The organism is Paraglaciecola sp., assembly GCF_039964565.1.
Lineage (GTDB): Bacteria > Pseudomonadota > Gammaproteobacteria > Enterobacterales > Alteromonadaceae > Paraglaciecola.
In genome coordinates this window covers 57,672-113,112 of sequence record NZ_JBDVXF010000025.1, presented here as the reverse complement: position 1 = coordinate 113,112, position 55,441 = coordinate 57,672, and the positions used below count along the sequence as shown (strand labels likewise).

At 40.8% G+C, this 55,441-nt stretch carries 50 protein-coding genes and 1 tRNA gene (1 of these 51 running past the window's edge); 33 read left to right on the top strand and 18 right to left on the bottom strand.

Features of this window, described 5'->3' with window-relative positions:
• Window positions 1-258 precede the first annotated feature (258 nt).
• Window positions 259-1,608 carry a glutathione-disulfide reductase gene (gorA, locus tag ABJK37_RS10370; RefSeq protein ID WP_348352888.1) on the bottom strand — a complete coding sequence of 450 codons (1,350 nt, stop codon included), beginning with the start codon at window positions 1,606-1,608 and terminating at the stop codon, window positions 259-261.
• Window positions 1,609-1,856: 248 nt separating this feature from the next.
• Between gorA and prlC the strand changes: the two genes are divergently transcribed.
• The 6 genes from prlC to ubiB all read left to right on the top strand — a co-directional run bounded on the left by prlC (window position 1,857) and on the right by ubiB (window position 8,963).
• Window positions 1,857-3,893, top strand: coding sequence for an oligopeptidase A (gene prlC, locus ABJK37_RS10365; RefSeq protein WP_348352885.1), 2,037 nt, complete (start codon window positions 1,857-1,859; stop codon window positions 3,891-3,893).
• A gap of 2 nt (window positions 3,894-3,895) precedes the next feature.
• Complete coding sequence (locus ABJK37_RS10360) at window positions 3,896-4,591, top strand: DNA-3-methyladenine glycosylase I (RefSeq protein WP_348352882.1); 696 nt, start codon at window positions 3,896-3,898, stop codon at window positions 4,589-4,591.
• Window positions 4,592-4,829: 238 nt separating this feature from the next.
• The gene (locus ABJK37_RS10355) at window positions 4,830-5,708 is read left to right on the top strand and encodes a sugar phosphate isomerase/epimerase (protein ID WP_348352879.1); all 879 of its coding nucleotides are present in this window, start codon (window positions 4,830-4,832) and stop codon (window positions 5,706-5,708) included.
• A 184-nt stretch (window positions 5,709-5,892) separates the two neighbouring features.
• Window positions 5,893-6,672 (top strand): bifunctional demethylmenaquinone methyltransferase/2-methoxy-6-polyprenyl-1,4-benzoquinol methylase UbiE, encoded by a 780-nt coding sequence (gene ubiE, locus ABJK37_RS10350; protein WP_348352876.1) that lies wholly within the window; start codon window positions 5,893-5,895, stop codon window positions 6,670-6,672.
• Window position 6,673: 1 nt separating this feature from the next.
• The gene (locus tag ABJK37_RS10345) at window positions 6,674-7,330 is read left to right on the top strand and encodes an SCP2 sterol-binding domain-containing protein (RefSeq protein ID WP_348352873.1); all 657 of its coding nucleotides are present in this window, start codon (window positions 6,674-6,676) and stop codon (window positions 7,328-7,330) included.
• Between the two features lies 1 nt (window position 7,331).
• Window positions 7,332-8,963, top strand: a complete 1,632-nt coding sequence (ubiB, locus tag ABJK37_RS10340; protein WP_348352870.1) for a ubiquinone biosynthesis regulatory protein kinase UbiB — start codon at window positions 7,332-7,334, stop codon at window positions 8,961-8,963.
• A gap of 24 nt (window positions 8,964-8,987) precedes the next feature.
• On the opposite strand, the gene ABJK37_RS10335 is transcribed toward ubiB, so the two are convergent.
• A complete protein-coding gene (locus ABJK37_RS10335) occupies window positions 8,988-9,908 on the bottom strand; it encodes a hypothetical protein (protein ID WP_348352867.1) in 921 nt (306 codons plus the stop codon).
• Between the two features lie 158 nt (window positions 9,909-10,066).
• On the opposite strand from ABJK37_RS10335, the gene tatA reads away from it, so the two are divergent.
• The 6 genes from tatA to hemB all read left to right on the top strand — a co-directional run bounded on the left by tatA (window position 10,067) and on the right by hemB (window position 15,186).
• A complete protein-coding gene (tatA, locus tag ABJK37_RS10330; RefSeq protein WP_348352864.1) occupies window positions 10,067-10,318 on the top strand; it encodes a twin-arginine translocase TatA/TatE family subunit in 252 nt (83 codons plus the stop codon).
• Window positions 10,318-10,617: a Sec-independent protein translocase protein TatB gene (gene tatB, locus ABJK37_RS10325; protein WP_348352861.1), complete on the top strand. Its 300-nt coding sequence runs from the start codon at window positions 10,318-10,320 to the stop codon at window positions 10,615-10,617. The genes tatA and tatB overlap by 1 nt, the downstream gene beginning before the upstream one ends.
• 2 nt (window positions 10,618-10,619) lie before the next feature.
• Complete coding sequence (tatC, locus tag ABJK37_RS10320; protein ID WP_348352858.1) at window positions 10,620-11,363, top strand: twin-arginine translocase subunit TatC; 744 nt, start codon at window positions 10,620-10,622, stop codon at window positions 11,361-11,363.
• Between the two features lie 124 nt (window positions 11,364-11,487).
• Window positions 11,488-12,297: a TatD family hydrolase gene (locus ABJK37_RS10315; RefSeq protein ID WP_348352855.1), complete on the top strand. Its 810-nt coding sequence runs from the start codon at window positions 11,488-11,490 to the stop codon at window positions 12,295-12,297.
• Window positions 12,290-14,185 (top strand): diguanylate cyclase, encoded by a 1,896-nt coding sequence (locus ABJK37_RS10310; protein ID WP_348352852.1) that lies wholly within the window; start codon window positions 12,290-12,292, stop codon window positions 14,183-14,185. Before ABJK37_RS10315 ends, ABJK37_RS10310 begins: the two co-directional genes overlap by 8 nt.
• A gap of 8 nt (window positions 14,186-14,193) precedes the next feature.
• Window positions 14,194-15,186, top strand: a complete 993-nt coding sequence (hemB, locus tag ABJK37_RS10305) for a porphobilinogen synthase (protein WP_348352849.1) — start codon at window positions 14,194-14,196, stop codon at window positions 15,184-15,186.
• Window positions 15,187-15,327: 141 nt separating this feature from the next.
• Here hemB and ABJK37_RS10300 read toward each other — a convergent pair whose 3' ends face one another.
• The gene (locus tag ABJK37_RS10300) at window positions 15,328-16,845 is read right to left on the bottom strand and encodes a guanosine-5'-triphosphate,3'-diphosphate pyrophosphatase (protein WP_348352846.1); all 1,518 of its coding nucleotides are present in this window, start codon (window positions 16,843-16,845) and stop codon (window positions 15,328-15,330) included.
• Complete coding sequence (rhlB, locus tag ABJK37_RS10295) at window positions 16,842-18,104, bottom strand: ATP-dependent RNA helicase RhlB (RefSeq protein ID WP_348352843.1); 1,263 nt, start codon at window positions 18,102-18,104, stop codon at window positions 16,842-16,844. The genes ABJK37_RS10300 and rhlB overlap by 4 nt, the downstream gene beginning before the upstream one ends.
• A gap of 101 nt (window positions 18,105-18,205) precedes the next feature.
• Between rhlB and trxA the strand changes: the two genes are divergently transcribed.
• From trxA to ABJK37_RS10255, 8 genes are all read left to right on the top strand, one after another.
• Window positions 18,206-18,532 (top strand): thioredoxin TrxA, encoded by a 327-nt coding sequence (gene trxA / locus ABJK37_RS10290; protein WP_007625278.1) that lies wholly within the window; start codon window positions 18,206-18,208, stop codon window positions 18,530-18,532.
• A 351-nt stretch (window positions 18,533-18,883) separates the two neighbouring features.
• Window positions 18,884-20,149 carry a transcription termination factor Rho gene (gene rho / locus ABJK37_RS10285; protein ID WP_215933762.1) on the top strand — a complete coding sequence of 422 codons (1,266 nt, stop codon included), beginning with the start codon at window positions 18,884-18,886 and terminating at the stop codon, window positions 20,147-20,149.
• A 151-nt stretch (window positions 20,150-20,300) separates the two neighbouring features.
• Window positions 20,301-21,593, top strand: a complete 1,293-nt coding sequence (locus ABJK37_RS10280; RefSeq protein WP_348352837.1) for an amidohydrolase — start codon at window positions 20,301-20,303, stop codon at window positions 21,591-21,593.
• A 124-nt stretch (window positions 21,594-21,717) separates the two neighbouring features.
• The gene (gene purE, locus ABJK37_RS10275) at window positions 21,718-22,212 is read left to right on the top strand and encodes a 5-(carboxyamino)imidazole ribonucleotide mutase (protein ID WP_348352834.1); all 495 of its coding nucleotides are present in this window, start codon (window positions 21,718-21,720) and stop codon (window positions 22,210-22,212) included.
• A 55-nt stretch (window positions 22,213-22,267) separates the two neighbouring features.
• Complete coding sequence (locus tag ABJK37_RS10270) at window positions 22,268-23,407, top strand: 5-(carboxyamino)imidazole ribonucleotide synthase (RefSeq protein WP_348352831.1); 1,140 nt, start codon at window positions 22,268-22,270, stop codon at window positions 23,405-23,407.
• A 141-nt stretch (window positions 23,408-23,548) separates the two neighbouring features.
• Window positions 23,549-23,624: transfer RNA gene (locus ABJK37_RS10265), tRNA-Thr, on the top strand.
• A gap of 773 nt (window positions 23,625-24,397) precedes the next feature.
• Window positions 24,398-24,904: a prepilin-type N-terminal cleavage/methylation domain-containing protein gene (locus ABJK37_RS10260; RefSeq protein ID WP_348352828.1), complete on the top strand. Its 507-nt coding sequence runs from the start codon at window positions 24,398-24,400 to the stop codon at window positions 24,902-24,904.
• A 256-nt stretch (window positions 24,905-25,160) separates the two neighbouring features.
• Window positions 25,161-26,771 carry a diguanylate cyclase gene (locus ABJK37_RS10255; protein WP_348352825.1) on the top strand — a complete coding sequence of 537 codons (1,611 nt, stop codon included), beginning with the start codon at window positions 25,161-25,163 and terminating at the stop codon, window positions 26,769-26,771.
• 70 nt (window positions 26,772-26,841) lie between these two features.
• Here the strand turns inward: ABJK37_RS10255 and ABJK37_RS10250 are convergent, their stop codons facing one another.
• The 6 genes from ABJK37_RS10250 to aroQ form a co-directional block, all read right to left on the bottom strand.
• Window positions 26,842-28,713 carry a TonB-dependent receptor gene (locus ABJK37_RS10250; protein ID WP_348352823.1) on the bottom strand — a complete coding sequence of 624 codons (1,872 nt, stop codon included), beginning with the start codon at window positions 28,711-28,713 and terminating at the stop codon, window positions 26,842-26,844.
• Window positions 28,714-28,944: 231 nt separating this feature from the next.
• Window positions 28,945-29,709: a DUF1080 domain-containing protein gene (locus ABJK37_RS10245; RefSeq protein ID WP_348352821.1), complete on the bottom strand. Its 765-nt coding sequence runs from the start codon at window positions 29,707-29,709 to the stop codon at window positions 28,945-28,947.
• 309 nt (window positions 29,710-30,018) lie between these two features.
• Complete coding sequence (gene prmA / locus ABJK37_RS10240; RefSeq protein ID WP_348352818.1) at window positions 30,019-30,897, bottom strand: 50S ribosomal protein L11 methyltransferase; 879 nt, start codon at window positions 30,895-30,897, stop codon at window positions 30,019-30,021.
• A gap of 118 nt (window positions 30,898-31,015) precedes the next feature.
• Window positions 31,016-32,365: an acetyl-CoA carboxylase biotin carboxylase subunit gene (gene accC, locus ABJK37_RS10235; RefSeq protein ID WP_348352815.1), complete on the bottom strand. Its 1,350-nt coding sequence runs from the start codon at window positions 32,363-32,365 to the stop codon at window positions 31,016-31,018.
• 13 nt (window positions 32,366-32,378) lie between these two features.
• The gene (gene accB, locus ABJK37_RS10230; RefSeq protein WP_348352812.1) at window positions 32,379-32,834 is read right to left on the bottom strand and encodes an acetyl-CoA carboxylase biotin carboxyl carrier protein; all 456 of its coding nucleotides are present in this window, start codon (window positions 32,832-32,834) and stop codon (window positions 32,379-32,381) included.
• A 47-nt stretch (window positions 32,835-32,881) separates the two neighbouring features.
• On the bottom strand, window positions 32,882-33,316 hold the full coding sequence (gene aroQ, locus ABJK37_RS10225) for a type II 3-dehydroquinate dehydratase (protein ID WP_348352809.1): 435 nt from the start codon (window positions 33,314-33,316) through the stop codon (window positions 32,882-32,884).
• Between the two features lie 253 nt (window positions 33,317-33,569).
• On the opposite strand from aroQ, the gene ABJK37_RS10220 reads away from it, so the two are divergent.
• From ABJK37_RS10220 to ABJK37_RS10210, 3 genes are all read left to right on the top strand, one after another.
• Window positions 33,570-34,184, top strand: coding sequence for an ACP phosphodiesterase (locus ABJK37_RS10220; RefSeq protein ID WP_348352805.1), 615 nt, complete (start codon window positions 33,570-33,572; stop codon window positions 34,182-34,184).
• A 1-nt stretch (window position 34,185) separates the two neighbouring features.
• Window positions 34,186-34,815 carry a uracil phosphoribosyltransferase gene (gene upp / locus ABJK37_RS10215; RefSeq protein WP_348352802.1) on the top strand — a complete coding sequence of 210 codons (630 nt, stop codon included), beginning with the start codon at window positions 34,186-34,188 and terminating at the stop codon, window positions 34,813-34,815.
• Window positions 34,816-34,962: 147 nt separating this feature from the next.
• Window positions 34,963-39,507 (top strand): EAL domain-containing protein, encoded by a 4,545-nt coding sequence (locus ABJK37_RS10210; protein ID WP_348352799.1) that lies wholly within the window; start codon window positions 34,963-34,965, stop codon window positions 39,505-39,507.
• A gap of 24 nt (window positions 39,508-39,531) precedes the next feature.
• Here ABJK37_RS10210 and ABJK37_RS10205 read toward each other — a convergent pair whose 3' ends face one another.
• Window positions 39,532-40,248, bottom strand: coding sequence for a M23 family metallopeptidase (locus tag ABJK37_RS10205; protein ID WP_348352899.1), 717 nt, complete (start codon window positions 40,246-40,248; stop codon window positions 39,532-39,534).
• A gap of 133 nt (window positions 40,249-40,381) precedes the next feature.
• On the bottom strand, window positions 40,382-42,193 hold the full coding sequence (locus tag ABJK37_RS10200; protein WP_348352796.1) for a protein-disulfide reductase DsbD: 1,812 nt from the start codon (window positions 42,191-42,193) through the stop codon (window positions 40,382-40,384).
• 328 nt (window positions 42,194-42,521) lie between these two features.
• On the opposite strand from ABJK37_RS10200, the gene ABJK37_RS10195 reads away from it, so the two are divergent.
• The 10 genes from ABJK37_RS10195 to ABJK37_RS10150 all read left to right on the top strand — a co-directional run bounded on the left by ABJK37_RS10195 (window position 42,522) and on the right by ABJK37_RS10150 (window position 50,786).
• Window positions 42,522-43,025, top strand: coding sequence for an FxsA family protein (locus tag ABJK37_RS10195; protein WP_348352793.1), 504 nt, complete (start codon window positions 42,522-42,524; stop codon window positions 43,023-43,025).
• A gap of 95 nt (window positions 43,026-43,120) precedes the next feature.
• A complete protein-coding gene (locus tag ABJK37_RS10190) occupies window positions 43,121-43,795 on the top strand; it encodes a response regulator (RefSeq protein WP_348352790.1) in 675 nt (224 codons plus the stop codon).
• A gap of 2 nt (window positions 43,796-43,797) precedes the next feature.
• Window positions 43,798-45,117 (top strand): ATP-binding protein, encoded by a 1,320-nt coding sequence (locus ABJK37_RS10185; RefSeq protein WP_348352787.1) that lies wholly within the window; start codon window positions 43,798-43,800, stop codon window positions 45,115-45,117.
• A complete protein-coding gene (locus ABJK37_RS10180) occupies window positions 45,110-45,481 on the top strand; it encodes a cupredoxin domain-containing protein (RefSeq protein ID WP_348352784.1) in 372 nt (123 codons plus the stop codon). Before ABJK37_RS10185 ends, ABJK37_RS10180 begins: the two co-directional genes overlap by 8 nt.
• Window positions 45,471-46,250, top strand: coding sequence for a hypothetical protein (locus ABJK37_RS10175; protein WP_348352781.1), 780 nt, complete (start codon window positions 45,471-45,473; stop codon window positions 46,248-46,250). The genes ABJK37_RS10180 and ABJK37_RS10175 overlap by 11 nt, the downstream gene beginning before the upstream one ends.
• A complete protein-coding gene (locus tag ABJK37_RS10170) occupies window positions 46,247-46,954 on the top strand; it encodes a hypothetical protein (protein ID WP_348352778.1) in 708 nt (235 codons plus the stop codon). The genes ABJK37_RS10175 and ABJK37_RS10170 overlap by 4 nt, the downstream gene beginning before the upstream one ends.
• A 114-nt stretch (window positions 46,955-47,068) precedes the next feature.
• Window positions 47,069-49,243, top strand: coding sequence for a glutamine synthetase III (locus ABJK37_RS10165; protein WP_348352775.1), 2,175 nt, complete (start codon window positions 47,069-47,071; stop codon window positions 49,241-49,243).
• Between the two features lie 128 nt (window positions 49,244-49,371).
• Window positions 49,372-49,647, top strand: coding sequence for a peptidylprolyl isomerase (locus ABJK37_RS10160; RefSeq protein WP_348352772.1), 276 nt, complete (start codon window positions 49,372-49,374; stop codon window positions 49,645-49,647).
• A gap of 29 nt (window positions 49,648-49,676) precedes the next feature.
• The gene (locus ABJK37_RS10155; protein WP_348352769.1) at window positions 49,677-49,928 is read left to right on the top strand and encodes a hypothetical protein; all 252 of its coding nucleotides are present in this window, start codon (window positions 49,677-49,679) and stop codon (window positions 49,926-49,928) included.
• A 105-nt stretch (window positions 49,929-50,033) separates the two neighbouring features.
• On the top strand, window positions 50,034-50,786 hold the full coding sequence (locus tag ABJK37_RS10150) for a hypothetical protein (protein ID WP_348352766.1): 753 nt from the start codon (window positions 50,034-50,036) through the stop codon (window positions 50,784-50,786).
• 598 nt (window positions 50,787-51,384) lie between these two features.
• Here ABJK37_RS10150 and ABJK37_RS10145 read toward each other — a convergent pair.
• The 6 genes from ABJK37_RS10145 to ABJK37_RS10120 form a co-directional block, all read right to left on the bottom strand.
• Window positions 51,385-52,218, bottom strand: coding sequence for an FAD:protein FMN transferase (locus ABJK37_RS10145; RefSeq protein WP_348352896.1), 834 nt, complete (start codon window positions 52,216-52,218; stop codon window positions 51,385-51,387).
• 91 nt (window positions 52,219-52,309) lie between these two features.
• On the bottom strand, window positions 52,310-53,632 hold the full coding sequence (locus ABJK37_RS10140) for a DUF3570 domain-containing protein (RefSeq protein ID WP_348352763.1): 1,323 nt from the start codon (window positions 53,630-53,632) through the stop codon (window positions 52,310-52,312).
• Window positions 53,623-53,847 (bottom strand): DUF4266 domain-containing protein, encoded by a 225-nt coding sequence (locus ABJK37_RS10135; protein WP_348352760.1) that lies wholly within the window; start codon window positions 53,845-53,847, stop codon window positions 53,623-53,625. Before ABJK37_RS10135 ends, ABJK37_RS10140 begins: the two co-directional genes overlap by 10 nt.
• Before the next feature lie 29 nt (window positions 53,848-53,876).
• Window positions 53,877-54,290, bottom strand: a complete 414-nt coding sequence (locus ABJK37_RS10130) for a TlpA disulfide reductase family protein (RefSeq protein ID WP_348352893.1) — start codon at window positions 54,288-54,290, stop codon at window positions 53,877-53,879.
• A gap of 189 nt (window positions 54,291-54,479) precedes the next feature.
• Window positions 54,480-55,187 carry a two-component system response regulator ArcA gene (gene arcA / locus ABJK37_RS10125; protein WP_215933843.1) on the bottom strand — a complete coding sequence of 236 codons (708 nt, stop codon included), beginning with the start codon at window positions 55,185-55,187 and terminating at the stop codon, window positions 54,480-54,482.
• Window positions 55,188-55,348: 161 nt separating this feature from the next.
• Window positions 55,349-55,441: the final stretch of an ATP-binding protein gene (locus ABJK37_RS10120; protein ID WP_348352757.1), read on the bottom strand. The gene runs 1,503 nt beyond the window's last position; 93 of the gene's 1,596 nt are visible here — the last part of the coding sequence; its start codon lies beyond the right edge, outside the window — the gene reads right to left on this strand; the stop codon is at window positions 55,349-55,351.

Sequence of the window (55,441 nt, the reverse complement as noted above, 5' to 3'; positions counted from 1 at the left end):
GTTCTCCCTTTGGGCGAGGTTTAAAAGCACCTACTCTGCGTTGCTCGAACTTACAATAGAATAACTATTGCTTCATTCGAACGCCTTGATTAGGTGATTTTAAACCTCGCTGAGCGATCAATTGTTAGGATGGATTGGTATCAATTCAGAAAGAGACAAAACTTAGAAGAATAAAAAAAGCTGAAAGTATCGTTCACGATACTTTCAGCTTAAGATTGATTTTCTAATAAAGCTTAATAACAAAAAGAAAAATGATTGTTAGTTGAGGGTAACAAACTCCTCGCCGCTAGTTGGGTGAATTGCCACACAGGCGTCAAAGTCCGCTTTGGTGGCGCCCATTTTCATAGCCACTCCAAAACCCTGGAGTATTTCATCCATGCCCGCTCCGATGCCGTGAAGCCCCACTACCTTTTGGTTTTCGCCAGCACAAATTAACTTCATACGGGTCATCTGACGATGTTTAGTTACCGCAGTATACATGGCGGCAAAACCCGAGTTATACACAGTAATATTAGCGAGTCCATATTCCTCAATGGCTTCTTGCTCACTTAGCCCAATTGTACCAATCGGAGGGTGGCTGAACACTACAGTAGGGATCAACGAATAGTCCATGTGCGCATCAGTTTGACCATTAAACAAGCGCTCAGACAGCAAACGACCGGACTTCACTGCAACGGGGGTGAGTTCAACGTATCCAATGTTATCACCCACAGCGTAAATACCTTCAACGTTAGTATTTTGATACTTATCGACCTTAATATAGCCACGCTCGTTTAGTTCAACGCCGGTATTTTCTAAGCCAATTTTATCTGTGGCTGGTTCGCGGCCTATAGCCCAAACCACACAATCCGTTTCAATGGATGTGCCGTTTTCAAATTCAATAGTTAAAGAACCATCTGAGTTTTTTGTGACACAGTTAGGTGTGGCATTCGTATGCAATGTGGGGCCGTCCTGAGCCATAAGCTCGACTAAAGTCTCGGATAACATAGTGTCAAAAGTACGCAATGGAGCATGTTTACGCACCACCAAATCGGTTTTAGTGCCTAATGCATGCATCACCCCCGCAAGTTCTACAGCAATATAACCAGCGCCTACTACTACGGCACGTTTTGGCTGCTCAGTCAGCTCAAAGAATCCGTTTGAATCGATTCCTAATTCTGCTCCCGGTATTTTAGGTAAGGTAGGTCGCCCACCAGTGGCAATCAAAATGTGATCTGCGGTGTACTGTGTGCCGTTTACTTCGATGGTATTTTTATCCACAAAAGTAGCGAATCCATTAATTAATGTGACCCCATTTTTTTCGAATCCCATTCCGTAACTACCATGAATACGCTTAATGTAGGCTTCGCGGCTATCTACTAAGGTTTGCCAATTAAAGTTATTCACCGTGACATCAAAACCATAATCAGGTGCATACAAGTTAATGGCCTCAGCAACATGGGCGCCAAACCACATCACTTTCTTAGGTACACAACCTACGTTGACGCATGTTCCACCGATAGCATTGGCTTCCACCAGCGCTACTTTTTTACCATGTTTCGCCGCGCGATTGGCCGATGCAATACCACCGCTGCCACCACCAATACATATATAATCAAAATCTGCCATGAGTCTGCCTAGTTGAAGTCTATTTAAAATAAGTGAGTAAAAGATAATGCCTATACGACAAAAATAACACCGCAATTTTGCAATTATCGCAATCTAGTTAATCGATGAGTTTTCGGATCAATTAGAACGACCCTGCTCAAAATAAATTACATCTACCAAAATTAAATGCTACATCAAGCGGTCTGCTATTGAGATTTCACCTAAGTAACCCAATTTCTTGGTATAACTGATACAAAGAAGAGTATTTTATGAGCAACCCAATCAATGACTTATCCGGCCTACCGCAATTTTCGGCCATCAAACCTGAGCATATTCAACCTGCAATTAAGCAAGCGATTGAAGCCTGCAAAGCCAAAATTAGCGAGTTACTAAAACAAGATAGCTTCAGCTGGAACAATCTAATCGCCCCCATTGAGGAAGTAGACGATCAACTAAGTCGTAAATGGTCCCCTATTTCCCATATGAATTCAGTGGTAAGCAATGATGAACTGCGAGAAGCTCATGACGCTTGTTTACCTGCTTTGTCAGAATATGGAACTTGGGTCGGACAAAATGCTGACTTATACAATGCTTATTGCCAAATTGAAGCTAGCGACGAGTTTGCAAACTTGTCAGAAGCACAGCAAAAAGTCATTGCTCATGGGATCCGAGATTTTAAACTTTCGGGTGTAGCTTTAGATGAAACCAGAAAAGCACGCTATGCCGAGATACAGAGTCGCTTATCTGACTTAGGCTCAACCTTTAGCAACAATGTGATGGATGCGACTTTAGGCTGGCAAAAACACGTGACAGATAAAGCGCAATTAGCAGGATTACCTGATTCCGCTTTAGCTGCGGCTAAACAGTTGGCTGAAAGTAAAAACCTAACGGGTTGGTTATTTACCTTAGATATTCCTAGTTATTTACCGATAATGACCCATGCAGATAATCCAGAATTACGTGAAGAAATGTACCGAGCTTATACCTCTAGAGCGTCTGATCAGGGTCCCAATGCTGGTAAATGGGATAATACCGAAATCATCAACGAAACTTTGAGTTTACGACAAGAACTGGCGCAGTTGTTAGACTTTAAACATTTTGCAGACTACTCATTGGCCAGTAAAATGGCCAATTCAAGTGAACAGGTTAATGGTTTTCTACAAGACTTAGCAAAACGTTCTAAACCACAAGCACAACAAGATATACAAACCCTAGCAGACTATGCCAAAGAGCACTTTCAAAAAGATAGCTTAAATGCATGGGATTACGCTTATTACAGCGAAAAATTAAAAGAACAAACCTACAAAATTTCCGATGAACAATTACGCCCTTACTTTCCTGAAAACACTGTAGTAAAGGGCTTATTTGAAGTCATTTCACGCCTATACAACTTAACCATTACAGCTCGTGACAATATAGATACATGGCACAAAGACGTGCGTTTTTATGATATTCACGATAGCTCTGGCGCATTACGTGGCAGTTTCTATTTTGACTTATTTGCTCGAGAAAAAAAGCGTGGCGGTGCTTGGATGGACGAATGCCAAGTGCGCAGACAAAAGTTAGATGGCAGCCAGCAATACCCAGTTGCCTATTTAACCTGTAACTTTAACGGCCCTGTTGGCGACAAACCGGCGTTATTTACTCACGACGAAGTGGTGACTTTGTTCCATGAGTTTGGACATGGCATTCATCATATGCTGACCAAAATAAATGTAGGTGGAGTATCGGGTATCAACGGTGTGCCATGGGATGCAGTAGAATTACCCAGTCAATTTTTAGAAAACTGGTGTTGGCAGCCAGAAGCGCTAAGTTTTATTTCTGGGCACTTTGAAACAGGTGAGCCTCTTCCTAGAGTGTTACTCGACAATATGTTAGCAGCTCGCAACTTTCAATCCGCGATGCAGATGCTAAGACAACTGGAATTCAGCTTGTTTGATTTCAGCTTACATGAACATTTTGTTGCAGGAAAAACCAATGTTCAACAATGGTTGGATGAAGTGCGTAAGCAGGTCGCCGTGATTATTCCGCCAAGCTTTAATCGATTCCAAAACAGTTTTGGGCATATTTTTGCAGGCGGCTATGCTGCAGGTTACTACAGCTATAAGTGGGCTGAAGTGCTGTCATCTGATGCCTTTAGTCGTTTTGAAGAAGAAGGCATTTTTAATCGACAAACTGGACACGATTTTTTGACTAACATCTTAGAAATGGGTGGCAGTAAAGATCCGATGCAGTTGTTTATTGCGTTTAGAGGAAGAGAGCCAGAAGTGGATGCATTGCTTCGACACTCTGGTATTGCAGCTTAGCAATGAGTTTGAGCAATTTAGAAACCTTTAAGCGAATCCAACAACGAGCTTGCGAGCGAAAGGGAGGCCCGCAAGCTTTGTCAGCCATTATCGACAGACCGTTAGATAGCTTTGAGTTGAGCCAAATTAGCGATGATAGGTTTTTGGCTGAGTTCACTAAAAAAGTGTTTCAATCGGGTTTTGTTTGGCGCGTGGTAACAAACAAATGGTCGGATTTTGAACGAGTGTTTTTTGACTTTAATATCGAAAAAATACTATTAATACCTGATGAAATGCTTGAAAAAAAGGCCACTGACCCTAGTATCATTCGCAATTTTACTAAAGTTAAAACCATACGTGACAACGCCATAATGATTGATACAGTGGCTCGCGAGCATGGTAGTTTTGCTGAGTTTGTCGCTCAATGGCCAACTGAAGATATTGTCGGTCTGTGGGCCTATTTAAAAAAACATGGCGCTAGACTTGGGGGCAATACCGGCCCTTATGGGTTAAGGGCATTAGGCAAAGATACCTTTCTATTAACCAATGATGTGATAGGTTATTTTTATAAGCGTCATATCATTTCTGGTTCTGCTCAGTCGAAACGCAGTCTTACCGCGATCCAGCAAAGCTTTAACGAACTACAACAACAGAGCGGTCTTTCATTGCAGGAGTTGAGTATGATCCTCTCAAAAAGTGTGGGTGATAATTTAATTTAGTTCATCAGCAACTCTTTGTGCATTGTTTATAGTTCTATTGGCATTTAACCGAGAGCAAACAACGCTGATTTTATTGCATTAGCGACTGATTCCTAACTATCAGTTTTGCCATTCTTTGGTTATCATCTCGTTAATGTTATATCTACAAAACCTTAACAAGTTTATTTTGATTCTGACGATTTAAAGGTAGATATGCACAGCTTCTGGAATCCAGTTTACTTTTACAAAGGTGTAGAACATGAATAAAATTTTACTGACTTGTTATTTGGTTTTTGCTTTATTTGGGCTTACGGCTTGTTCTGGCACAGAACCTAATCAAATAGAAAACGTCCAAGTTCCACCAGTGAGTGTGCAACTTTGGTCAGTCAAAGACGCGATTGAAAAGGATTTTAAGGGTACCCTAAAACAACTTGCAGATATGGGGTTTCAAGGTGTGGAGTTTGCTGGGAATTACGGTGAATTTTCTGACAACCCTCAAGGTTTGAAAGAATATCTGAACTCATTGGGTTTAAAAGCCAGTGGTGCTCACGTTGGTTTTGACGGACTAAGAGGTGAAAAATTAACACCAACACTCAATTTCTTAAAAGCACTAGAGATTGAAATGGTCATTGTACCTATGGATAGCAGAGCTTGGAGTCCTGATGGTGTGGAGAGTTTGGTAGCAGAATTGACTGAACTATCTACTAAATTAGCGAAACAAGGTATGTTGATTGGTTACCATAATCATGACAGAGAATTTGACCCTTACCAAAACTTAACCTTTTGGGATTACATTGCTAAGAACACTCCACAGAATGTGTTATTGCAGTTGGATGTTGGTTGGGTAAACTTTGCTGATAAGGATGCAATTGAATACGTGAAACGTTACGCAGGACGTACTTTAGCGACTCATATTAAGATCCGAAATTATCATGGCCCCGATAGAACTCCGCAACAAGCGAGTCCAATTATTGGTGAAGACCAATACGACTGGGCGAGTTTGATTAAAACCCAAGCGGCAGTGGGTGGGACTCGTTGGTTAGTGCTAGAACAGGAGGAATACCCAGATGGTTTGTCTTCAATGCAGGCTGTTAAGAAATCAAAATTAGGCTTAGATAAAATAATAAGCACACTATAATGTTAGGCACATTGTGCCTAAATTGCCTCAGTTGATGACAATATTTTCAACTGAGGTATTTGTATCCATATCCTTCGATTTCCGTGTTTAACAAACAGACACAATCAAAAAAGCTACAAACATTCGCTGTTGACGCGCGCCTTAATTCGGTAAACTAGTAATAATTGATACTCAAGGAATACTCATGAGCGCGCCTGAAACACCTGAAACTCATTCACAGCAACAACAAACCACACATTTTGGTTTTAAACAGGTAGACACCAGCCAAAAAGTTAATATGGTCAAAGATGTGTTCCAGTCGGTTGCAGCAAAATACGATGTAATGAACGATTTAATGTCTTTTGGGATCCATCGTTTATGGAAACGCTACACAATCGATTGTAGCGGTGCCCGCGCTGGGCACAAAGTATTGGATTTAGCCGGTGGCACAGGAGATTTAACTGCTAAATTTTCTCGTATTGTAGGCGAAACAGGCCAGGTAATATTGGCCGACATCAATGACGCCATGTTAAAGGTTGGCCGCGATAAACTCCGCGATAGAGGTATAGTTGGCAATGTAGAGTATGTGCAAGCTAACGCCGAAACTCTGCCCTTTCCTGATAACAGTTTTGATATTATTACTATCGCGTTTGGGCTTAGAAACGTAACAGATAAGGACAAAGCGTTAGCGTCGATGTATCGCGTCTTAAAACCTGGCGGTCGCTTATTGGTATTAGAGTTTTCTAAGCCTAGCAACGAAATGTTAAATAAAGCCTATGACATGTATTCATTTCATTTGTTACCAAAAATAGGGCAGCTTGTGGCAAATGACGCTGATAGTTATCAGTACTTAGCCGAATCTATTCGCATGCATCCAGAGCAAGAAGTACTCAAAACAATGATGGACAACGCTGGATTTGAACAAACCACTTATCATAATTTAACAGGCGGTATTGTAGCCTTACACAGAGGCTTCAAATTTTAGTATGCCTTTTGCTCAGTTAATGACCGCAGGTATCGAGTTAGCGATTAATCGCTTACTTAAACTCGATGAAGATAGCCCACATCGCTTGAAAAAATTATCCGGAAAATCGCTGCAGGTAACTATTGCAGAATTGCCATGGCCTTTAGTGTTTAATTTTTCGGAGCAAGTGGTAGTGCGGTCTGTCACTAGTGCTGACAAAGACTTGGCCTCTACGACTGAATCTGTTGATTGTTTAATCGAATTGAATCTAGAAACGCTTCCCAAACTTAAAGATAGCAGTCAACTCACGCAACTTATCCAGCAAAAACAGCTTAATCTAATCGGTGATGTCTATGTGGCACAAACCTTTAGTAACTTACTTAAAGATATAGACATAGATTGGGAAGAACAACTTTCTGAATATACGGGAGATGTGGTAGCCCACCAGACGTTTGCGAGCATGAGAGCCTTATTTGATACCGCAAAATCACAGATAGAACAAGGCGCCATTGATCTTAGTGAACGCTTAACCCAAGGCGATTCAATTGCCGTCAAACCAAGTGAAGTTCATGAGTTTAGCAAAGGAGTAAATGAGATCCGTAGTGCCACTGAGCGATTGTTTGCCCGAGTCGCCCAATTAGAACAACGCCAAAAAACCGCAACAGGATCAGATAATTAACGTGAGAATTCTACGCTTTTACCAAATAAATAAGGTGATGTTGCAGCACGGCTTAGATGAGCTTATTCCTAACAAATGGCTGCCTTGGTATGCAAAATTAGGACGAATTGGATTTTTTTGGTTACGTAATAAACATCCAGATAAATCCCAAGGAACTCGTGTTAGGTTAGCCCTGCAAACCTTAGGGCCAGTTTTTATTAAATTCGGTCAGATGTTATCGACTCGCAAAGACTTACTACCAGAAGACTTAGCTGCTGAATTATCTATTTTACAAGACCAAGTTGAACCATTCGATCCCGAGTTAGCAAAACAAATTATCCGCCAAAGTTTTGGCCTGGCGGATCTTGCTGAGGTATTCTCTGAATTTGAAACTAAACCATTAGCCTCAGCCTCAATTGCGCAAGTTCATGCTGCTAAGTTAAAAAGCGGTAATCAAGATGTAATAGTTAAAGTCATTCGCCCCAAAATCAAACATACCATTCAATCTGATATTGAATTGATGCGTACCGTGGCCAATGCCTTACAAAAACTATTACCAGATGGTAAGCGTTTGCGCCCAGTCGAAGTGGTCGAAGAATACGAACGCACCATAATTGACGAATTAGATCTGACTCATGAAGCCGCGAATGGCATACAATTTAAACGCAACTTTGAAAATTCGACAGCTTTGTACGTTCCAACTATTTATAGTGACTACAGCCATAAAAATGTGATGGTAATGGAACGAATTTACGGCACGCCTATTTCTGACGTCACCCAGTTAGTTGCCCGCAATACCAACATGAAAAAATTGGCTGAACGCGGTGTTGAGGTTTTTTTCACCCAGGTTTTTCGAGACAGTTTTTTCCATGCAGACATGCATCCTGGCAATATTTTTGTTTCTACTCACAGCCCTGATGATCCACAATATATCACCATTGATTTTGGCATAGTAGGTACCCTCAATAGCGAAGACAAGCGATATTTGGCAGAGAATTTCATCGCCTTTTTTAATCGCAATTATCGTAAGGTGGCGCAGCTACATGTGGACTCGGGATGGGTGCCTTCGAATACCGACATCGACGATTTTGAAGCGTCGATTCGCAAAGTCTGCGAACCTATTTTTCAAAAACCGCTAGCAGAGATTGAATTTAGCAACGTGTTACTACAACTATTTAATACTGCTCGGCGTTTTAATATGGTGATACAACCGCAACTGGTACTGCTGCAAAAAACCCTCCTTTATATTGAAGGCCTAGGCCGTCAGTTATACCCACAGCTTGATTTATGGAAAACCGCAAAACCGTTTCTAGAAAACTGGATGAAGGAACAAATTGGATTGAAAGCTATGTATCAAAAAATTTCTGCGAACCTACCTTATTGGTCTGAGAAATTGCCTGAAATGCCAGACTTGATTTACGACACTTTAAAACAAGTTAAAAAATTACCTGAGCAGCAAAAGCTGCAATTTGAGTTACAACAAAAACAATTAAGACAACAACACCGTAGTTCGCAGCTAGTTTTAGTGGGCGCTACTTTTATCATCTCCGCAGCCATTTTGCCTACTTATCAACCGAATTGGTGGCCAAGTATATGCTGTATAGCGTTAGGATTAATAAGCTGGGTAGTGGCTTGGCGATTCAAAAGTACGTAGGTTCGAGGCGGTTATAAAAAGCGGTTAATCGTGACCAAAATACCCCTCTAATCTTAAAGCTATGCCGTACGAAGCCGAAAAACTCTCGTCACGGCGCCACATTATAAAGGGTTCGACTTCGTAAAATAGCCACTTGCGTAATGTGTTTTTACGCCATCTAAGACTCACTAAATATTCTTCTAAACGATAGTTAGGGCGACTCAAACCTTCAATATAAAAGCCCGATATCAAAGCATTTTTTTCATCAAATTGAGTTAACTTCTGCACATTGTGTTGCCATAACCAATCATTACTGTGATCTCTAAAATAAAAATGATTGTTCCACCTGAATATGGAATTTTTAGTGACGCTATGGGAAAGCTGCCATGAAAAATTCGCACCTAAGCCGTCGTTACTATACAAGTAGGCCGAGGTTTCCCAATTTAACTTGGTTTTTTCAGATAACAAATGGGAGTGTCGATAACGGCTTTTGACAAATGCCTGCAATCGACGTCCTACCCCGATACGATGTGATAAACCACTTTCAGGGCTACTACGCCAACGCAACGCTAAACTAAAACGGTTTCTTTCTGTAAACTCGTTGTTGCCTGAGGATTGCAGATCATTATTTTGTCTATCATCTTCGTAATCTGAAAAAACTAAATCTGCTCGATTTTTTAAGTTAGGTAATCTAACCCTAATTTTAACCCGCGTTTCAAACTCATTTAAATGGCGACTTCTCGGCTCCCAGCCCAAGCGGATCCGTGCCTCTCCTGTTGCTTCTTCATCGTGATTAAATTCCTTAAGTTCAAAATAATCATCAAACCACATCGCACTAGAATTAACAGATGAGGCAATGCTCTCATGCATACTGTCTAACCACGGATATTCTTGTTCTGTCTCTTGCCCATTAACTTTTGCGACAAAAGCCATAACAACAAAGAACAGTAACAGAGCGTTTCTCACATATTTCCTTTTAATATCAGTAAACGATTGGTGTTTGCGATTTTAGAATAGCGTAATTGATGCTCAATAGCTTAAACATCTCAGATTTGCTATCAAATCCAGTGACCTTTCCAATAAGCTAAGTATAATGAAATCCATACAGTTTCTAGGAGTATTTTATGTTTGGCATTAGCCCTATGCAGTTGTTGATTATTTTGGTGATCGTAGTGTTACTTTTTGGAACCAAAAAATTACGAGGTTTAGGCGGAGATTTAGGCTCTGCACTAAAAGGTTTTAAAAAAGCCATGAGTGACGACGAAAAAGAAAAGGACGCTGATTTTGTTGCGAAAGAAAAAGTCGAAGACAAAACGACCGTAGAAGCAGAAAAAACAGTTCAGCAAACCAAGAGTGAACAAAAAGAGCAAAGTTAATGTTTGATATCGGCTTTTTTGAACTACTAATTATTGCCGTTGTTGGTTTAGTAGTCCTAGGACCGGAGAGATTACCTGGTGCTGTGCGCTCGACTATGAAAACAGTACGCAGCATTAAAGGTATGGCCAGTGGTTTTCGGCAAGAAGTAGAACAACAATTCAAAATTCATGAATTACACGAAAACTTAAAAAAAGCCGAACAGCAAAACCTAGAGAATCTATCTCCTGAATTACAAAAATCTGTTGATGAACTTCGCGATGCCGCCAAGTCCGTTCAAAAACCTTATTCTAAAGAGTAACTATGGCTGAACCCAATAGCTTAATTGCTCATTTAATCGAGCTTCGAGGCCGTGTTTTAAAGGCTGTTGTTAGTGTATTTGTAGTGTTTTTATGCTTGGTATATTTTGCCCAAGATTTATACCATTGGTTAGCCACCCCTTTATTAGACACTTTGCCTGAAAACGCGCAAATGATTGCGACAGATGTGGCGTCTCCTTTCTTCGCACCATTTAAGTTAACTATGGTGTTATCTTTTTTTATTGCCATTCCCGTCATTCTCTATCAAATATGGGGATTTGTTGCGCCTGGACTATATAAAAACGAAAAACGACTAGTAGCGCCGCTATTGCTTTCCAGCACCCTATTGTTTTACTTAGGGATGGCGTTTGCGTATTACGTGGTGTTTCCATTGGCTTTTGCATTTTTCTCTAGCGTCGCGCCAGAGGGCGTGGCAATCAATACCGATATTAGTAGTTACCTTAATTTTGTGCTTAAAATATTTTTTGCATTTGGTTTGGCTTTTGAGATCCCTGTTGCTGTTGTATTGATGTGCTGGACAGGTATGACAACGGTGGAAGCACTTAGGGCAAAACGCCCCTATGTTATAGTGGCTGTATTTGTAGTAGGCATGCTACTTACTCCGCCTGATATCATCTCTCAAACCTTGCTCGCTATACCGATGTGGGTGCTGTATGAATTCGGTATTATTGTTGGCAGTATTTATTCTCGTAATAAAGCAGATCAAGAGCAGCAGGAATCCCCTTGAAGTATGCAACAGAATTTATTGTGGCGAATTGTACGAGACTACGCTTAAAACGCCATCAAGCTAATCTAAATCTACGACTTTTAAATGAACCTTCCTTTTTGTAATAGACCAATGAGGTAAACAGATGTCTTGGTGCGATATTGGCGTTAATTTTACTGATCCACGTTTATCTTTTGAGGCAGTATTTGAACGAGCTTTAGCAGCTGACGTTTCCCAAATCATCATAACTGGTACCAACTTAGACAAGAGCCATAAAGCGACTCAATTGGCGCGCCAGTATCCGAGTCACTTATTTACAACAATTGGTGTTCACCCACATGACGCTAGCCAATTTACCCAGCAAACGGTCAATGACCTTAGAGCCTTAGCCAAATCATCCCAAGTTGTCGCAATGGGAGAATGTGGTTTAGATTTTAATCGAAACTTTTCCACTCCCGAGCAACAGTTGTTTGCTTTTGAAGAACAGCTTAAGCTAGCCTGTGAACTTGGGTTGCCAGTTTTTTTGCATGAGCGCGATGCTTTTGAGTCGCAGATTGATTTATTAACATATTATCGAGCACAGTTGAAAGGCGGCGTTGTTCATTGTTTTACCGGTAATAGCGAACAGATGCATCGCTATTTAGATCTAGACCTCTTTATTGGTATTACAGGTTGGGTTTGTGATCTCAAACGCGGCCAAGATTTGCGAGAGGCCCTAAAAACATTACCCTTAGACCGGATACTATTGGAAACTGATGCGCCTTACCTACGACCTAAAAGCCTAGCGAACAACCGTAAAGTAGACCAAGGTAATAACGAACCCGCCTACCTACCCTATATTGCAGCACAAGTGGCAGAGTTAATGGAAATTGATACGGAAACTCTAAAAGTAGCATGCCAAACCAATTCACAGAAATTATTCAAATTTTCTAAGCAACGAGCAGCCCATGAATAATACTTCAATTGGGTTAGTATTAAGCAAAAATTGGTTGTTACTAATGCTTAGCATTTTCTGTGCAATGGCAATTTTTGCTGCGACTAATTTATTCGAAACAACGCGAGTGAGTCATAAACAGGTACAAAACATTACACACCTAGTTGACTCAGAAAAAGTATTCTCGATTACGGATATCATCGGTCAGCCCAATGATAGTTGGCAGCCACTTAACCACGACCTAACCACATTAGAAATGTCCAATAGCCAACATTGGTTTAGGTTCACCTTAGAGGACCTTTCCACTGCACAAATTTGGTTGTTGGAAATTGACTATCCTTTATTGGACGAGGTTAAGGTCTGGTTTGTGCAACACAATGAGGTGCTTAGCGAATACGCCGTAGGAGATACCTTAGCTTTTTCACAACGCACTATTGAACATGAAAACTTTGTTTTTGCGATCCCTAATAACGCGCAACCTATTGTTGTGTATATCAGCACTTATACTAAAGGTGCGATGCGTTTACCCTTAAATATATGGCAGCAAAACAATTATCTCGAGCGTACCAGTAAAAACAATTTGGTCATGGGAGGGTTCTTTGGATTAATGTTAGCGATGGGATTGAGCAACCTATTCTTTTTCATTACAACCCGCTCTCCAATTTTTTTGACCTATACCGGCTATGTCGTATGTATCGCGTTAACTTTGGCGGCCATTCAAGGTTTAGGTTATCGCTACATTTGGCCTAACTCGCCGTGGTTACAACAACATGCAATAGGAATTTTTGCCAACCTAACTCTTTGGTTGTCGATTATGTTTTGTGATGGATTACTTAACGTTAATGCCTTTAATACCAAACTGAGTCGGCTTCTCAAATCTGTCGCGGCTACTTTTATATTGGGTTTAATTGTCAGTTTATTTGTACCACTTCCAGTATTCCTCACGGCATTTTTAGCCATTTTATGTATTGCTGAACTCATTGTTTTGGTTGTCGTTATTTGGTTATGGCTAAAAGGTTTACGAATAGCTGGGTATTATGCTTTGGCATCGGCTGTACTTTTCTTTAGTGGTTTTGCCTTGAGTTTAGATGCCTTAAACATCGTTGAATTTAACTCTCCTAGCTACTATTTACTGATGTCAGGTGCGGCCTTTGAAACCGTGCTTTTGGCACTTATTTTGGCTGTTAGCCATAATGAACAACGCCAAGCTTTGATCAATACTCAATCAGAATTATTAAACCAAGAAAGGCAAGCGCAACATGCCCAAAAAGATTTGTTGTTATTACAAGAAAATGCGACTGAAGAGCTTGAATACAAAGTACAGGAGCGCACATTAGAGTTAGAGATTGCACTGCGTGAATTATCTGAAACAAACCGTGAACTCCAAGAAAAAAACACCTTGGATGCGTTAACTGGGATCCGCAACCGCAGCTATTTTGATAAAAAATACCAAGCTGAAGTACGCCGAAGCCGACGCGAACACACGCAATTATCTGTTGTCATGATGGACATCGATCACTTCAAAAAAGTAAACGACCAATACGGTCATTTAGTGGGTGACCAGTGTATTAAGTCGGTCGCCCAAGTTCTGCAAAAAGCCTTAAAAAGACCCAGTGATGACGTGTGCAGATACGGTGGCGAAGAATTTTCTCTCATTTTGCCTAGTACTGACCTAGAAGGAGCCTTGGCGCTAGTCGAGAAACTCAGAACAGAGATAGAACAAACCAGTATACAAGCAGACGGAGTGTCTGTGGATATCACTATTAGTGCGGGCATAGGTAGTGCAATAGCAGAGCTAAACCAACCGGAAAACGCTATTTTAGCTTTGGCCGATAAACAACTTTACAACGCCAAAAATTCAGGTCGAAATAACGTAAAAGGCAGCCAATTAAGTGGTGTAGAACAGTAGGATTAATTATGAAACAACAATTCCCGCATACTCGTATGCGTAGATTACGTAAACAAGGCTTTACCCGTAAATTGGTGGCAGAGAATCAACTGACATCTAGTGATTTAATATACCCCATGTTTGTATTGGAAGGCGAAAATCTGCAACAAGCGGTACCTTCGATGCCCGGTGTCAACCGCTTGTCTATTGACCTGCTAGTCGATGAAGCCCATGAGCTTGTTGAACTTGGAATTCCAGCCATTGCTTTGTTTCCGGTAACTCCAATGAATGCCAAATCATTGTGTGCCAGCGAAGCGTTTAACCCAGATGGTCTAGCGCAAAAAGCTGTGCGCGCTATCAAACAAGCAGTGCCTAACATAGCAGTTATTACTGATGTCGCCCTAGACCCATTTACTTCCCATGGACAGGATGGCCTAATTGATGAGCACGGATATGTGCTCAATGATGAGACCATAGAGGTGCTGGTTAAACAAGCCTTGTCACATGCAGAAGCAGGAGCGGATATCGTTGCCCCATCCGACATGATGGATGGCAGAGTAGGAGCATTGCGCCAAGCACTTGAAAGTAATGGCTATCTCAATACTTGTATCATGGCTTATTCTGCCAAATACGCTTCTAGCTATTACGGACCGTTCAGAGATGCGGTCGGTTCAGCTGGCAATATAAAAGGAGGAAACAAAAAGAACTACCAAATGGATCCTGCGAACTCAGACGAAGCGATGCGTGAGATTGCATTAGATTTACAAGAAGGTGCAGACATGGTGATGGTCAAACCCGGCATGCCGTACTTAGACATAGTTAGACGTTGTAAAGATGAGTTCAAAGTGCCCACGTTTGCCTATCAAGTCAGTGGTGAATATGCCATGCACAAAGCAGCGTTTGACAACGGCTGGTTAAAAGAAGATGAAGTGATATTAGAATCGTTGATGGCTTTTAAACGAGCTGGGGCGGACGGAATTTTAACTTATTTTGCGAAGCAAGCCGCGCAACTTTTACGTTAGTTAACGGTTAAGCCCCTATCATTTAAGATTTTAAATGGCGTTAGCTTAATGACCCACAGCTAGCGCCAACGCTCTATTGTTTTTGTACAATACTACTTGATTGGAAAAAGTTGCCCTAGATGCGCAGCCTGGATTACAACACTAAAAACATTCAAGTACCCAACCCACTTTATGCTGTTGCCACTTTTCATTGGCTAATTCAGCATCGATTAAAGGATGAGATTTCAACCAGCCTTCAGGAAAAGTAAGCACCCACTTTTTATCTGATACTTTGATCGTAAAGTCGGCAACCAGATTATCTTTTCGACGAATCGAAAGTAAACAAGATAAACGTAAGATTCTCACTAGTACCAAAAGCGCTTGGCGCACTTCTGGGTGGAAGGAATCAAATAAACCGAGCTTTATTTCTTGCCTATGGCTTTGAACCAACATTTTAATACCGGCGCGTTGCTGTTGGGTATAACCCACCATAGGTAGATGCTGTAGAATGTATGCACCGTGTTGATGGTGTAATTTATACTCAATATGTAAACCAATTTCATGCAACATTGCGGCAGCCATCAACATAGCTTCACAGTCGACTTTCCCTAATACTATTTGATTTTGTATTTGCTTAAACAATCCAAGTGCGATGTTTTTAACTCGGTTAGCGTGTTCAGGATCTATATGAAAGCGCTCAATACTCTGCTCCAACGTTTGCAATCTGCGGTCGTTTTGTTGCATGTTATCTAACATGCCATAGATAAGCCCTTCTCTTAACGCCCCACCTGATATTTGCATTTCTTGAATATTGAGCTGTTCAAACAGCGCAATCAATATTGCTAAACCACTAGGAAAAATAGCTCTTCTAGACTCAATTAACCCTTCTATTTGCAATAAATCAATAGACTCACAATCTATACATTGCTGTTTTAAATTATGTAGATAATCCAAGCGGATAGAATCACTGATACCTTGTGTCACTAAAATTTCAGTAATCGCTTGTGGGGTGCCTGAGGCGCCTAAACACTGTTGCCAGTCAAAACTAATAAAGTCGTTTTTTACTGGTTCTAACAGCGATTTAGCCCGCTGAATTGCCTGCTCAAAATTCTGTTTTGATATTTTCCCGTCAGTAAAAAAGTGCTCTTTAAATGTGACACATCCCATATTCAGGCTAATTAAGTGGATCGGGTTCATATCATTGCCGACAATCACTTCAGTGCTTGCACCGCCTATGTCAATCACCAAAGAGTTACCTTGATTGGCAGAGGTGTAAGCCACGCCTAAATATATTTGTCTGGCTTCTTCCTCACCATCAATCACATCTAACTTATGTTTGAGTATTTTTTCTGCTTTTTTGATAAACACGTCTGCGTTAGCGGCTAAACGTAATGTAGCGGTTCCGACAATTTTAATATTTGAAAGGGGAATATCCTGTAATCGTTCAGCAAAGGTTTCTAAGCAACTCCAACCTCTATCAAGACTTTGCTGGTCAAGCATCATATTTTCATCTAGACCAGCCGCGAGTCGTACTTTCTGCTTTACTTTACCAATAATATGTACGCTGCCGGCCACAACTCGCACAATAACCATATGAAAGCTGTTAGAGCCTAAATCTACGGCGGCATACAATTGCTCAGGTTGCGAAAAGGGTGTCAATATCTCGGTATTATTATTCATCTATTTCGATTTGGGCGTGGACCTGAAGGTCGTTTTTGGTGACTTTTACCACTTTGCATACGTTTTTTATAACGCGCTTTAGGTGGGGTCACGTCTCGTAATAGATCATTGGGATTATACTCTGTCACTGGAATTGAGTGTTGCACATACTCTTCTATTGCCGGTAAATTCAAAGCATATTTTTCGCACGCAAAACTAATTGAACTGCCGCTTTCACCTGCACGACCTGTTCTTCCAATGCGGTGTACGTAATCTTCGGGATCATCGGGTAAATCGTAGTTAAAGACGTGGCTTACCATTGGAATATGTAAGCCCCGTGCGGCAACATCCGTGGCGACTAGTATATCGATTACGCCACTAGTAAAATTATCCAGTATTTTTAAACGTTTATTTTGCGGGACATCACCACTTAACAATCCTACTCTATGATTATCCGCTTCTAACCAATCTGATACTCTTTCACAACCGTGCTTAGTATTTGCAAACACTATCGCTTTATCTGGCCACTCTTCTTCCATCAAAGTTAATAGCAAATACGGCTTATCCTCGTCTGAGGGATAAAATAGCTCTTCTTTTACTCGTTCCGCAGTTTTTCTTTCAGGCTCAATCTGTACATGAGTCGGATTGTCCATGTGATCGTAAGCAAGCTCCTGGACGCGGTAAGACAAAGTTGCTGAAAACAGCATACTTAAACGTTCAGTTGGTTTTGGCATTCTCTTGAATAAAAACCGAATATCTTTGATGAAGCCTAAATCAAACATACGGTCAGCTTCGTCTAACACCGCAACCTGAATGCCAGCCAGAGAAAAGATATTTTGTTTATAGTAATCGATGATTCGACCTGTGGTGCCGATAATAATATCTACACCGCCTTGTAATTTTTCCCGTTGACTTTGATACCCCTCGCCCCCATAAATCAATCCAAGGGTTAAACCCGTGTGTTGGCTAAGCAATTCTGCATCGTTAAAAATTTGCACCGCTAATTCACGGGTAGGCGCCATGATGATCGCCCGAGGCTGACGTTTTGAGTCTTGTGGGTTAGTCAACAAATAGTGGAAAGTGGCGACCAAAAATGCGATGGTTTTACCTGTTCCTGTTTGCGCTTGGCCGGCAATATCATTGCCTTCAAGTAGCTGCGGTAAACTCAAAGCTTGAATAGGTGTACAAAGACTAAAATTGGCCGCATTTAGGGCTTCTATAACCTTTGTATTAATGGGTAAGTCTGAAAATTTTGTATCGGTTAAATGTGTAGTTGGCATAGCTTATAGCTTATCATTGCTTGCATTAAAAACCAGTTTCTATATAACAATCATAACCGCGCTGAGTCATGTCAGCCAGAGAAAAAATTACGGAGAAAAGAATGAGCGACAAAATTATCCAGTTATCTGATGATAGTTTCGAGGCCGATGTTATCAATGCTGCTGGTCCTGTGTTAGTTGATTTTTGGGCAGAATGGTGTGGTCCATGTAAAATGATCGCACCTATACTGCATGAAGTAGCTGACGAATTTGACGGCAAAGTAACAGTTGGCAAGCTGAATGTCGATGAAAATAACGAAACACCACCTAAGTATGGCATAAGAGGTATACCTACATTGTTGTTGTTTAAAGGCGGAAATGTAGCAGCAACTAAAGTAGGCGCGTTGTCAAAAGCGCAACTTTTAGAGTTTTTGAACGAAAATATCTAATCTTTGTTATTACAAAAAGAAATATCAAAGCTCAGCAAATGCTGGGCTTTTTTATATCTGAAAATGCCAGCAACATGCCTACAGCGCCTATTTCTATTGTAAATAAATTGTTATTCAAGTTTTTGGAAATTGACCGATACTGTAAAGTAGCAATGTGTGATACGGTTAAAATCCAATAAGCGGCAGACAATTCACTGGACTCAGGAATTATTTGGTGCTAACTTTTATATTGTTCACACCTGAACACCCCTATACTTCGCTCAAATCAGAGATGTAAATAAGTAAAAAACCTTTGAATCACTCAATCAAACTGGCTTTAAAAACAAGCTTCAGCATAAAGACCCACCAATTATGAACCTAACGGAACTCAAGAACAAACCGATCAGTGAACTAGTTAGCCTAGCGGAAGAAATGAAGCTAGAAAACATGGCCCGCGCTCGTAAACAAGACATTATTTTCTCAATCCTTAAATCACACGCTAAGAGCGGTGAAGATATTTTTGGAAATGGCGTATTGGAAATTCTCCAAGATGGCTTTGGATTCTTGCGTTCCAACGACTCTTCGTACTTAGCTGGGCCAGACGATATTTACGTATCACCTAGTCAGATTAGACGCTTCAATCTGCGTACTGGTGACACTATAGCGGGGAAAATTCGCCCGCCAAAAGATACCGAACGTTACTTTGCATTATTAAAAATTAGTGAAGTAAATTACGATCGCCCTGAAAATGCGCGCAATAAAATATTGTTCGAAAACTTAACTCCTCTGCATGCTAACGAACGTTTAACTATGGAACGGGGTAATGGCAGTAGTGAAGATATCACTGCGCGAGTTTTAGACTTAGCCTCACCAATCGGCCGTGGTCAACGTGGTTTAATCGTCGCTCCACCTAAAGCCGGTAAGACATTACTACTTCAGAACATTGCGCAATCAATTGCAGCCAATCACCCTGAATGTTTATTGATGGTGTTGTTGATAGATGAACGTCCTGAAGAAGTAACAGAAATGCAACGCTTAGTTCGAGGTGAAGTAGTCGCTTCTACCTTTGACGAACCCGCTAGCCGTCACGTCCAAGTGGCAGAAATGGTTATCGAAAAAGCCAAACGATTAGTCGAACATAAAAAAGACGTCGTTATCTTGCTGGACTCAATTACCCGACTAGCACGAGCGTACAACACAGTTATTCCATCTTCGGGTAAAGTACTAACAGGTGGTGTGGACGCCAATGCATTACACAAACCTAAACGTTTCTTTGGTGCTGCCCGAAACATCGAAGAAGGTGGAAGCTTAACTATTATTGCCACTGCGTTGATCGACACAGGCTCTAAAATGGATGAAGTTATCTACGAAGAGTTTAAAGGTACAGGTAACATGGAATTACACTTGAACCGCAAGATAGCTGAAAAACGCGTGTTCCCAGCAATTGATTACAATCGCTCAGGTACTCGTAGAGAAGAGTTATTAACGACTCAAGATGAATTACAAAAGATGTGGATATTACGCAAGATAGTGCACGAAATGTCTGAAATAGACGCGATGGAGTTTTTAATTGGCAAGTTGTCTATGACAAAAACCAACAATGAATTCTTTACTGCGATGCGCAGACAAAAAAGTTAGTCACGTTTCGCTACCCTAAATCACGAAAATCCGCTTTCAGGAAACTGTTGGCGGATTTTTTTTGACTTTTTGGACGCATACCTGTTTAAAATTTGACAAGCCCATGTGCTTTTACGATATTAGGTATCTGCTCACTCACAGTCGATAAACTATGAAACTGTTCATACCTGCAGTACTAATATTGCTAATTTTTACGCCTCGTATATTCGCCGCCGCAAGCCTTGAACAAATGTTAATTGATATTGAGCCACAGGTAATCGAGTGGCGTCACCATTTACATAAGAATCCAGAGCTATCCAACCGCGAATTTAAAACCGCAAGCTACGTCAGCAAACACCTTGAAAGTTTGGGTTTACAAGTACAAAAGGGAATTGCGATAACGGGAGTGGTAGCGGTACTTGATAGTGGTAAACCCGGGCCAGTAATTGCGCTGCGAGCGGATATGGATGGACTACCAGTACTTGAGCAAAACGATTTACCTTGGAAGTCTACCGCCCGAGGAGAGCTTGAAGGTAAGAATGTACCTGTAATGCATGCTTGTGGCCATGATACCCACGTTGCAATGTTAATGGGAGCAGCGGAAATTTTGGTGAAAATGAAAAGCAAGCTACGTGGCAAAGTGAAGTTTATTTTTCAACCCGCTGAAGAAGGCGCACCAAGAGGAGAAAAAGGCGGAGCCGAACTAATGGTTGAAGAAGGCGTACTAAAAAATCCATTAGTAGACGTTATATTTGGATTACATATCAGTGCGGGAACGGACGTGGGTAAAATACTCTACAAAGAGGGGGGCGCAATGGCAGCGGTTGATCCTTTTAAAATTGTAGTAAAAGGTAAACAGGCCCATGGCGCTTACCCATGGTTAAGTGTCGATCCTATTACCACCGCAGCTCAAATCATCATGAGTTTACAAACCATAGTCAGCCGAGAAATCAAACTAATTGATGAAGCGGCCGTGGTCACTATAGGTTCTATTCATGGCGGCAACCGCTCAAACATCATTCCAAGTGAAGTGGAAATAGTCGGTACTATAAGAACTTTAAACAAAGCCGCACGAGAACATATGTATGAAGCACTTCCAAGGAAAGTCAATGGTATCGCAGACAGTATGCGCGCCACCGCAGAAATCACTTTACCTTTAGATTATTACTACCCCATTACCTACAATGACCCTGCACTCACCGAAAAAATGGTCCCTACGCTGATTAAAAGTGCCGGCAGCGACAATGTGATTTATAGCAAACCGGTAACCGGTGCTGAAGACTTCTCGTTTTTTCAAGAAAAAGTGCCTGGACTCTATTTATGGATTGGGGGTAAACCATTAGACGTACCGGCAAACGAAGCCCCAGCTCACCATACTCCTGAATTTTATGTTGATGACTCTGCCATGAAAACAGGAGTGAAATTACTCACCGACTTGACCATGGATTACATGGATTTGCATTAAAATAGTCGGAATCAAGCCATAGATTGATTTGGTTTCTATGCGGATTGCAATAAGCTACAATACGCCTCCAAAATTTTAGGGGAATGGCCCCCAAACCACTCAATGTGATTTAAGAGAGAATGTTATGCCGGACGTGGCAATAGTAATGGGATCAAAATCAGACTGGCCCACCATGCAACACGCAGCCCAAATGTTAGAAAAACTTAGCGTCAGTTATACAGCCAAAGTTGTCTCTGCTCATCGTACTCCAAATTTACTCACAGATTTCTCTGAGGAAGCGGCAAGCCAGGGTTTTCAAGTAATAATTGGTGGCGCAGGTGGTGCAGCACATTTGCCAGGTATGATTGCCGCACACACACATTTACCCGTGTTTGGCGTGCCAGTACGTTCTAGTCAACTTAACGGCATTGATTCTTTACTGTCGATAGTACAAATGCCCAAAGGTGTTGCCGTCGGCACTTTAGCAATTGGAGAAGCCGGCGCAGCCAATGCAGGACTACTAGCAGCGCAAGTTGTTGCACTGCAAAATCCTGATGTGCGACAAGCAGTCAAAGATTTTCGAGCAGAGCAAACAGCTACCGTTTTGGCTCAGGATGAACTTGTCCTTCCCTCTTTATGATAAAGACAAACATGATAAAAACATACATGATGAAACCACAGGTGAGATTGTCTAAATGAGCGTATTAGTTCTTGGGTCGGGTCAATTAGCTAGAATGATGGCATTGGCAGGCTATCCACTTGGAATAAGTGTTCAGGCAGTAGATGTCGCAGATAACAAAGTTGTAGACCCTGTGACTAAGTTGATTATCAATAACTCCCTTGATAGGCAGATTGAAGAAGTGAACGCTATCACGGCTGAGTTTGAGCATATCCCAGAAGACTTACTCGAGTTAGTTCACAGCAGTGGTAAACTCAAACCCAGTGCAGAGGCTATTTTGACCGGTGCAGATCGCCTCCGAGAAAAAAAGTTACTTGAAAAATTGGCTATCGCAAACTGTCCATTTGAAATAGTCACCGAGGTTGACCAACTAGATGCAGCAGTGGCTAAACTTGGGGAAAAACTGATTATTAAAGCAAGCCGCGATGGCTACGATGGCTACGGACAATGGCGACTACAAAACAAAAGCGAACTACCCGCATTAAAGGAAACGTTGTCGCAACTAGATTTGCACAAAGTTCCTTTAGTAGTCGAAAAAATGCTCAGTTTTGAGCGTGAGCTATCGTTAGTTGCAGTGCGTGGCAGTGATGGTGATATTGCTTATTATCCCCTTGCTGAAAACTTGCACTATCAAGGACAACTGCATGTTTCTATTGCGCCTGCTCCACAGGTAGACGAAGCCCTTAATCAACAAGCTCAAGAAGTATTTAACAAACTAGCGGAATCCTTAGATTACGTAGGAGTGTTAGCAGTAGAGTTTTTCCAGATTGGTCAACAATTGCTAGTCAATGAAATCGCACCTCGTGTGCATAATTCGGGTCACTGGACCATGCAAGGCGCAGACACCTGCCAGTTTGAAAATCACCTCAGAGCGGTGAAGGGGTTACCTTTAGGCTCAACAAAAGTCACCTCGCCAACAGCGATGATCAATATCATAGGCTGCAAAGCGTTCTCGCGAGACATGTTAAGTATTCCTGGTTGCCATTTACACTGGTACGGTAAAAGCCCAAGGAAAAAGCGCAAGATGGGGCACTTTAATTTATGTGCTAGCGATTATGCTGAGTTAGGGAAAACAATGCACGCCTTGGCCGAGTATCTACCTATAGAAAATTTCCCGATGCTAAAAGGTGAAGCCCAAAGATTGATGAAACTTTAAGCATTCGTTTAGATTTTTTTTTTAATTGATTGACAACATTTAAATTATGCATACAATGGCGCTCGCTTTCGGGATTAGCTGCTACCAAGCAGTTTACCAACAACCCAAAAGTAGCGTCACCCAGAAAGATTTACCCTGTGTGCCGACTTAGCTCAGTTGGTAGAGCAACTGACTTGTAATCAGTAGGTCACCAGTTCGACTCCGGTAGTCGGCACCATTCTTTCGTGCAAATTTATCGAAATAAAAAGCCAAGCGCAGCGACTTCATATTATTGAGATGACATTTGCGCAACCCACCAACAAGCACAGCCATAAGTAATCAGGTTTACTCCCAGAAAATCATTGTAATCAGTAACTAAGTCTCATTGCAGTTCGACTCCGGTAGTCGGCACCATTCTTTCGTGCAAATTCATCGAAACAAACAGCCAAGCGCAGCGACTTCATATTATTGAGGTGACATTTGCGCAACCCACCAACAAGCACAGCCATAAGTAATCGGGTTTACTCCCAGAAAATCATTGTAATCAGTAGCTAAGCCTCATAGCAGTTCAACTTCGGTAGTCGGCACAGTTCTTTCTTTTCAAATATATCAAACTGACTTGTAATCAGCAGCTAAGCCTCATAGCAGTTCGACTCCGATAATTAGCACCATTTTCTCTTTTATGATTTAACCCGAAAATCATGTGTGTTTGAAGAATTTCGAATCACACGCCCAACAAATTATCTATACCCATACTTAGATGCGGTGCAGCATTCATTACGACGGCATTGTCTGGATTTAGATAGAAAACTAGATATTGTGTTTGAGGAAAACAAAAATGAACATGATCTATATCTAGAGATACGCGCAAATTTAGGTGGTTTTACCAAGCACTGAAGTCATTCATTTCCTTGATACATTTACCTGCTTGCGCCCCCTCCCCCGTTTAATCGTTACTTTAGATACTAAGGATTGCATAAACATATTTATAGGTTTTAGGATTTTGATATTATGGTTAGATGTAAATCTACACTAATGAATGTTGAAAATATGCACCCAAACATTAAAGGCTTTACTCTAATAGAGTTAATTATTGTGATAGTTATTTTAGGTATTCTAGCGGTTGTTGCGGCACCTAAATTTTTGGATATGAGCTCAGATGCTCGGATCGCTACCCTTGAATCTTTAGAAGGCAGTTTGCGGTCATCGAGTCAACTCGCGAATTACAAAGCTAGAATTGAAAACAAGACTGATTGCTCCACAGATCCAACAATAGAAATGGGAGGCGAAGCTATTACTTTGCGTTGTGGTTACCCCTGCCCGCACCCTAATGGCATTGCAAAGACTGTGAATACTGAAGAACCTTTTACATGGGTAGGTGGTAATTGTGCTGGACAGCTTGGAGGTATTGATGTGCGAATCAGCACCGCGCCCGACCCTAGTCAATGTAAAATTTATTACACTTCTGCACGAGAGAATCGAGAACCACAATTTACGCTAACAACAGAAGGCTGTTAAAAAGAGTAAGGCTCATGACTAATTTTGCACGAAAGTAGAACACTACAGATAATACTATCACTACGCTTTTTGCCACTAGCTCACAATTACAGAAGAGTTGCTGGGGCGAAGGACTTTACTGTTTTTTATATCTAGTTACCAACGAGACTTATTCAATGCTCTAGGAATGCTCTATAGTGTCAACGTAACCCTGACGTTTTACGCGCGAATTTGCGCGTTAGGGTGGTTTATTTTCCGGTTCATTTACAAGGCAATAATGATTAAACTTTTCTCTCTGCTGTTTACGCTGATGTTCAGTTCGTATTCAATCGCACAGCAAGATATGACAGATAACGAATATTGCCAGATTCAACTGATAAACACTGACTCTGCAGCAACACTTTCGTCTAACCCTGTGGTTGCAAATCTAATAAAAGAAGAAGTGGCCTTGTTAACCTTGCCAGCAGGTAGCAACCGGTTGCGGCTAAGTTGCCGCTTAGATCAACAAGCGGTCTTTACTTTTGGTAAGGACGAAATAATGGATGTATCTTGGGAAGCTCAGCAGGTTAATCTCATCCCATTGGCCGCTAGTAGCCCTGCATTTTTATTACCTACCGGTACTTTTTCGGCGGACTTTGTACTTTTGACCCATCACCAGTTCAATCAGAGATTTGTTTGGAAACCCATTGCCACTTTCCTCAATTACAGTTTGTTCAATAATATTATTATGGGGGTCTTTTACGGGTTGTGCTTGACCTTGATCCTCTACGTGTTTTTTATGGGGCGGGTTGTTGGAGATACACGATTTCAGTTTTATAGCTTATATGTATTTTGTGCCGCTACCTTCTTTTTATTGCAAGAAGGGCAACTGCATATATTTTTACCGCAACAAAATTTCTTGTTGAGTCATCAATTTTATCTTTTATTCGCCGGTTTGACGGTTTTCACTGCCACAGTATTTATCGTACGTTTGACTGATATCGATTCAAAGTGGCCTAGGTTAACTCGTTATGGTCTGGAACTAGGTGCCAGCGGCGTATTATTGATGTCGGTTTTGTTGTTGTTTTTAGACCACAACACCTTATCAGCTGTTTTAGGGATCGCGATGGCAAGAGTCACATTGTTAATCATGTTTGGCATTTTGCTGTTAGTAGCCATCCAAGCCTTTAGAAAAGTACAAAGTGCTAGATTAGTATTGTTAAGCTTAGTGTTGATGGTGCTTGCAATGGTGTTTCGAGTGGTATTCAGCGATTTTAATCCATTTCTTCAGCGATACGCTCTGATTATTGCGTTTGCAATTGAAGCTTTTGTTTTAGCCGTGGCCGTGTCTGCCAGAATCAAAAACATTCAAGCTGAAAAATTACTCGCAGAGTCACAAGCTAATACTGACGAACTTTGCAACGTTTTAAATCGTCGCGGTTGGAACAAAAGCGCCAATGAAATAATAAATCAACAAAAGTTAATGGGAGGGTTTATCTGTTTGTTATACATTGATTTAAATGATTTCAAACAAATAAATGACGAGTGGGGGCATGATGTCGGTGACAAGGTCCTTAAGGTTTTTGCGGATATTATCCGCCACCAATTACGTTCCAACGATAGCATTGGCCGAATTGGTGGTGATGAATTTGTCACCATAGGGATTTTTCAAAATCGAACTGAAGCCGAAAACTTAGCACTACGTGTACAAAAAAGATTGCAAGCTGTTAATTTACGTATTGATAAACTCACGACCATAGCTACCAGTGCCAGTGTTGGTCATGTGATATATGACGAACCACCGAAGGGCGCAGACTATATGTTGAGTCAGGCAGATGAGTCTATGTACCAGATAAAAAGGTCAAATAAACATCCTAAACATCACCCTAACCTTCAAGTGAATTCCTAATTCAAAAAGCGCGACTCCACCTATTATCTAAAATACAGCGTCCAGAATCACTGACTAGAGTTCTAGATGTTTAGATGTCATACCTAACACCCAGATAAAACCCAGGGCCATTTGCAGCAAAACCAATATCATCCTGATAATCGCTATCGGTTATATTGGTAACCTGCAAAGAAAATTTCCAGTTGGCATCGTACTGATACTGTACGTTGGCATCCAACCGAACATAGTTATCTAACGTGTATTGTTGTACTTCCCCAGTGTATAAAGATGTCGTATAACGCTCATCAACCCATAAAGCTTGCAGGTTATAACTTACAGGTTCATCTGGGTCATAACCAATGGAACTACCTAAAGTCATCTTAGGTCGACCGTTAAGAGGAGTTGGCGAGTCGATATCACTATAATTAAACTGGCCATTGATATGCCATTGTTTGTCTAATGATTGCCATTTAACGCTGCCATCTACGCCACTTATGTCAACACTCGAGCGGTTTACGTTGGTAAACAACTCTGCATCAAAATCAACTAAGTCCCGATATTCATTATTAAAGTAATTAATCGATGCATTGATTTGCGAACCCTGCCATTCGATGCCTAGTTCCATAGTTTTTGAAGTTTCTGGCTGTAAGTCTGGATTACCGACTAAGGTGTGACCTAACGCAAAAAAGCTAGGTAATTTGAACCCTTCACCTCTATTGGCCAAAATACTTAAATTATCTGTTAATTGATAACGCATACCTAATTGCACACTTTGATCAGCCTCAAAGCCCTGTGCATCATCGTGGCGTACGCTGGCTTGCAACAGAAAACTATCTAGTAGCATGCCATTTATATTCATAAAGGCACTGTTTATGCGACGGTCCAAATCGAATGTTGTTGGGAGCTCAAAGCCAATATCCAAATAACCATCGCTAATCCCTTTTTCTTGTTTTGTTTCTAGGCCTACATTTACCCAAAGTAGTTCTTGGTCCCCAATAGTATTCACCCATGTAGTGCTAGTACGAGTAAAGTCTGTTTCAGCGCCATTTGCAGGTACGGATGAATAAGGCACTATGCCGGGGGACTGGTAGTCATCTTCACGATTAAACCAAGTACTTGAGATTCTACTACGCCATAATGGTGTAACTTCCCACACCCAATTAACTGCTGCTTGTTCGCTAACGTAATTAGTAGTGTCTAGGTCGTCGCTTTGCGCAAACGTTGGTCCACCGCTTTGCTCAGGATAAGTGGTATTGTTGCCATCAAAATAACGGTACGAAAAATCAATTTGATGGCTATCGTTTAACCAGTTTAGTTTTGCCACCACGTCGTTATTATCAGCTGTACTGCCTCTTAACGGTTCACCTGAATCTTTCTTTTGGGCTTTAATTGAATAACCAAAATTCGCCATTGAGCCTGAGATACCTGCGCCATAGGTATAAAAACTATCGCTGCCAAGCGCCGCAAAAGCATTCACTTCGGTCTCGTTTCCAGGTTCCATAGTAATGATATGGATCACACCAGCTAGTGCGTCAGAACCATAAATAGACGACTGCGCCCCTCGAATAATTTCAATTCGCTTGATTGATTGCATATTAATATGGTTTAGATCGACAGACCCACCGCGAGTATTTGTTGGATCGTTTAACTGCACGCCATCCACTAAAACCAAAGTATGATTACTTTCAGCTCCGCGCATTACTATAGAAGTTAAACCTCCCGGCCCTCCTTGTGATTCTATCCATAAGCTAGGAACCTGACGTAGGGCATCCACTAAACTGTAGGGGCTTAAAGCTAATAAAGCTTCTCGCTCTACTACAATCGCAGATGACGTGAGTTGCGCTTGCTCTACTGCGTTATAACTTCCGGTAACCAGTATATTTTCAATAATATTTTTTTCTTCGGCTACAGCCGACATGCTCGTAGCCAAACTGACGGCTAATCCAAGATGGTGTAGTTTCAAAACAAACCTCGGGTAACTAACGTTTGTCAGCATAAGCTGACGGCATATGTTTAATTAAACATATGCACATTTAAAATGGTAATAACCTACTAAGCGCAGTTAAAAGTGACAAAACCAATAGTAGTTTGATCACTTTTTGATTTTTGATTAGTAAGTTAGTTTATTTGACTAATAAGTTAGGTTCTGCGAACAACTTTAGACTTTAGTGAATACGACTTTCTACAATACGTCTTACAATTTTCTCAACCAAATATTACGAAAGCTCACAGGATTTCCATGATCCTGTAAACGAATTGAATCACACCCGTGAGCGCTATAAACTGGTGCTCCGATCCAAGCTGTAGTGCCTTGTATTTCTACATTATTTTGAACAAGGACACCATTATGCAAAGCAGTCATTTTTGCTTTAGATTTTAGTTTTCCAGCATCATCAAACACAGGTGCGGTAAAAATAATGTCATAACTTTGCCATTCGCCCGGCGCCTTAGTGGCATTGACGAGTGGGATATGTTGTTTATATACAGCGCCAGCCTGACCATTGGCGTAGGTTTTGTTGTTATACGAGTCAAGTATTTGAATTTCATAACGTTGTTGGAAGAAAACACCGCTATTATTGCGACCTTGTCCGGTTAACAACTCTCCTTTTTCATTCATTATTTGGGTGGGCATTTTCCATTCAATATGTAATTGCACATCACAAAACGTCTGTTTGGTTTTAATATCACCGGTACCCGCTACTACAGTCATTGCGCCGTCTTTTAGCAACCATTTGGCTTTACCTGCTTCAGTACTTTCCCAAAGATCTAGCGACGAGCCATCAAACAATACCGTTGCATCCGAAGGCAGGTTATTTTTATCAAAAGTGACCACCTCGGGCGTTGGCTCCCACACCTCGGTTACTTCAGATTTTTGCCAAGGTTCGATTTCTGCCGCTGTGATTGTCAATGGACAAATTAAGCAGCCAATAATTAACGATAATTTTAATTTACTTTGCATTTTTATCCCTTAGTGAATTGTGGTGGATTAATCCGCCTATTTAACAACAGCCTTATTTAACCAGAAACATTCCCTTCACTACTGCCACAGTTAACATCCAATTACATTACATTAACAATAATTCTAAGTGTATAAGCGATTATAACGGACGGCATATAAAGAATTCGGCTAACACTGTAACTATTTCCGCGCTGGAAGTTTTTCTTAGGAGCAACTTATCAAAACGTCAGTGCAAGTGAGTCACTGACGTTTGATGCTATTGAACTTTACAGTAAGAACTCTGCAAGATGCATACACTGAATCTTCAGTCTATTTTTTAATTCCAGACACCCTAGCCCACTCACCATCAATGGCAATGGCTTGCATAATAAAAGTGTCGCTATACAAAGCGTTAATTTCATCAGCTTGGTTATCTAAAATCCCCGACAACACTAATTTCCCTCCGGGTTTACAATACCCTGAGATCACCTCTTTTAACTCTCTAATTGGCCCTGCCAAAATATTCGCAAGCACCACATCAGCTTCTAATGTGGGTTGATTTTCGGGCAAATATAATTCAATTTTTTTGCCTACATCATTGCGATTAGCATTATCTTTGCTGGCCAATAATGCCTGAGGATCAATATCAATGCCTACTACACGTTTGGCTCCCAATTTAAGGGCAGCAATCCCCAAAATCCCTGAACCGCAACCAAAATCAACCACTGTCGCTTTAGATAGGTCTAAACCATCAAGCCATCTTAAACACAAACTAGTAGTGGGGTGAGTACCAGTCCCAAAGGCTAATCCAGGGTCTAACATCACGTTCACCGCATTTGGATCAGGCACATCTCGCCAACTCGGGCATATCCATAGACGTTTACCAAACTGCATCGGGTGGAAATTAACCATCCACTCCCTTTCCCAGTCTTTGTCTTCTAACTGATCCAATTTATGGTTAAAGTTTTTTCCTAGTAACTTAGATTTACTTAATTGGTTGATAACACGAGTCATATCGTATTGCGCATCATATAAACCTACTATTTGTGTGTCTGGCCACAACATCACTTCGCCAGGTTTTGGTTCATACATAGGGGTGTCTTTGGCATCGACAAAGGTCACAGCTTGCGCACCATTAGCCGATAACATCTCGCCGATTTGTTCGGCATGTTCAGCTTGGCTATTAATTTTAAGTTGGATCCAAGGCATTAATAAACTCAATAACAAAAATTTTCAGTAGTATAACATCAGTCACAGGCCCCTAAATATAGGCAAAAAAAAGAGCGATAAACGCTCTTTTTGTTTATGACTATTTGTTTACGCCGGGTTAATGACCACCCATTCCTAGTTTTTTCTCTAGATAATGAATATTAGCACCACCAGCGCCAAAACTGTCATCAGCCATGATACTTTTTTGTAAATCAACATTGGTTTTAATTCCACCGATGACTAACTCATCCAAAGCATGTTGCATGCGGGAAATAGCCACTTCTCTAGTTTCACCATAGGTGATTAATTTGCCAATCATAGAGTCGTAGTAAGGTGGCACAATATAGTCGGTGTAAATGTGGGAGTCCCATCTTACCCCTAAGCCACCTGGCGAATGAAACTTGGTAATTTTGCCTGGGCTTGGAATAAACGTTTTCGAATCTTCGGCATTAATTCGACACTCAATAGCATGACCTTTCACTTGTATTTGATCTTGAGTAATCGCGAGTTTTTGCCCTGCAGCAACTCGTAATTGCTCCTTGATTAAGTCAACCCCGGTAATCATTTCCGATACTGGGTGCTCAACCTGAATTCGCGTATTCATTTCAATGAAATAGAATTCGCCGTTTTCAAACAAAAATTCAAAGGTACCGGCACCGCGATAATTGATATCAATACATGCTTGGCAACATCTAGCACCAATCGCCGCACGCATTTCAGGAGTAATGCCTGGCGCAGGGGCTTCCTCGACTACTTTTTGGTGACGGCGTTGCATAGAACAATCTCGTTCACCTAAATGAATTGCGCTACCTTGCCCATCAGCTAATACCTGAATTTCCACATGGCGAGGGTTTTCAAGAAACTTTTCCATGTAGACAACATCATTATTAAATGCGGCGCCAGCTTCGCTTTTGGTCATTGCGATAGAAGAAATAAGCTCTTCTTCACTACGAACCACACGCATACCACGGCCACCACCGCCTCCGGCAGCTTTAACAATAATGGGATAACCTATACCTCGAGCAAGCTCTTTATTTCGCGCTTCGTTTTCACCTAATGGTCCATCAGAACCTGGTACACAAGGTACTCCCGCTTTTTTCATGGATTTAATCGCTGAGACTTTATCACCCATTAAATTAATGGTGTCAGCTGTGGGACCAATAAACGTAAACCCACTTTTTTCAACAGCTTCTGCAAAATCAGCATTTTCCGCTAAAAATCCATATCCTGGGTGAATAGCATCGGCATCAGTGACTTCCGCTGCAGCGATAATGCGAGGAATATTAAGGTAACTCTCTGTGGCTGATGCTTTGCCGATGCAAATTGTTTCATCAGCTAACAACACATGTTTGAGAGACTCGTCGGCAGTCGAATGCACTGCAACAGTCTTGATGCCTAGCTCTTTACAGGCACGCAAAATACGCAAAGCGATTTCGCCGCGATTCGCAATAAGGACTTTCTTTAACATTGTCATTAACCTTTTATTCAATCACAAACATAGGCTGGTCGAATTCTACTGGTTCTTGATTTTCAACTAAGATTTGCTTAACGATACCGGCCTTGTCTGACTCAATTTGGTTCATCATTTTCATTGCTTCGATGATACACAGCGTGTCGCCAACATTTACTTTTTGACCCACTTCTACAAACGCTTTGGCGCCTGGTGATGAGGAACGATAAAACGTACCCACCATTGGCGAACACATAGTATGACCACTGACAACTGGAGCGACTTCAGGAGCAGCAGGCGCTGCTTGAACTACCGGTGCCGCAGGCGCTAATTGTGGCTGTGGAACAAATTGTGTCGCTGCTGCCACTTGATTTGTTGCAACACCGCGGTGAATACGCACTGACTCTTCACCTTCAGTAATTTCTAATTCAGATATGCCAGATTCTTCTACCAGCTCTATCAATTTTTTTATCTTACGTATGTCCATTTTTTTCTCTCTAAGTCAGTTAATCAACAAGTCAATTTTGCTGATGTCTATTTTGTTAAATATTGTTTAGCCGCTAATAAAGCGAATTCGTAACCTTGTGCGCCTAATCCACAAACTACCCCATGGGCAATATCAGATAAATAAGAATGCTGCCTAAACGCTTCTCTAGCATGTACATTGGAAAGATGCACCTCGATAAAAGGAATAGACACGCTTAACAGTGCGTCTCTTAAGGCAACACTAGTATGGGTAAATGCGCCAGGGTTGATGACTATAAAGTCTATTTTTTCAAAAGCACTATGGATGGTATCAATCAACTCATGCTCTGCATTTGATTGAAAATGAGTTAAACTCATGTCAATTGAAGCGGCATAATCATTCAGCTTGCTGACAATTTGTTGAAGGTTTTGCGAACCATAGGTAGCAGGCTCACGTTTACCTAGCATGTTTAGATTTGGGCCATTGATAACTAATACTTTCACTGATTTACCATTTTAATTAAAACTAGATTTTTATGAGTGGACTTCAATAGGAAACACCTCATTTAAAAATCATTTCTCGTGCAATAAACACACAATAACCTAAATTATCCGACCATTATAGAGAGCAAATAGAAATTAGCAGCAAAATACTGGTCTTATCAGCGAAGATTGCTGCAAAGTTAACGAATATTATGTTTTTACTTGGACCTATTTGGTTGCTAGTTAAACAGCTATACAAAGAGCCTTTTTAAAATTGAACTACATTGCGCATATTCATATTGGTTGCCACACCCAAACAAGTTTATTGGGAAACTTTCTTGGTGACTTTGTGAAAGGCAGTCAACTACAGGATTTGCCAACAGAAATTGAAAAAGGTATTAGATTACATAGATGTATAGACGTATTCACTGACTCTCATCCTTTAATCGTTGAACTACGACAAAACTTTCCTGCAGATATTCGAAGGATGGCCGGGGTTATCATTGATATCTATTTTGATTACTTACTTATGCAATCTTGGGATGATTTTTCAGATATTCATTTTAAAAAGGTGTTCTCTCAGTTTTATAACCAACTTGAACAATTTTCCCTAACTGACAATCTGCACTTTAATAAACAAGCACAACGCCTAAAAAGTCACCGATGGTTACACCGATACATGCATATTGAGACTTGTTTCCATGCATTTTTGAGCATCGAAAATCGATTAAAAAATAAAATAATATTTGCTGAACGTGCGAAGGATTTTGTACTCAAAAATAGTGATTTACTTGAGTCTAGCTTTCAACAGTTTTATCCTGAATGCCTTGATCATGGGGTTCGATTTATTCAGTCCTATGTTCCTTCACTATCAACACGAGAAATCTAATATGGCTGTACACGAAATTCATCACCCGTTAATTCAACACAAGATCGGTATAATGCGCAAACAAGGGATCAGCAGCAAAGACTTTCGGGAGTTAGCCAGCGAAGTAGGTAACCTATTGACTTATGAAGCAACGAGGGAGCTAGAGACCGAAAGTGTTGAGATCACAGCTTGGGATGGTCATAAAATAAAGACCAAAAAAATCAAGGGGAAAAAAATAACAATAGTACCGATTTTGCGTGCTGGCTTAGGTATGTTGGATGGAGTGTTAAGATTAATACCCAACGCAAAAATCAGTGTAGTGGGCCTATATCGTGACGAAACAACCCTGCAACCAGTCGCCTATTTCGATAAAGTAGTCAAAGATGTACCCAAGCGCACAGCATTAATTGTCGATCCCATGTTGGCGACAGGAGGTACTCTTATCGCAACCATTGATTTACTCAAACAAAAAGGTTGCAAACATATTATGGGGTTATTTTTAGTAGCAGCTCCTGAAGGTTTAGCTGCCGTGAAAAGTGCACATCCTGACGTTGAAATATATACCGCGTCAGTAGACGAGAAGCTCAACGAACAAGGTTATATTTTGCCTGGATTGGGCGACGCTGGTGATAAAATTTTTGGTACCCGATAACAATAACCACAAGCAATATTGTCGATGTTAATTTAAAACCAAGAATGTCTTTAGGAATAAAAGGCATCGCAGTATGTAAGGCCGAGGCGTTAATTTTTTGAACCTAAATATATGTGTCTAAGTAAATCGATGAACTGTCACTATTTTATGGCAAAGAAGTATTACCTTTTGGTTAACCTGTTTTTACTTCTCATTTCATTCAGTAGTAAAAGTGCCCCATTAATTCAAGATCCAACGTTCTCTCGTTTATCGACTGAAAACGGTTTGTCTCAGAATACTATCAACTCGCTGCTGTTAGATAATGATGGATTTTTATGGCTAGGCACAGAGCAAGGCTTAAACCGCTATGATGGTTATCGAAACCAACAAATAAGCGGTCCCAACAATGAGTTCAATGATGCACCGGTCAATTACTTGTTTCAAGATTCCAAAAGCAATCTTTGGGTCAGCGATCCTATAAACGGTATTCACCAATTTAACTTAAAAACTAAAACTATTGGGCAAGTTATTGATATTCGGCTAAGACGCGACAATAAATTGCTCCAAGTCGCCAGCCACATTAGTGAAGAGAAACAAGGAGAGGTATTGTTCTCAATGGATGAGGGGATTTATTCCTACTCATATACCACTAAAAAGTTAGCGATTGAGTATTCGTTGTCGGACGCAATGATTGATCAGGGGACCTATTTAAGATCTCATTTATTGTCACAAGACATCCTTTTCATTGGGTCATCAGATGGTTTGTATGCATTGGTACGAGGCAATAATACGCCACTTTTGATTAATCATTTACATGACGTAGAACCCACTGCAGATAACAACAACGTCAAGATGCTTTATGCCGACAGTAAAGACCGGTTATGGATAGGAACAGTAGAAGGATTGTTTAGTATCTCACTCTCTCAAGCGAGAGAATTTGTACTTGGTACTCGGTCAGCTCTCGAAGCAAAAATACACTTAAGAAATCGAAATATATGGGGATTTGCTAGCGTAAACGACGACTTGTTTTACATAGCAACTGATAAAGGGCTTTACAGCTATCACGCAGAAAACGAGGAATTAACACATCTATTTTTGCCTACCGACAGTAGAGACTATATCGCCAGCGATGTATTAAAAAATCTAGTCATAGACAGCAATAACAACCTTTGGATAGGCTCAGAAGATGATGGCGCTATTTATTGGTCTCCGCAAACCACACATTTTACGAGTGTTTATAACGCTCAAGGGGGAAGGCAAGAAAAACGCCTCAGTCACAATAACGTCTGGAGTATTCACCAGCAAGACGATAATTCTTTGTGGGTAGGTACTCGAAATGGCCTTAATTTATACAACCTTTTTGATAACAGTACCCAGAGCTTTTTAGTATCGGATGATGAAAAAGCACAATACTCTTCCTCCTCAATCAATAATATTGAAGCAGGTAGAGATAATCAATTATGGTTAAATACAGCCGATGGTATTCTACAATTTGATAGCAAACTAGGTAAACCCTTACCACTGAAAGTAAGCAGTGCTGCGGATGATGCAATATTGAAATCAGATATTTGGGATATCATTTCTACTGCTACGGGCGAACTGCTTTTGATGTCTAGAGCAGGGTTCTCTCGTTACTCGCCAGAAACAGGCAAAGTTCATAATATCGAGCAGTTGTCTGTATCAATTGACGTTCTCAATTCAGTCAGTTTTATTAAAGGTGTTAAGCCAAACACAACACTTATCAGTGCCTACGGGCAGTTGTGGGAAATGGATAACACCACCACCCAAGTAGCGCTAATCCACGAAACACCATTGCAGCAGTTAAAATCAAAAATTTACCCCAATGATGTTTTAGTCGATGCCAATAACATCATGTGGATCACCTATCCAGGTTTCGGATTAATTGGCTTAGATGCCACTACTTACGAACAGAAGTTTTTCTACAACAAAGAAAATTTACTACCGGACAATTCAATATTCGATATGCAACAAGATACAAATGGCAATATTTGGCTAGGCTCCAATTCTGGACTCATTAAATTTTCTTCTAAAAACCATCACATACAAAAATTCGACTACCAACAAGGGCTCGCCACCAGCGAATTCAACTCAGATACTAGTATTACGCTCTCAGATGGGCGGATGGTGTATGGCTCTCCAAAAGGCCTCATCTTTTTTGACCCTCTTAAACTAGATCTAAAACCGAAAAATGATGTAAGGGTGACCATTACCAATTTAATGCTGGTTTCAAATATTTTAACACTACCTTTATCAAATTTAGACGGACAAGATATTGAACTAAACCATGAAGATGTTGGACTTTCTATTCATTTCTCAACCCTTAATTTTCATAATCAAAATAGCACCAGATATCAATATCAACTCAGTGGTAAAGACAACATTGTGTATCCTATTACTACGAATTCTGAGGTGATGTTTCCCAAACTAGATCCAGGGAGATATGTATTTTCGGTATTAGCATTTAGCTCGGAAGATGGCACCAAATCTAAACCGGCAATAATTAACATCACGGTCAATCATGCTCTTTGGGCATCGCCTATTGCGTATTCGCTATATGCCGTAATTGGTGTGATTGTATTATTAAGTCTATTGCTCTTCCGCCGCGCCCATAATTTACGATTGGCGATGGCGCATCACGAAGCGATTCAAAGCAAAAACAAACTAACACTTGCATTAAATGCCAGCAACAGCGGTATTTGGGAGTATCAAACTAAGCAAGATGCATTTCTAATTTCTAGAATGGGTGAAGAACTGTCGAGTAAAAAAGTCATTAGTTTTCAAGAGCATTTGTCACTCATCCACAATAGGGACAAAGTTCGCTACACAACTGCGTGGCAGAATTTTTTAGCGGATAAAGACTCAAAATTGGATATCAGCTACAAGATGTTAACTAAAGGAAAGCACTGGTTGTGGTTTCGTGATGTAGGCAAAGTTGTAAAAACCGACGAAAACGGTAAACCTCTTTTGATAACAGGCACCTACACTGATATTACTGAAACAGTGTCAGATCAAGAAAACCTAAGGCTATTCGGCGAGGCATTTAAACATACTTTAAATTGGGTCATAGTGTTTAACCATAGATATTACCCTATAGCGTTAAACGAAGCCTTTAAGAAATTTTTTGGTATTCGAGATGGCGCAGATGCAACCAGTGAATTGAATAGCTTACTCAAATTACAGACGCCTAATACGGTCAAGTTTTGGGAGAAAATTTTTACCATTAAGGCAGGCCAAAATTGGCACGAAGAAGACAAAGTTATATTACCTAATGGTGATACTCGCGACATTATGGTTCATGTGCACGCTGTTGCCAGCTTGATAGAAAAAGATAGAGTAGAAAATTTTGTAGTGATCATTTCTGATATCACAGAACAAAAGGCTGCAGAATCAAAACTTTTGACCCTAGCTAATTTTGATTCTCTTACGGGCTTACCTAATAGAGCCTTATTACTAGACAGAATTAATCGAGGTTTAGAACATGCCAAAAGGCATGGCAAATCTATGGCTGTATTTTTTGTTGATTTAGATAAATTCAAACAGGTCAACGATAGTCTAGGTCACAAAGCCGGTGATGAATTGCTGATTAACATAGCTAAACGACTAGAGAACAAATTACGCAAAGAAGATACCGTCGCGCGCTTAGGAGGCGATGAATTTGTATTAATGATTGAAGACGTCACTTCTGTAGAGGCTATTAGCGTTTTAGTAACGGAAATTAGTGATTTAATTGATATTCCAGTGACTTTAAGCACACAAACCGTGAGTGTGTCTTCGAGCATTGGCATAGCCATGTATCCGGGTGATGGTTTAAATGCCGAAGATTTACTCAAAAATGCTGATATCGCCATGTATCATGCTAAAGAACAAGGTAGAAGTAATTTCCAATTCTTCACCGCGCAAATGGATGAATTGGTCAAAGGTAGATTGAAATTAGAAAATCAGCTCAAAAACGCGCACCAAGCCAAAAAATTTGTGAATTACTACCAACCAATTGTGGATACGCAAACCCAAAAAATTGAAGGCTTTGAAATTTTAATGCGCTGGCCAACCCACAAAGGAATGATACCACCGAGTGAATTCATTCCAGTTTCAGAAGAACTAGGCTTGATAGAGCACATGACGTTAGATGCATTTGAGCGGGCTATGCCTACACTCAAAGCCATGCGCCAAAATGGCTTTAATGGCTATCTTTCAGTAAACCTCTCGGCTAAACATTTCGACAACCAAACTTCAATAGATAAAATTATGCTACTTCTAGAGCAGCATATGATACCGGTTCATGCGATTCGTTTTGAAATTACAGAAAGTGCATTGATGCGCGATTATGACAAAGCGCTCACCTACATGACACAAATACAACAAAAGGGATTTTTAATCGCACTAGATGATTTTGGTACTGGCTTTTCATCCCTCAAATATCTGAAAGAATTTCCAATAAACATCATAAAAGTAGACAAGAGTTTTGTAGAGGATATAGGCAAAAATCACAATAATGAGGCTATTATTCTCACTACCTTGAGTATGGCCGAACAGCTCAATATGAGCTGTGTAGCAGAGGGAATTGAAACGCCCAGTCAAGTTGAATTTTTTAAGAAAAATAAATGCCAGCACTTGCAGGGATATTACTTTTCTAAACCTGTACCAGCTGCCGACATCCCTGCACTGTTAAAGAAAGAGTGGGAAGTGTTATAAATACCGATGGGCAAACTTGAATTGTTATTCAAATTCAAAAGCAAGAGACTGATACTTGCCAAAAGGTTTGGCCCGGTAAACAGCAAAGTGTAGGTGAGGCAACGAAGAAAACCCTGTGTTACCTGAATAAGCAATTTTTTGGCCTTTCGCAATACGTTCACCTAAAGTTACCGCAACGCCATTTTGTTTGAGGTGATAATATTCACCTGTAGTATCGTCATCATGCAAAATCACCACATAGTTGGCATATTGGGCATAGTGTCGATTGGCGCCACCTAATGAATTATGCGCTACCAAATCAATCACTACGCCCCCTCTTGCAGCATGAACAGGCGTACCAATAGGCATGGCGAAGTCAACTGCATACTTCGAAGCACCTTGGTGGCTATAACCACCTCCAAAGCCTTGTACTATTCGAAAATGCTCACCTTTAGCATATGGAAAGTGATAAACGACATCCGCTTGATGCACTGCCAACATATTGCCGGGAGACCAAAAAAAAGACTCATCATACCAAGTATCTCGGGCTTGATTGATGGGCTGTAATTCAAGTACTTTAACTCGTTGATGCCCTTGAAGAACTTGATTGACCGTATAGTGATTTTGTCGAGCGTTGGACGATTTTAAGTTACTCGATTTCACATCTAAGGTAACGGTCACCACGAAGGGCTTTTTATTGAATAGCCAATAACTGACCCCTTTGTTTTGTGCCACTTTTTCCACACAAGCCCATTCATCCATGCAGTAATTAGCTGATTTCACGGGCGACGCAAAGCCGCTACCGCTAAGCAACATACAAAAAACAACAACAGGGTAAAAGTTAACCGCCCAACCAAAAGTTAAACAGCGGTTCACAGTGGCACCTAGATTCAAGCTATTTTGCGAAAAGACTATTTACATGCTGAGCAAATGGCTCCGCGCGCATAAAACCAGTCACTCTAGCAGTACTAATTTCTTGCCCGTAGACGTCAAAAAACAAAATGGTAGGCAAACCCAACACTGAAAAGTGTTCCTGAAAACCAATATTTTCAGCAGTGTTGTCAGTTAAATCAATTTGCATTAAAACTGAACCACTTAGAGCAGCAATAACCTGCTCATCTGAAAAAGTATATTTTTCAAACTCTTTACAGGCCACACACCAATCTGCGTAAAGGTCTAACATCACCGATTTACCTTGAGCATTGGCATCGGCTAATGCTTGGTTGAAATCTTCAAGGTTACTGACTTTTACAAATGTAGGGTGGGCAACTGACTGGCTTTTAGACTGAACCGCACCGTTGCCATATCCCATGGAGTTGATGGTTTGGTATCCATAACCAGCTGAAACAAATAGGCCAATAAATATCAATAGTGCCCTAAGCCCTTTGTAAAAAGTGCTGGGAGTATTTTGGTTCATCACATAAAAATAAGTAAAAGTAGTTAAGCCGAGTAACGCCCAAGCGATATCTGTGGCAATATGGCTGACCAATCGTTCTACAAACATAATGGCAACCGCTAGCATCATAAAGCCAAAAGTGACTTTGACCACATTCATCCAATTACCCGCTTTGGGTAATAACTTACCACCAGTAATAGCAAATAAAATCAGCGGGATCCCCATACCTAGACTCAGCACATACAAGGCACTGAATCCTAGAACTAAGTCTCCACTTTGGGCTATAAATAACAAGATCCCTGTTAGCGGTGCGGTGGTGCAAGGAGACGCCACTAACCCAGAAATTGCGCCCATAATGAGCACACCTATGTAACTGCCACTGGTTTGTTTGTTACTCATGGCATTCAGCTTTTCTTGCCATGAAGACGGCAATTGAAGCTCATAAGCACCAAACATGACTACTGCCAACAACACAAAAATCACGATTAGCGCGATTAGGATCGCTGGGTGTTGCAAACCGGCTTGAAACTGCACTCCAGCAGAAGCCACTACTAACCCCAATAACGAGTAGGTAATTGCCATGCCCTGGACATACACAAACGATAACGTCAATGCCCGAGATGTACTTATGCTCTTACCTTGACCTATTACGATCCCAGATAAAATAGGATACATAGGGAATACGCAAGGCGTAAAAGCTAGTCCGATTCCTAGGCCTAAAAATAACAACAAAGTGATAACTAAACTTTGTTCGCTAGACAACAAACTGGCTAACTCAAACTGTTCCGAAACTGGTTTTTCAGCAGAGACAGCATCGGCCGACGTTTTTGTAGACTCCATCTTTTCAATTTCAGCAGTGCCAACTTGATTTAGATACACCTCTTTGGTTGTAGGTGGATAACATAACCCGGCATCTGCACAGCCCTGATAGCGAATTTTTACGATGCCATCTTGCACCGACGTAACAATAGGATAAGTAATATCCAATTGCCCTCGGAAAACGTCTGACAAACCAAAAAACTCGTCTTCCACTTGTTCGGCAACGGGAAAAACAGGGGTTCCCAATTCAGCTTGTTTAACGACGGTTTTAAACTGCTTCTTATACAAATAATAGCCGTCTGCAACTTTCCAGCTTAAGGTGAGTTGATCGCCTTGCTGGGCAAAATCAAATTGAAACGCTTGGTCAACTTGTAAAAACTCTGGCTCTTCAGCAAACAAATCAGCTAAAGGGTCCGCCATTTGCGCCAAACTCGCAGTTGAGAACAAACCAAAAGTCAGCACTAAAATTAAATATCTCAAACTCAAATTCATCTACAACACTTCTTCTTTAAAGGTAACTTGGCGAAATGCCAGTGGGTATTATTTATACTTTAATGGACGAACCTTAACAAATAATTAAGACTGCACCTCACTTTGTTTACAGACCCCAAATTAGTTCAGCAAATTTCACCCATGAGTCAATTTACTCGAAATTAAAATAAACCCGCCTGAGTCATTTAAGTGATTAGACAAATGACGCAACACTCTGTAACAATGCATCACTTGGTTTTTGAGGTTTTAATACCAGTATTATATCAAACCCCATCAAAAATAGGTTATACCTTAAGACTGAAGGTATCACCCAAATAACGAGGCTCCTTTGTTTAAACTATTTTTATTATTCGCCATTTTACCTATTGTCGAAATCGCCATTTTACTTAACGTAGGTGAACAAATTGGGGGGTGGTATACAGTGGCTATCGTTATTTTAACTGCCTTTGCAGGTGCGCAATTAGTTAGACAACAAGGGCTTAGCACCTTGATGCAAGCTCAACAGAAAATGCAGTCTGGCACTATGCCAGGCCAAGAAATGGCTGAAGGTTTATTACTGGTAATTGCAGGGATCTTATTGGTTACACCTGGTTTTATCACAGACGGGATCGGATTTTTATTGAGCCTACCTATGACACGCCCAATCATCGCTAAAGGATTACTCAAGCACTTATCAGTTAAGGTTGTGACTCAATCCTTTAATGGCAACTATACTCAACACCAAACTCACAGTAACAATCAATCTGAAGATATCATAGAGGGTGAATTTGAGCGCAAAGAAAACCCTGCAGAAAACCTGCCCCTTAAGGACGACTTAAGAAAACCTGATTAAACTTGGACTATACCTTTTACACTTAAATTAGGAGATTTGCCGATTATTGCTTTTTGAGCTTAACGGAAATCCGCCTTACAGAACCCATTAATACTATGCGAATTTTATTAGTTGAAGATGATTTACCATTAGCAACCGCACTGCATCAATCACTCAGAACCGAAGGGTTTACGGCTAACCATGTGGCTGATGCCAAGTCCGCTTTGCTTGCCATCGATACCAATGAATGTGACATGCTGATCCTCGATTTAGGTTTACCTGACATGGATGGCTTAGTGTTACTGAAACAAATAAGGCAAAAAAATTTAAAACTGCCGGTGTTGATATTGACTGCCCGAGATTCCATTGAAGACAAAATTAAAGGGCTTGATAAAGGGGCTGATGATTACCTAAGTAAACCTTTTGACGTAAACGAGTTGATTGCTCGCCTGCGCGTTATCGAGAGAAGATTAGGTACCGCTACCACTTCGACTATCACTATAGGAGAGGTAAACTTGGACTGCGCATCCCATGAGCTAACAGTTGCAGGTAAATTTGTTGAGTTGTCACGCAAAGAATTTATGCTGTTAAAAGTGCTATTAGAACAGGCTGGGCGAATACAATCGCGAGAACAGCTTGAATCTAAATTATATGAGTGGGGTGAAGAAGTTGCGAGTAACGCTGTAGAAGTGCATATTCACCACCTTCGAAAAAAACTCCCCGACGCTTTTATCAAAACAATTCGCGGTGTAGGGTACAGTATTAAAGCTTCTGCGAATTTAGAGCACTAAGTTTGTCTATACGCCGTTATCTAACGTTGATTTTATTGTCGGTGATTACGCTCATTACTTTTGCCGCTGCCATTCAGGGGTACCGCAGCAGTATGGCAAAAGCTACCAGCGTGTTTGATAATCAGTTGCGTTCCTTAACGTTTGTTTTGGTTGATATTACTGACTTAGGAACCCAATCAATACAACCCCAAACAAGTGCCGCTTTTGTCTTCCAAATATGGCAACAGGATAAATTAATTGTCAATTCACACCCGGCGTTAGACACGGCCATTACTGAGTTCAAAAGTGAGTTTTCTGAACACAATTTTTTGGCGCAGCGATGGCGTACCTATGGGCATTTTTTTGAATCCAGTAAAAAATGGGTATTAGTGGCGCAACCGCTAAACAGTCGATTTGAACTGTCAGAACAAATGATTTTAGCTGCTGTCACACCACTTGTGTTTTGTATTCCATTGCTAACTATCATTATATTTTTATTGGTGAGCTCTGGTCTGCGCCCCTTGCGACTGCTATCTGAGAACTTGCGAAATAAAAAAGTTGACGACTTTAGTCCCATTTTGCTGCAAAACCAGCGTAACGAACTCAGTCCAGTCTTAGATACCTTAAACCAATTGTTTGAACGCCTAAACGCAGCTTTTTCCCGTGAAAAACGTTTTGCATCTGATGCAGCACATGAACTACGAACGCCTCTGAGTGTGTTAAAAATCAACGCTCATAATTTAGCAATAGAACTCAACGATCCCTCGAACACTAACATGCAATATCTGCAACTCGGAATTGAACGTATGAGTCATGTGGTAGAGCAAATTTTACTACTCAATCGTACCAACCCTGAGCAATATCAAGGTCAATTTGAATACTTTGACCCAGCGTCACTTTGTCAAACAGTAATCACTAGTTTATTTCCACAAATTGAAGCTAAAAAACAAGAAATCGAACTGCTTGGAAAAGTTGCCAAAATTAATGGCGATGAATTTTCGCTGGGCATACTGTTGCAAAATTTAATCTCTAATGCGAGTAAATACTCTCCAGAAGGTTCACTAATACGAGTCACTTTAAAATCACTGAATAAACGGGTGATAATTCAAATAGAAGATACGGGCCCAGGAATTGATGAATCAGAATATCAAAGAGTGTTTGAGCGATTTTATCGAATCGGAGGTGATCGTCATAACACTAACGTATCTGGCTGTGGTCTAGGCTTAGCCATTTCACAGCATATAGCTGAATTACATAAAGCCACCATAAAATTAAGCCGTTCTAAACAGTTATCTGGCTTATCGGTTGAGCTGCTTTTGCCACAAAGTGATCCAAATGAGTAAATTGGTACGTTACCTCTCATTGTCCTGTGGCACCTTGAGTGTCTTATTGTGTTTTCCTGTGTTGGCTGCGGTGACTGAGTACCACCTGACCCTCAAAGATCATCTTTTTTTCCCTTCACAAATCACTATTCCAGCTAATCAAAAAGTTAAGTTAATAGTCGAAAACCTAGACCCCACGCCTGAAGAATTCGACAGTTTTGCTCTAAACCGAGAAAAAGTCATTTTTGCTCGCCAAAAAGCGACCATATTCATTGGACCTCTTAAACCCGGAGAATACAGCTTCTTTGGCGAATATAACCCTAATACTGCTCGTGGAATTGTCATTGTTGAACATCAAAATCAAGAGGTACCTGATGCTCATTAATACAGTTATTTTGTTTTTACGTGACGCTTTACCCATTTTAGTCTTAATCGCGTATCTATTTGCACACCTACCCACTAGCAAATCGTGGTTATTAATAAGCTTAGTGGCGAGTGCTATTTTAAGCCTGATATATAACAGTCAAATCCATACCATTGAACAATGGTTTGATGGTACAGGCATTGAATTATTAATATGGCTTTCACAACTTTTGGTGTACTTGTTAGCGGTAATTTTGGCTGCTGAGTTAACTTTCTCTCGGTGCTCAAAACACTACATTGTATATTGGATAGCGGGTTTAATGACCTGTCTAACAATGGTATCTAAAGGTAGTAACTTCATTTTATATTTTGAAGGATACCTACATCAAAGCAATGTATTGCAATCTATGTTACTGGGGACGTTTTTAGGTTTAGGAATTTGCCTAAGTTTAGCAGTGCTATTGTATCTGACAGCTCATTGGTTAAAGCAACAGTTTGGTCTTTGGGCGACTTGGTTATTAATACTGGTTTATGCAACGGGTCAATTCGTTAACGCGCTACCATTATTGGTTCAGGTCGACCTTATTGATGCTTCAAGCACGGCTTGGAGTAGTCAGAGTGTGTTAAGTGATGAATTTGAATTCGGGCATTTATTCAATGTGTTATTTGGCTATCAAGCGACACCTTCTATTTTCCAAGTAATTGTCTACGTTTTTGCTTTATCAATCCCTCTGGTTACTTTTTATTGGCTTAACCTAAGCACAACCAAACATGCAGGTAACAAACAATGAAAGCCTTTTATCGCGTTTATACTGCGCTTTTGTATTCCCTATGCTTTGTGCCCATCAGCTGGGCCGATGGCATTCCAGTGGACAAAGTGTACCACCCATACGTATTGGCCAATGAAAGGGAGATAGAATGGCGTTTTGTTTCTAGGCAGAACGATAACGGCAACGTGCTAGCGCAGCGTTTTGCCTACGGACACGCCCTTTCTGAATACCTCACAATTGAGGGTTATATTGTAGGGGAAAGAGACGACACAGGCGATTTTGGATTACAAGCCTATGAAATAGAAACCCGCTGGATGTTGACTGAACAAGGTGAGTTATGGGCCGATTGGGGGATGTTGTTTGAGATTGAAAAGCAACATAGAGAAGACATTTACGAATTTACCAGTGGTTTGCTATTTGAAAAAGAATTTACGCAAACCAGTTTAACCATCAATGCTTTGCTTGTTTATGAATGGGGAAAGGACATTCAAAACGAATTTGAAACTGAAATTAGACTTAAGTATCGCTATCGTTATTTGCCTGCTTTACAACCTTCTATCGAACTCTATACGGGTGAAGATTTTGTTGGCATCGGCCCCGGCTTTATGGGAGTACATAGGTACCAAGGGCAAAAACAACTTAAATGGGAGTTAGCCTTTATCGCTGGCCTAAACGGCGACACTAAAGACCATACTCTAAGGTTCGCCTTAGAATACGAATTCTAATACTCCATATCTGGCCTAAAAGGTGCTTTGTCTTTGCTTAGACCTGCATAGATTTCCTCTATACCTATTGAGTGAATCTTTGAATCCCCCTTTAAAATAAGCGAAGGACAAGATATGAGTGGAATGACATCACGTAAAAATGCAATAACTGAAATCACTAATCGCGCACCAAAAGCGTGCAAAAAGCCTGAACCATTGAACAAAATTTGGGCGACAGATGTTTTTGGTTTGGCAGCAATGGAAGAGGCGTTATCAAAAAACGCATTCAAAGCGATTAAAAAAACAGTTCAGACAGGTGCAACATTAGACTCAGCAACAGCTGATATTGTAGCGGCAGCCATGAAAGATTGGGCAATTGCCAAAGGCGTAAAATTTTTCTCGCACATCTTTTACCCTATGACCAATATTACGGCTGAAAAACATGATGGTTTTATCATCACTAATTCAGACGGTGGCGCCATTACTGAGTTTACTGGTAGTTTGCTGATTAAGGGTGAACCTGATGGTTCTTCTTTCCCTAACGGCAGTTTACGTATGACCAACGCAGCTCGTGGTTATACAGCATGGGATCCAACGAGTCCGGCCTACGTTATGCAGACGGCTAATGGGGCAACATTAATGATCCCAAGTGTGTTTATGTCATGGACTGGCGAAGCACTTGATAAAAAAATACCGCTACTACGCTCAAATAAAGCCATGGATAAAGCAGCGCAAAAAGTGCTATCCCTAATGGGCGAAACAGAGATTGCGACCCTGAACTCCAGTTGTGGTGCTGAGCAAGAATATTTCTTAGTTGATGAGCACTTTGCTAATACTCGTCCAGATTTATTAATGGCAGGCCGTACCTTATTTGGCGCACCTCCAGCTAAAGGTCAACAATTTGATGATCATTATTTCGGTGCTATCCCAGCGCGTGTTCAAGTGTTCATGCAAGATTTCGAAGACAAACTTTACCGCTTAGGCATCCCAGCCAAAACCCATCATAACGAAGTTGCACCTGGTCAATTTGAAATCGCCCCTTACTTTGAAGCAGCGAATGTTGCCGCCGATCATCAACAATTATTGATGACACTTATGAAAAGTACGGCTAAAGAGCATGGCTTTTTATGTTTATTACATGAAAAACCTTTTGCAGGAGTCAATGGCTCAGGTAAACACGTTAACTGGTCGGTAGGAAACGCCACTCAAGGTAATTTACTTGATCCGGGTAGTACACCTCACGATAACCTAAACTTCTTATTATTCTGCGGCGCTGTTGTTCGTGGCGTACACAAATATGGTCCACTTCTACGAGCGGTTATCGCCTCAGCAGCAAACGATCATCGCCTTGGGGCAAATGAAGCACCTCCTGCTATTTTATCGGTGTACTTAGGTACCCAATTAGAAAGTGTATTCAACGATATTAAAGAAGGTAAATTGCTTAAAAAAGCCAAGGGCGGCTTAATGGATCTTGGTCTATCTCAAATCCTTCAATTTGAACGTGATCCTGGCGACCGTAACCGCACATCGCCTTTTGCCTTTACCGGCAACCGTTTTGAATTTAGAGCTGTTGGCTCTTCTCAGTCGGTATCAGGTCCTTTAGTTGCCATGAATACCATGTTAGCCGATTCACTGAATTGGATCGCTGATAAACTTGAAGCAGTAATGGCCAAAGGTGAGGACAAAACGTCTGCCGTCATCACTGTATTGCAAGAACTCATGCAGTTACACGGTAATGTCATATTTGGAGGCGATGGCTATTCTAGCGAATGGCATAAAGAAGCAGTTGAAGAAAGAGGCTTAAAAAACATTCCTACTACTGCTGATGCTTTACCTGCTTTTAAAGATGAATCAGTGATTAAATTGTTTGAGTCAACGGATGTATTATCGCCCGCTGAACTTGCAAGTCGTTTTGAGGTTTATGCTGAACAATACATTTTGTCGATTGAAGTAGAAGCCAAATTAGTCATCGGCATGGCCAACACTAGAATATATCCGGCAACAGTTCAGTATCTAGATAGCCTTTCAAGCGCCGCGACTAATCTTAGCGCTCTGAACATTACTATCAGTCATAATAGTATTGATGAAATCGCCGCAGAGACTGACGCTATGATGGCTTCTGTTAGCAAACTTAAAGAAGCATTAGCTGTAGAAGAGTTTGATAGTACAGAAGCACACATGAATCACTGCGCCGATGTGTTATGTCCGCTTATGTTAGAAGTACGCTCTCATGCAGACGCTTTAGAACTGATCGTTTCTGATGAACTGTGGCCATTACCTAAGTATCAAGAAATGTTATTTATTAAATAGAACTATTTTTAGATAAACAGTTCACAATCAAAAAGAAAAAGAGCTTAGGCTCTTTTTCTTTTTTTAATACTGCTAACTGATAAACTCACCCATCTAATATTGTTCTCACGTTAATTGGGTCACACAAGATGAAAGCCTGCGCCTGTCACATTTTAGTTAAAGATAAAGCCCTAGCCGAAAAACTCAAAAGCCAGCTCGACAAAGGTGGTAACTTTCACCAGCTAGCCAAAAAACACTCCATCTGTCCTTCTGGTAAAAAAGGCGGAGACTTAGGCGAATTCAGCCCAGGTACTATGGTTAAGGCATTTGACAATGTGGTATTTAAAAAAGAAATCCTAACGGTTCACGGCCCAGTGAAAACGCAGTTTGGTTATCATTTGATTAAGACGTTATATCGAAGTTAAACATATTGTTAGGTGTACAGAGGAATACGATGAAACTAGGATATGCTATTGCTGTTATATCTATGACTTTGAGCTTAATTGACTTTACGTCGGACAATCCTAGTTTGTTTGGCGCGCTTACTTTAATAATTGGGTTGTTTGCCATCGTCTTTCAAAAGGCAGAGTCTTCTAACAACCCAAAACGTAGTAGAAGAGATCGCGAACAAGATTTTGAACCTGAGATTCAAGAACTATCTAATTATGACAATTCAGGTGGTGACGGAGGCAGTGTTGGAGATTAGCTCACCTAACAAACACAGCAAATCTGACTCCGCTGTTGATGCGAAGCGTTATGCACCAAACTAGGTATATTTTGCATTCATAGAATAAACGGCAACCTTTTAAACATGGAGTCAATCATCATTAGCAATAATTCGACTGAAAGCAGATCTGCGGACAATAAGTTTTTTGGTTTATTTGCACTCTTTATTACTTTCATAGTATTCGGTGGATTTGCCCTAAATTCGATATCTAATCCAAGTAATCTAGATAGAGTTACCTTATGGACTGGGTTACACGGTGCTTTCAGTGCAACGTGGTATTTATTACTTCTTAGTCAAATAAAATTATCGAGCAAGGGTAACTATTCAACTCACAAAAGTCTCGGAAAGCTGAGTGTTTTCTTGGTGCTTGGAATATTATTAACTGGATCAATAATGATTTATGAGTTTTATCATCGCATGGAGGGCTTTGGTGTATTTAACCCTGAAGATGCACAAGCCAGATTGCGAGCAGGTAGTTTTCTCGGCGGAGCTTTTCTTCAGTGGTTAGTTTTTTTAGTACTGTACATTCTAGGTATTCTAAATGTAAAAAATCCGGCTCACCACAAACGGTTTATGATTGCAGCTGCCACTCAAATGATGCCAGAGGGCTTGAATCGCGTTACGCACTTACTATCAATACCAGGGTACTCCATGTTTATTTTCATGATTTCGGTCTACCTAATCCTCATGTTCTATGACTGGAAAGGACACGGCCGTTTATATTCCAGTACGGTGTTATCGTTTGTTTTATTTTGTTTTTTAGTACTTACTATGCACACTGTTTTTAAATGGCAAGCTTGGGGCGACTGGTCAGTAAAATTGATCAGTAATATTTAACATTGGCGCATAACAAGCCAATCACTCCGTTCGCTGGGACCAATACACGAAGGGCGACGTCCTAAACTTTTGTATGGCTAATTTGTCAAAGCGATCATAATCCTATGAATCAGAAATTAATGTTTTGTGCCAAAAGCGGTTCTAGGTGACGCTGGTTCCGAACGACCTCAATTATCTGAGAGTTCAACTGGTGAAGAGTTACAAGCTATTACACGTCGTTCCCGCGCAGGCGGGAACCCACTGGTAACTACCGTAACCTCACTTAAGTTCTTTTAACCACCGCATAATAAAGCCATATTCCCTCTACTTTTAAGATGATGAATACGAGTTTATTTCTCAATTTTACTGATGTTGTTGGGGGTTCCCGCCTGCGCGGGAATGACGGTCTTACTTTTAGCATTTGCGCTGTGGCTATAAAAAACAACGACCGCTATCTCGGTAAACTTGCCGTTGAAGGCGTCATTACTGACCGTCTCTCGATCGCTTAAAGCGCAAGTAAGCGAAATAAATAGCTACGCCTGCAATCTTGGGCATAGCAGTTATTCGACTGAGATAGACCGAAAGGCTGTTTCTTAAGCCTTCAGCGCTTATCAGCACGCTATCGATAACACCAAAACTTGACTCCCTGCTCTTGCAAAAACGCTTCGGCATTAGCACCTTGTAATAGTGCTAGCGTTGCTAATAATCCAGCTTGGATACAGTAGGGGGCAGCGACACTCACCGACCTGGCGGCATTTTCAATGGGGTATCCGGTTTCAGGATTAAGGATATGGCTGTAACGTTTACCGTCTTTTAATAAATAACGTCTTGCATCACCACTGGTGGCTAAACCACCACTGACAATTTTTAGCACTTTAGTCGAACCATTGTCATCTTCAGGACTTTCAATTCCTATAAGCCATGGTTGCTTATTTTGCCTTGGACGCGTCACCTGAATGTCACCACCAAAGTTCACGACTACTGATGTAGTGGTTGCATATTCAGCACATACCTTGGCAACACAATCAACGGCGTATTCTTTGCCAATGCCACCAAAATCCAACTCCATGCCTTTGTCCAATGTAATTGATGTCTGATCATATTTGACTTTTCCCCAACCAATAAAGGGCATTAGCGCCTCTACCACTTTAGGAGCCGGTAGATTATCTGAACCATCAAATTTCCATGCCTGGCGCAGCACACCAGAAGTGATATCAAACATACCAGCACTTAATTGAAAACAAGTTTCAGCAAATTCCAGCAGTCGAAAAACCTCATTATCAATCGCAATCGGCGTCCCTTCACTTTTGTTGATAGTAGACATTAGGTTGTCTGATAAATAGCGACTAAATTTCTGTTCGATTCGTTTCGCTTCTAAATAGGCGAGTGAAGTGAGGTGATTAGCTAACAAGGGATCTTGGGTTTCAACCAACAACTCGCAAGGACTGGCCATAGCAGCAAAACGACCAATAATATGGTCGTTTTGCTGCTCTATAGTAAAATCACTAACAGACAAAGGTAGCCCTTAAGATAAAAACACTAGCTTAAAAGCTATAACTGACTTGTGCAATCACCGCTTTCAAGCTGGGATATAGGTCAAGTTGCTGCAACGCTCCTGGTGCGTCAAAACCAGCGTTTTTTGGATCTTGTTGATAATATTCCAACCTAAAGGCCCACTCGTTACCACTAGGCATTTTCATTCCATATTTTAAGCCTACTGTATAAGCCGTCATTTCTCCTAAGCGGTAATCTGCGCTGGCAAAAGTAGGAAGTGTTGATCCTTCCAGTAAAAAGGGTTGATAAAACTCTGCAGCCCCTTGTTGGTAGTACCTAAAATGAGGCTGAATATAAGTATTGTCGGTCAAATTAAACCGCAACCTAGAATCAATAGTATGAGAATTGATATCCCAGTCATCTGTGGCGTATCGATAGGAAATATCTGCTACACCTTTATCCAACGCATATTTAGTTTGCCAATAAAAACTATGTCTTGTGCGCTCTGTTGGCCTCTCTTCATAGACTAATGACTTAGTTAACCCTTGGTCGTCAATTACGCTTAAAACCTTAAAGGGGTCGGTGTGATAGCCATCCGATGTAGACAAACCATAGTTAAATTGCACTAACATTCGTCGATTAATAATTTGAGTCACACCAAACATCAAATCTACGGTGCTTTTGTCGTCGGAATCCTTTTGCCTTGTGGCATCAAAAGCGGCTTGATAGTCTTGTTCGTCAGCAAACTGACCTTCATCTATGACCATTTCAGAAAAAGCGACAGGACGGCCACCTTCGGGATCTATAGTGTCAAAAGCCAAAGATAAACCTGCCGATACAGTCGTGTTTTTCTGATTAAAATCTTTGGCGAGAGAGCCATTAATCGCAATAGATAGGTAATCATATTCTTTTGAAAAATGCACACCTGTACTGCCTCGCATGTTATCCCAAAGAGGTTGAGTCCACTGCGCTTCAAGTTGTAGTCGCGTATCTCTAAAGGTGTCATCCAAAGGTAATTCGCCCCCTTGAATTTCATATTGGCCCTTACCTGATGGACGAGTAAAGGTTTGTGCATTCGGCTGAGACACTGCACCTGTTGCAGACGCTCCAGTTAGTGTATCCAGTACGAACTTCCCAGAAAAAATATGTTCATCACCAAAATCTTTTTTGGCTGAAAACACGCCTTCAACAGCAGTCACTCTGTCAGTTTCACCGTAATACAACAATGCAGTGTCCATTTCCCATACGTTTTCTTCAGCTTGTACCACTGGAGATGTGCCTAACAGCGCGCAAGTTGCGGCTGCAAGTGCGGTATTAATATTGGCTACTTTTTTTGTCCCTTTAGCTAATTGATTGTTAGAAGTTAGTTGCATCCACAACCTCCACCAGCAAACGCACGACCACCACTTGTAGCCTCTTTACTAAAGTAAATATGATCATCTAAACCAAGGTCGTTTCCCTCAGCGTCTAAAGCCATTTCATCTTTAGCCAATAAGTCTCGTTCCCAAGGTTTGACCCCAAGATTGGCACAACCAGCAAGCTGAGTACTGACCAAAAATGCGAGTATAATGCGTGCTTTTTTTAACATAACTTCGTCTCTTTATTTGTTAAAGGCTTCTATTCATTAAGAAGTAAAACTAACTCTTGCTCATATAAAGGTTCGCTGCGTGTGAAAAAACCTTTATGAGAAAATCGGATATTGCCGTTTTTATCAATAACATAACTGCTTGGCATACCTAATAATTGATAATCGCTGGCTATGTTTCCTTCAGGATCATAAATAATGGGAATTTGTGCCGGCACTTTTTCTAGAAATGCTTTTGCTAAAGCGTTTTCAGCATCTAAATTGATGGCAATAATCTGCAACCCTTGCGCGGCATATTTTTTCTGCATTTGATTCATCCATGGAAAGGATTTGCGACAGGGTTTGCACCAGCTTGCCCAAAAATCGAGATAGACTACCTGGCCTTTTAGGGCGGATAGTTTGCTTGGCAGCTGACCATGAGAGATAGCAAAGTCAGGGGCAGAAATTTCCTGTGCAATACTTAAAGAGAGCGGAGAAAAACTGAGAGTAAAAAACAGTATACTTAAGCGAATATAACTCAAAACATTTACCTGTTAACTAGTATGTAGTGAGTGTAGATGGTAAATCTTAAGTAAAACTTAAAGCAATAAAAAAGCCCCCGAAGGAGCTTTTTTGAAACGTCTTTGATAAAAGTGTTATGAGTCTACAGAGCCGCAGAAACGATAACCTTCACCGTGAATAGTCACAATCAAATCATCCGCATTCACTTCTGATTCAAAATGTTTACGAATTCGACGGATAGTCACATCAACTGTACGGTCATTTGGACGCAATTCACGACCAGTCATTTCCATGATCAGTTGTTCACGTGTCAAAATTTTACCTGGGTTGTTTAAAAACAAATGTAAGGCTCTAAACTCACTGCGTGGTAGGCGAAATTCTTTGCTACTTGGAGAGATCAAACTACGGCTATCACCGTCTAAAATCCATCCGTTAAAGTTTACGCGACTTGGCAAATCATCATCTTCACTACTGTTAGTGGTACGTGCTAATAGGTTACGAGCACGGATAGTCAATTCGCGAGGATTGAAAGGTTTAGTGAGGTAGTCATCAGCACCAATTTCTAGACCTAAAATACGGTCTACATCATTATCTCTACCGGTTAAAAATATCAAGCCTACATTCTTACGACCGCGCACTTCGCGCGCCAAAAGCAAGCCGTTTTTACCAGGTAAGTTGATATCCATGATAACCAAATTGATGGTGTTGTTTTCAAAGATGCCATGCATCTGTTCGCCATGTTCAGCTTCAAATACGTTGTACCCTTCTGCTTCAAACAAGCTTTTAAGGGTTGTGCGTGTGACCACTTCATCTTCGACAATTAATATGTTTGGAGTCTGCATGTTTCAGGCCTGATTAGGAATTTGTGTAAAAGTTTATCAGAAAATATCTAAAAATCAGGGTTTTATCTACCAAAAATTGCAGATATAACCAAATTTTGTGCAATTATACGATTACATCACAAAAATTGCCCGCTTATGGCCGACGTGAGCACGATATGTTTCTATAAAAAGGAGCCAACCTGTGTTTTGTCCTGCTTCACTTTTTTAACGGGGAACAAAATAGTAAAGGCCACGCCTTCCCCTTCTTCACTAAC

What these genes read in the sequence shown, in the direction of transcription:
- gorA (WP_348352888.1), bottom strand. Translation starts at nt 1,608, where the DNA reads ATGGCAGATTTTGATTATATATGTATTGGTGGTGGCAGCGGTGGTATT.
- prlC (WP_348352885.1), top strand. Translation starts at nt 1,857, where the DNA reads ATGAGCAACCCAATCAATGACTTATCCGGCCTACCGCAATTTTCGGCC.
- ABJK37_RS10360 (WP_348352882.1), top strand. Translation starts at nt 3,896, where the DNA reads ATGAGTTTGAGCAATTTAGAAACCTTTAAGCGAATCCAACAACGAGCT.
- ABJK37_RS10355 (WP_348352879.1), top strand. Translation starts at nt 4,830, where the DNA reads ATGAATAAAATTTTACTGACTTGTTATTTGGTTTTTGCTTTATTTGGG.
- ubiE (WP_348352876.1), top strand. Translation starts at nt 5,893, where the DNA reads ATGAGCGCGCCTGAAACACCTGAAACTCATTCACAGCAACAACAAACC.
- ABJK37_RS10345 (WP_348352873.1), top strand. Translation starts at nt 6,674, where the DNA reads ATGCCTTTTGCTCAGTTAATGACCGCAGGTATCGAGTTAGCGATTAAT.
- tatA (WP_348352864.1), top strand. Translation starts at nt 10,067, where the DNA reads ATGTTTGGCATTAGCCCTATGCAGTTGTTGATTATTTTGGTGATCGTA.
- tatB (WP_348352861.1), top strand. Translation starts at nt 10,318, where the DNA reads ATGTTTGATATCGGCTTTTTTGAACTACTAATTATTGCCGTTGTTGGT.
- tatC (WP_348352858.1), top strand. Translation starts at nt 10,620, where the DNA reads ATGGCTGAACCCAATAGCTTAATTGCTCATTTAATCGAGCTTCGAGGC.
- ABJK37_RS10315 (WP_348352855.1), top strand. Translation starts at nt 11,488, where the DNA reads ATGTCTTGGTGCGATATTGGCGTTAATTTTACTGATCCACGTTTATCT.
- ABJK37_RS10310 (WP_348352852.1), top strand. Translation starts at nt 12,290, where the DNA reads ATGAATAATACTTCAATTGGGTTAGTATTAAGCAAAAATTGGTTGTTA.
- hemB (WP_348352849.1), top strand. Translation starts at nt 14,194, where the DNA reads ATGAAACAACAATTCCCGCATACTCGTATGCGTAGATTACGTAAACAA.
- ABJK37_RS10300 (WP_348352846.1), bottom strand. Translation starts at nt 16,845, where the DNA reads ATGAATAATAATACCGAGATATTGACACCCTTTTCGCAACCTGAGCAA.
- rhlB (WP_348352843.1), bottom strand. Translation starts at nt 18,104, where the DNA reads ATGCCAACTACACATTTAACCGATACAAAATTTTCAGACTTACCCATT.
- trxA (WP_007625278.1), top strand. Translation starts at nt 18,206, where the DNA reads ATGAGCGACAAAATTATCCAGTTATCTGATGATAGTTTCGAGGCCGAT.
- rho (WP_215933762.1), top strand. Translation starts at nt 18,884, where the DNA reads ATGAACCTAACGGAACTCAAGAACAAACCGATCAGTGAACTAGTTAGC.
- ABJK37_RS10280 (WP_348352837.1), top strand. Translation starts at nt 20,301, where the DNA reads ATGAAACTGTTCATACCTGCAGTACTAATATTGCTAATTTTTACGCCT.
- purE (WP_348352834.1), top strand. Translation starts at nt 21,718, where the DNA reads ATGCCGGACGTGGCAATAGTAATGGGATCAAAATCAGACTGGCCCACC.
- ABJK37_RS10270 (WP_348352831.1), top strand. Translation starts at nt 22,268, where the DNA reads ATGAGCGTATTAGTTCTTGGGTCGGGTCAATTAGCTAGAATGATGGCA.
- ABJK37_RS10260 (WP_348352828.1), top strand. Translation starts at nt 24,398, where the DNA reads ATGGTTAGATGTAAATCTACACTAATGAATGTTGAAAATATGCACCCA.
- ABJK37_RS10255 (WP_348352825.1), top strand. Translation starts at nt 25,161, where the DNA reads ATGATTAAACTTTTCTCTCTGCTGTTTACGCTGATGTTCAGTTCGTAT.
- ABJK37_RS10245 (WP_348352821.1), bottom strand. Translation starts at nt 29,709, where the DNA reads ATGCAAAGTAAATTAAAATTATCGTTAATTATTGGCTGCTTAATTTGT.
- prmA (WP_348352818.1), bottom strand. Translation starts at nt 30,897, where the DNA reads ATGCCTTGGATCCAACTTAAAATTAATAGCCAAGCTGAACATGCCGAA.
- accC (WP_348352815.1), bottom strand. Translation starts at nt 32,365, where the DNA reads ATGTTAAAGAAAGTCCTTATTGCGAATCGCGGCGAAATCGCTTTGCGT.
- accB (WP_348352812.1), bottom strand. Translation starts at nt 32,834, where the DNA reads ATGGACATACGTAAGATAAAAAAATTGATAGAGCTGGTAGAAGAATCT.
- upp (WP_348352802.1), top strand. Translation starts at nt 34,186, where the DNA reads ATGGCTGTACACGAAATTCATCACCCGTTAATTCAACACAAGATCGGT.
- ABJK37_RS10210 (WP_348352799.1), top strand. Translation starts at nt 34,963, where the DNA reads ATGGCAAAGAAGTATTACCTTTTGGTTAACCTGTTTTTACTTCTCATT.
- ABJK37_RS10205 (WP_348352899.1), bottom strand. Translation starts at nt 40,248, where the DNA reads ATGGATGAATGGGCTTGTGTGGAAAAAGTGGCACAAAACAAAGGGGTC.
- ABJK37_RS10200 (WP_348352796.1), bottom strand. Translation starts at nt 42,193, where the DNA reads ATGAATTTGAGTTTGAGATATTTAATTTTAGTGCTGACTTTTGGTTTG.
- ABJK37_RS10190 (WP_348352790.1), top strand. Translation starts at nt 43,121, where the DNA reads ATGCGAATTTTATTAGTTGAAGATGATTTACCATTAGCAACCGCACTG.
- ABJK37_RS10180 (WP_348352784.1), top strand. Translation starts at nt 45,110, where the DNA reads ATGAGTAAATTGGTACGTTACCTCTCATTGTCCTGTGGCACCTTGAGT.
- ABJK37_RS10175 (WP_348352781.1), top strand. Translation starts at nt 45,471, where the DNA reads ATGCTCATTAATACAGTTATTTTGTTTTTACGTGACGCTTTACCCATT.
- ABJK37_RS10170 (WP_348352778.1), top strand. Translation starts at nt 46,247, where the DNA reads ATGAAAGCCTTTTATCGCGTTTATACTGCGCTTTTGTATTCCCTATGC.
- ABJK37_RS10165 (WP_348352775.1), top strand. Translation starts at nt 47,069, where the DNA reads ATGAGTGGAATGACATCACGTAAAAATGCAATAACTGAAATCACTAAT.
- ABJK37_RS10160 (WP_348352772.1), top strand. Translation starts at nt 49,372, where the DNA reads ATGAAAGCCTGCGCCTGTCACATTTTAGTTAAAGATAAAGCCCTAGCC.
- ABJK37_RS10155 (WP_348352769.1), top strand. Translation starts at nt 49,677, where the DNA reads ATGAAACTAGGATATGCTATTGCTGTTATATCTATGACTTTGAGCTTA.
- ABJK37_RS10150 (WP_348352766.1), top strand. Translation starts at nt 50,034, where the DNA reads ATGGAGTCAATCATCATTAGCAATAATTCGACTGAAAGCAGATCTGCG.
- ABJK37_RS10145 (WP_348352896.1), bottom strand. Translation starts at nt 52,218, where the DNA reads ATGGCCAGTCCTTGCGAGTTGTTGGTTGAAACCCAAGATCCCTTGTTA.
- ABJK37_RS10140 (WP_348352763.1), bottom strand. Translation starts at nt 53,632, where the DNA reads ATGCAACTAACTTCTAACAATCAATTAGCTAAAGGGACAAAAAAAGTA.
- ABJK37_RS10135 (WP_348352760.1), bottom strand. Translation starts at nt 53,847, where the DNA reads ATGTTAAAAAAAGCACGCATTATACTCGCATTTTTGGTCAGTACTCAG.
- arcA (WP_215933843.1), bottom strand. Translation starts at nt 55,187, where the DNA reads ATGCAGACTCCAAACATATTAATTGTCGAAGATGAAGTGGTCACACGC.